Source organism: Pantoea rwandensis, assembly GCF_000759475.1.
Classification (GTDB): domain Bacteria; phylum Pseudomonadota; class Gammaproteobacteria; order Enterobacterales; family Enterobacteriaceae; genus Pantoea; species Pantoea rwandensis_B.
Window position 1 is genome coordinate 1088606 of record NZ_CP009454.1, and the last position, 54495, is coordinate 1143100.

The following is a 54495-nucleotide window of genomic DNA, read 5'->3' on the forward strand; positions in this document are numbered from 1 at the left end:
TCCAGCTCTGCACGGTTGGCGTTTTTTGTCCGAGCGTCTCCGCAATCTGGCGCACAGAAAATCCCTGCCAGTAAAGCAGCGCGGCCTGACGGCGCGGATCGGTGATGATGGTGCCGGGTGTCATGTTCATGGCGATAAGGCTACCGACGGCGAAAAACGCGCGCCTGCACTCGCTGTTTGCTGGTACATGAGCGGGCGGGCATTCGTTGAGGGATTGGGTGGTGGCGGGGAAACTGGCCCCGAACCGAACCAATCCACTGACCGGAGCCTGTTAAATGGCAACTAAGGCAACTAAAGCAAAGCGTTTCCGCATCGCGGTCCAGGGCGCTACTACCGATGGTCGCGAGATTTCCCGCGACTGGATTTCGCAGATGGCGAAAAACTATAACCCGACCGTGTACGGTGCTCGCATCAACATGGAACACCTCAAGGGTTACGCAGCCGACAGCACATTCCGCCGTTTCGGTGACGTGACGAAGGTTGAAGCCGAAGAAATCACCGAAGGTCCGCTGGCGGGCAAGCTTGCACTGTTTGGCTATATCGACCCGACGCCCGAGCTTGTCGAAATGACCAGGGCGCGTCAGAAGGTTTATACCTCCATTGAAGTGAACCCGAATTTCTCAGATACCGGCGAAGCCTATCTGGTTGGCCTGGCTGTCACCGATGACCCGGCAAGCCTCGGCACTGAATACCTCAGTTTCAGCGCTACCGCCAAAGCTAACCCGCTGGCGTCCCGCAAGCTGGATAAAGACAACCTCTTTACCGCCGCCGAAGAAACCCTGATCGAGTTCTATGAAGAAGCCGAGCAGGGGCCGTCACTGCTGAACCGCGTGAAAGAGATGTTCAGCCGTAAATCCAAGACCGACGACGAGCGTTTTAACGACGTAAGCGCGGCGGTCACTGCGGTGGCTGAACAGGTGCAGCAGAACGGCGACAGCTTCACGGGCCAGTTAACCAAGCTGGAAACATCCCTTTCAGATCGTCTTTCGGCGCTGGAAACCGAAGCCGGTAAAGACCGTGAAGCGCTGACCGCGCTGCAGAACTCGCTCGCGAAAACCGACGGCGGCTTTAACCGTCGCCCGCCTGCGACCGGCGGCGATAACAAAGGCAGCGTCCAGACCGACTGCTGATAAAGCCCGGTCTGAGTAACCCCGAACACTGATTAACAGGAGCGCCAATGCGCCAGCAAACCCGTTTTAAATTTAATGCCTACATGTCACGCGTTGCCGAGCTGAACGGCGTCGAAACCGGCGACATGAACAAGAAATTCAGCGTTGAGCCGTCCGTCGCACAGAAACTGATGACCCGCGTGCAGGAGTCGTCCGCGTTTCTGACCCGCATCAATATCGTGCCGGTGCCGGAGATGAAGGGCGAGAAAATCGGCGTCGGCGTGTCCGGTTCGATTGCGAGCACCACCGACACCGCTGGCGGTGACGAGCGCGAAACTGCTGATTTCTCTGCGCTGGACAGCCAGGGATATGAGTGCGCGCAGGTCAACTTCGATTTCCACATCCGCTACAACACGCTCGACCTGTGGGCGCGCTATGACGATTTCCAGACCCGCTTACGCGACGCCATCATTCAGCGTCAGGCGCTGGACCGCATCATGATCGGTTTCAACGGTACGCGCCGCGCTAAAACATCCAGCCGTGCACAGAACCCGATGCTGCAGGACGTGGCGGTGGGCTGGCTGCAGAAGTACCGCAACGAAGCGCCAGACCGCGTAATGAGCAAGGTCACTGATGAAGAGGGCACGGTGATTTCGGCAAAAATCCGCGTGGGTAAAGATGGCGACTACGCCAACCTCGACGCGCTGGTAATGGATGCCACCAATAACCTGATCGAACCGTGGTACCAGGAAGACCCGGAGCTGGTTGTCATCGTGGGCCGTCAGCTACTGGCTGACAAATATTTCCCGATTGTGAACCAGAGCCAGCCAAACACCGAACAGCTTGCGGCGGATGTGATCGTCAGCCAGAAGCGCATCGGCAATCTGCCAGCGGTGCGCGTGCCGTACTTCCCGCCTAACGCCATGATGGTGACCCGTCTCGATAACCTGTCGATTTACTGGCAGGAAGGCACGCAGCGCCGCCATATCGAAGAGGTGCCGAAGCGTGACCGCATCGAAAACTACGAATCAGCTAACGAAGATTACGTGGTGGAAGACTACGCGGCGGGCTGTCTGATCGAAAACATCCAGCTTGGTGTATTTACCCCGCCTGAAGCCACTACCGAGTCTGAACCCCAGAGTGATGCTGACGGTGCTGGTGCTGGCGGTGATGGTGCTGGCGCAGCCGGAACGGGCGGAGAGTAACGCATGTTGAGTCCCGCCCGCCGTCACCGGATGCGCGTCCAGGCCGAAACCGAATCGCAACGGGATGCAAACCCGATGCGCCACGCTACCGGCTATGAGCAGATGCTCGTGAAACTCAACGAGGACAAGCGTCGCCTGAAAAAGGTCTATGGCAAAGAGAAGAAGGCAGACATTAAGCGTCAGATGCTGCCCGAATACGTGCCATGGGTGAAAGGCGTGATGAACAGCGGACGCGGCGCGCAGGATGCCATCGTGATGACCGTCATGATCTGGCGACTGGACACAGGCGACGTAACCGGCGCGCTCGAAATCGCCCGATACGCCCTGAAGCATGGTCTGGTGTCACCTGACGGATTCAGGCGTGACAGCCTGCCGTACCTGCTGGCAGAAGAGGTTGCCAGCGCCGCGATGCGAGCCTGGACGGCAAAAGAGGCGGTGAACATCGATCCGCTTCTCGAAACCCTCCGGCTGACCGACGGCGAGGACATGCCCGATGAAGTGCGCGCCAAGCTGCACAAAATTATCGGATATGTCTATCGCGATTCGGGCGGGACTCATGAGGCGATGAAACATCTACAACGCGCGCTGCAGTTGCATGACCGCTGTGGCGTTGTGAAGGACATTGAGCGGCTGGCAACTGTGATGAAAAAGCAGGCACAGAACAGCCGCTGACCGGACGCGACCCCGCGCAGGGCGGCAGGACGGCAACGCACTTTCAGTGTCTGCGCCGTCCTCCACCGCCCACCTATTTAAGGGCCAATTATGAGCACGGTAGTTATATCCGCACCGCGACCGGCAGACGCTGCCGAGCCGCCAGTTAAGAACACGTTTTTCTGGCCTGATATCGATTTGCAACTGCTGCGTGACTCGCTTCGCTATGAGGGCACTGTTACCGCACAGCGACTGCGGCAGGCGGTGCTGACCGCAATTTCTGAGGTGAACGCCGAGCTGTACGACTGGCGCGCCGAGCAGATGGCGACGGGCTTCAAAACGCTGGAAACCGTACCGGCGGAAACGCTGGACGGCGTAAGCGAAAAAGTCACGCATTACATCGCCGCCGTTGCGTCAATGACTGCCGCCACCATTGCCGAGCGCTATCGTGGCTATGACGCCAGCGGTACCAAAAAAGCAACGGAAATCGAAGTCAGCGCCGACGAGTACTGGCGCGATGCTCGATTCAGTATCAGCCGCGTCGCTGAGCGCCCCGGCTGCATCGTGAGTCTGCTGTGATGCGGGTGTATGCCCTGCAGGGCGATACCGTTGACGATATCTGCTACCGCCATTACGGGCGGACGGAGCAGGTCACGGAGCTGGTTTACGAGGCTAATCACGGTCTTGCCGAAGCCGGGCCGGTTCTGCCGCACGGCTGGCCGGTTGATCTGCCTGAGTTGTCGGCGTCGTCAACGAGTGACACCGTAAACCTTTGGGACTGAACTATGTGGGAAAACATTCGCACTGCAATCGTCTGGTTTATCGCGCTGGGTATGGCGTGGCTGGGTGATATGTCAGTTAAAGATTTTTCTACCCTGGCAGGGGTGGTGATTGGCCTGCTGATGGCGTTTATCAGCTGGTACTACAAGCGAAAAACCTACCTGTTACTGGCACGCGGGCGCATCAGCCAGGAGGAGTATGAATCTGCAAATCGTTAAGCGTTGCTCGGTGGGTGTGGTGCTGGCCATCGCCGCCACGCTGCCGGGATTCCAGACGCTGCACACCTCTGTCGAAGGCATGAAGCTTATCGCCGATTACGAAGGGTGCCGCCTGAGTCCTTACAAGTGCGACGCGGACAAATGGACCGACGGCATTGGCAACACGGTTGGCGTGGTGACGGGTAAAACCATCACCGAGCGGCAGGCGGCGGGCACGTTTATTGCCAACGTACTGCGCACCGAAAAGGCGCTGTCCCGCTGCGTGTTCACGCAGCTACCGCAAAAGGTTTATGACGCCGTGGTGTCGTTTGCCTTCAACGTCGGAACAGGCAACGCCTGCAGCTCGACGCTGGTGAAGTTGCTGAATCAGGAGCGATGGCAGGAGGCATGTATGCAGTTGCCGCGCTGGGTGTACGTGAAGGGTGTATTCAATCAGGGGCTGGATAACCGCCGTGGGCGTGAACTGGTCTGGTGCTTAAAAGGAGTCGTGCCGTGAAAAACAAAATTCTGAGTGTGATCGTTGATGTCGTGTATATCGGGCTGCTGATTGCCGGGCTGCGTGATCCGCAAAGCTGGCTGATGAATCTGCCCGTGGCTTTCATCTGGCTGATGAACACCTTCGTCTGGCTGACGGTATTTGCGGGTATGGCGGCGGTTATGGCGGGCGGCGAGGCGGGCAAGAAAATGCGCGATAAGCTGGCGCGGCTTTTCAACCGTCCTGCAAAAGGAGTGCTCAGCCGTGCCTACGGTTGGGGGCTTAAACTGCTAATCGTCATCAGCCTGGCTTACTCGGGCTGGCTTATCACCCTGATCAGCTACGTGCTGACGGTCATTGTCTTCCAGATTTGCCGATCCATGCTGGCGGAGCCGGATGCAGCATGACGCGCATCATTGGCGCACTGCTGGCAGCGGCACTGGTTGCGCTGGGGTTGACCGGCTGGCGCTGGTCGGTTGCCGCCGGTGAACTCGTTAGCGCACAAAAAATTATCGGCACGCTGTCGGCGGGTATCGAGAGCCGTGACAAGGCGATAGCCAGGCTGAACAGTGAAAACCTGCAGGGCCAGAAGCGCGAAGCTGAGCTGCGGCTGATGCAGGGGAGGGCCAGCGCCGGTGCGCTGACCCGTGAGGCACAAATACAGAGAGAAACCGATGCGAACCCGATACTACGTGACTGGTCTGCTGCTGCTCTGCCTGACGATGTTATCCGGCTGCACACCCGACCGGCCTTCGCCAGCGCCAGAGATTATCTGGATTGGCTGTCCGCGCGTGACAAGCTGCCCGGTGCCGGGAAACAGCCTTAAAACGGCGGGCGATCTGGCGGCGGACAATCGCCAGCTTGAGGCGGCGCTCGCATCCTGCGGGCTGCAGGTTGAAACCATTAAAGACTGTCAGGAGCAACACGATGTTGAAACCACAGCAACTGCGCAAAGCACTGACCGACAGCGTGCCGCTGCTGCAGCGAAACCCTGACAGCCTGAACGTATTTATCGACAGCGGGCGCATTGTTTCCACGCTAGCCACTTCGCTGTCGTTTGAATATCAGTACCGGCTGAATATGGTGATAACCGACTACACCGGCGATATTGATTTGCTGGTCGTCCCGATGCTGGCATGGCTGCGCGTAAATGAGCCTGACATGATGGCGACAAGAGAAAAGCAGCAGGCCGGTTTCACCTTCAAGGCCGATGTGATCAGCGATACCGCCAGTGATATCAGTATCGACCTTCTGCTGAGTGAGCGGGTAATCGTCAAAGAGCTTGACGGCAATCTGCACGTCACGCACCTGAATGAAAACCCGCCCCCGGAAAATGACTATCGCCCGCTGCAGATGTATGCCGATGGCGTGCTTATCAGTGAGATCCAGCCGTGAACGATTTGCAGATCGTCAATGACCGGCTGAATGCGCTGATTGGCAACCTGTCTGCCCCGGCACGCAAAGAGATGGCGCGCAACATTGCGAAGAAGCTGCGCGCCAGCCAGCAAAAGAACATCAAAAACCAGCAGGCACCCGACGGCACACCGTTTAAACCCCGCAAGGCGCAGCCCATTCGCAGTAAAAAAGGGCGGGTTAAACGTGAGATGTTCGCCAAGCTTCGCACCGCAAAATACCTGAAAGCGCAGTCAACATCAGACGAGGCGGTGATCCAGTTTACCGGGCGTGTGCAGCGAATGGCCCGCGTGCATCATTACGGGCTGCGCGACCGGCCATCACGCAAAGGGAAAGATGTACAGTATGAATCACGTCCACTTCTAGGATTAAATAAACTGGACTTACAGGCTATTGAAGACGTTATTATGGACTTTATCCGATAACTGACTTTTTTATGTTTTAAGGAATGTAAATGGCCGCATTCACAAAAATACTAGGGTATGCATTAGTAATTATTAGCGTCTATATGGCCTTGAGGGGAGAGGCGGCTGGAGGTGCTATAGGCGTATCAGCAGGATTTATTTTTATAATCCTTGGGACGATTCAGCCAAAAGATATTGAGGAAATCAACATCTTTAAATCAGGCATAAAGCTTAGGGCGACATTAGACAGAGCGGAAGAGATAATTTTAAACTTAAAAGCTATTGCAGTGCCTCTAAGTGAAATGGCTATTACAACCGCCGCGCTACAATTAAAACAGGGGCAAGGAATCAGTCGGAGGAGTCTAGAGGACTTGGTAATCAGAACTGAAAGTGCGTTAAAAGCAATGGGCGCGAAAGCAGATGAAATTGAATCTAGCAAGAAAATTTTCTATGAAGTAAAAAGTTTCGTGTTAGCTCAGGATATTTTTTTGAATTTTCATGAAGCAAAGTCTCCTGTCATTAGTCAGAAGTGCATTGAAATGAATGAGGAAATGACTAAGGTCAGGCAAGTTCAGGGTGATGAGTCGGAAGTATATAGAAAATATGGTCCTTTTACAGATAGCACTGTCCACTTTCTAATAAAATCATTTTTGGAAGAGAATGCTACCTCTAAAAACATTAAATCTGAATTTAATGAGAAGTTGAGGTCATATGATAATTATCTTGATGAAACCAACAGAGAAATGCTGATTGAGATACTTAAGCCAAGACTTGATGAACTTGAGAGATTCAATGATACACATCAACTAATAAACCCTCATCAATATCTGTCTGTTGAAAAGTCCCCCATCTAAAAGTGTTAGTGTTTGCCTGTACATCACAGGGCGGCCGTCAGTTGCCGCCCTGAGCACTTCAGGGTGAAATTGCCCTATGAACGAACAACTCGCAGAAATCCTGCGCCTGCTGCGCAACCTTATCCGCATTGGCACCGTGTCCGCCGTAAATCTGGACGACGGGTTATGTCGCGTGGATACAGGAAATCTTACGACTGGCTGGCTTCACTGGCTGACCGCCCGCGCGGGTAATACCCGTTCGTGGAATGCGCCGTCGGTGGGTGAGCAGGTCATTGTTTTATGCCTCGGTGGTGAGACGGATACCGGCTTTGTGCTACCGGCCATTTTCTCTGATAAAAACCCCGCCCCCTCCGCCTCGGCTGATGCACTGCACTGGTCATTTCCTGACGACGCTGTGATCGAGTACGAACCGGCAACCGGCGCACTCAAGGCGACCGGCATCAAGTCGGCAACCATAGCAGCGTCAGTCAAAATCCTGCTGGATTCTCCACTGGTTGAGTGTACGAAGAAGTTAAAAACCGCGCAGCTTGAGGTGACGGACGGCGGCACGATGAAGGGTGACATTACGCATACTGGCGGCTCGCTGAGTTCAAACGGGAAAGTCCTGCACTCGCACAAACACCCAGGCGACAGCGGCGGGCAGACGGGAGAGCCAATATGACAACCGCAAAATATATCGGCATGAGCCGGGAGACCGGCGAGGCGCTGACGGACATCGAGCATATTCGCCAGTCAATCCGCGACATTCTAATGACGCCGGTTGGCACCCGCATCATGCGCCGCGAATACGGCTCGCTGCTTTCAGCGCTGATTGACCAGCCGCAAAACGAGTCACTGCGCCTGCAGATTATGTCGGCCTGCTATGTGGCGTTGCTGCGCTGGGAGCCGCGCGTAAAGCTCAACGCCATCAACTTTGAGTCGGATTACAACGGCGCGATGGTGGTTGAACTGACGGGTAACCGGGCAGACACCCTGCAACCCTTTTCCTTAAACATTCCTGTGAGCTGAGAACATGGCAACCATTGACCTGAGCCAGCTTCCTGCACCCGACGTGGTGGAAGTGCTGGATTATGAAGTGCTGTTAGCGGAACGAAAGTCCACGCTGATTTCGCTCTACCCGGAAGACCAGCAGGAGGCCGTCGCCCGCGTGCTGGCGCTGGAGTCCGAACCCATCGTTAAGGTGCTGCAGGAAAATGCCTATCGAGAAGTGATCCTGCGCCAGCGCATCAACGAGGCGGCGCGCGCTGTGATGGTGGCTTATGCCGTGGGCGATGATTTAGACCAGGTTGGCGCTAACAATGGCGTTACCCGGCTGACTGTCACAGCGGCCGAGGATGCCGCTATTCCGCCCGTGGCGGCGGTGATGGAAAGTGATGACGATTATCGCGCGCGCATCGCGGGGGCTTTTGAAGGGCTGAGTGTTGCCGGGCCTTCCGGTGCTTACGAATTTCATGCACGCAGCGCAGACGGGCGAGTGGCGGATGCGTCCGCCACCAGTCCGTCGCCAGCCGTTGTCGTGGTCACGGTACTGGCGCGTGAAGGTGACGGTACGGCACCCGCCGATCTGCTTGCCGTGGTTGATGCGGCACTCAATGACGAGAACGTCCGACCGGTAGCAGACCGTGTGACCGTCCAGCCAGCAGATATCGTTAATTACGAGATTGAGGCCGAGCTTTATCTTTATCCGGGGCCGGAGGCAGAGCCAATCCGCGCCGCATCTGAGGCAAAGCTTGTCGCCTATATCAGCACGCAGAAGCGACTCGGGCGTGACATTAGACTGTCCGCACTCTATGCCGCCATGCACGTAGAAGGTGTGCAGCGCGTCAACCTGATTCAGCCGCTTGCCGACGTCGTGCTGGATAAAACGCAGGCGGCGTACTGCACCGGTTACACGCTTGGCGTAGGAGGTTCGGATGAGTGATCGCCTTTTACCCACGGGCTCGTCGGTGCTGGAGGTTGCCGCTGCCGAGGCGCTGGCAAAACTCGGCGAGCTGAACGTGCCGCTGCGTCAGCTCTGGAATCCCTATACATGCCCGCTAATCCTGCTGCCGTATCTGGCGTGGGCGTGGTCGGTTGACCGCTGGGATACCGGCTGGAGTGAATCCACCAAGCGCTCTGTAGTGGCGGCTGCGCGCGCAGTGCATCAGCGTAAGGGCACCATTGGTGCAATCCGGCGCGTAGTCGAGCCGCTCGGCTATCTGATCCGCGTTATCGAGTGGTGGAAAACCAACGAGACGCCTGGCACGTTCCGGCTTGACGTGGGTGTGCTCGATACCGGCATCACCGAGGAAATGTACAACGAGCTGGAGCGGATGATATCGGACGCGAAGCCGTTAAGTCGTCACCTCATTGGCCTGTCCATCAACCTTGATGCAAACGGCGTAATACCCGTGGCGGTTGCCAGCTACAGCGGCGACGAGCTGACGGTTTACCCCTACACCCCTGAACTTATCAGCGTCGGCGGACCGGTCTATTCCGGTGCGGCGGTGCATCTTATTGACCTGACGGAAGTGAGCGCATGACGACTAAATATTTTGCCGTTCTGACCAATCAGGGCGCGGCCTTGCTGGCTAACGCCGCCGCGCTTGGCACCAAGGTGAACATTACATCAATGGCGGTGGGTGACGGTGGCGGCACGCTGCCGACGCCTGACCCGGCACAGACAAAGCTTGTCGGGGAAAAGCGCCGCGCACAGCTCAATGCACTGACCATTGATACCGCCAACAGCAGCCAGATTATCGCCGAGCAGATTATCCCGGAGGGTGATGGCGGTTTCTGGATACGTGAAATCGGTCTGTTCGACGACGCAGGGGTGATGATTGCGGTTGCCAACTGCGCTGAAACCTACAAGCCGCAACTGGTTGAGGGCAGTGGGCGCACGCAGACCGTTCGCATGATCCTGATCGTGAACAGCACCACCGCAGTTACGCTTAAGGTAGACCCCGCAGTGGTGCTGGCAACCCGACAATACGTGGACAACGCAGTGATTGAGGTGAAAGCCTATGCTGACACCCTGATGAAAAATCACACGGATGCCAGTAATCCGCACAGCCAGTATCTCCAAACGGCTGAGGCGCTTTCTGAACTTAAAGAAGCCGGACTGGTTGCGGAGACGCTGGAGAATCTTGGTCTGATGAGCGCGGCTCAACGTGCTGTTGGGGTAGGCAGCAAGCAAGTTCCGGATATGAGCTTTTTTGGTATGTTGGCAGCCTCGCCGGGATATCAAATTTTACCCGGAGGTATTGTCTTTCAATGGGGGATTGCCGCTGTACCGGTTGCAGGCAGCGTAAACATCAAATACCCCATTACTATTGACGTGGGGCTCTCGCAATTCGCCACGCCAGTAGACGTAAGCTCAACTAATAACTACCGTGTAGGTGTGGCAAATTCTGACAAAACCAGCGTCACGCTGACCTCGACCAATACGGCCAGCGTGACGGGTGTGATGTGGTTGAGCATCGGAAAAATGAACCAGTAAGGCATGCTATGGAAAATAAATATTATTACGCGCCATCAACCGGCGGTTTTTATCAGTCGTCTATTCATGTCTCTATTCCGGTTGATGCGCTGGAGATTACACAGGAGGATTACCTTTACCTGCTGGAAGGCCAGACTTTGGGGAGTGAAATTGTCTCCGGTAATGATGGCTGGCCGGTACTGGCTGCACCAGAAAAGCCAAGCCGGCCTGAGCTTGTCGCGACGGCTGATGCCGAGAAATTGAGGTTGCTGTCTGTTGCTGCCCTGAAAATTGCGCCTCTACAGGATGCGGCAGACTTTGATGAGCAGACGGAAGAAGAAGGTGCAGCGCTGAAGGCGTGGAGGACTTACCGAATCGATGTGAACCGGGTGGATACCTCAACCGCTCCGGATATTGAGTGGCCGATTATCCCAGCATAATGTTAAAGCCCTGTAAGGGGCTTTTCATTTGTCCGCTGATCCATGAGCAAACCGCAACCGCATGCACCGCCAGCACTGACCTGACACCCTGAGCACACCTTTAACCAGGAGTGCAACAGATGGCAGATTATCATCACGGTGTCCGCGTCGTCGAAATCAACGACGGCACGCGCACCATCTCCACCGTATCAACCGCGATTGTCGGCATGGTCTGCACCGCGCAGGATGCAGACGCGGCAACGTTCCCGCTGAACACGCCGGTACTTATCACCAACGTGCAGGGCGCAGTCGGTAAAGCTGGCGTGAAAGGCACGCTCGCATCATCCCTGCAGGCAATCGCTGACCAGTCAAAACCCGTCACCGTCGTGGTGCGCGTGGCGGAAGGCGCAGACGATGCCGAAACCATTTCGAACATCATCGGCGGCACCGACGAGAACGGGCAATACACCGGCATGAAAGCGCTGCTCGCGGCGCAGACTCAGCTCGATGTGAAACCCCGCATTCTCGGCGTGCCCGGCCTCGATTCGCTGGAAGTTGCCACCGCGCTTGCCAGCATTTCGCAGCAGTTGCGCGCCTTCGCCTACGTGTCGGCGTGGGAGTGCAAGACCATTTCCGACGCCCGCCTGTATCGCGACAATTTCAGTCAGCGTGAGCTGATGGTGATCTGGCCTGATTTCCTCGCGTGGAATACCACCACCAACGCGTCGGACACGGCCTATGCCACCGCCCGTGCGCTGGGCCTGCGCGCCAAAATCGACAACGACACCGGCTGGCATAAAACCCTGTCGAACGTTGGCGTAAACGGCGTGACCGGCATTTCTGCGTCGGTCTTCTGGGATTTGCAGCAGGTTGGTACCGATGCGGACCTGCTTAATCAGGCTGACGTCACCACGCTTATCCGCAAAGACGGTTTCCGTTTCTGGGGTAACCGCACCTGCAGTGATGATCCATTGTTCCAGTTTGAAAACTACACCCGCACCGCGCAGGTGCTGGCAGATACCATCGCCGAGGCGCACATGTGGGCGGTTGATAAACCGCTGACGCCGGTACTCGTTAAGGAAATTATTGCGGGTATCAACGCCAAGTTCCGCGAGCTGGTGAACGCAGGTTATCTGCTGGGCGCATCAGCCTGGTATGACGAAAGCGCCAACGATAAAGACACCCTGAAGGCGGGCAAGCTCTTTATCGATTACGACTACACGCCGGTTCCGCCGCTGGAAGATCTGACTTTCCGCCAGCGTATTACCGACAGCTATCTGGCGACGTTCGCCGCATCCGTAAACAGCTAAGGAGCCGGATAAATGGCACTGCCACGCAAACTTAAGGGGATGAACCTCTTTAACGATTCAAACAGCTATCAGGGTGTGGTGACCGCCGTCACCCTGCCGAAGCTGTCGCGCAAGCTTGATCCGTTCCGTGCGGGCGGAATGAGCGGCGCGGCCTTTATCGACAACGGTCTGGAAGATGACGCGCTCGATATTGAATGGAGCATCGGCGGTATTGACGAGCTGGTGCTCACGCAGTGGGGCGCTTCAAGCGTGCCGTTGCGATTTACCGGCTCTTACCAGCGTGATGACACCGGCGAAGAAATTGCGGTGGAAATCGAGGTGCGCGGTAAGCATCAGAGCTTTGACTTTGGCGAGGCCAAGCAGGGTGAAGACAGCGAAACCAAAATCACCAGCAAGAACACGTATTACAAGATGACGTTTAACGGCAAAGAGCTGATCGAAATCGACACCATCAACATGGTGGAGAAGGTGAACGGCGTTGACCGCCTCGAAGCGCGCCGTAAAAACCTCGGCCTTGTTTAACCCTGTAGCCAGCGCCTGAGCGGCGCTGGTTCTTCCCTGACTACAGTGAACAGAGATAATTATCATGGAACAGAACGAAAATGTCGTTGTGCTGGAAACCCCGCTGAAGCGTGGTGAAACCGAAATTAAGCAGGTTGAGCTGATGAAACCTAACGCCGGTTCATTGCGCGGCGTGCGCCTGTCCGACCTGGCTGGTTCTGACGTTGACTCGCTGCTTGTTGTACTGCCGCGCATCACCTCGCCAAACCTGACTAAAGCCGACTGCCTGAACCTCGACCCGGCAGACCTGATTGCAATGGCGGGCAAGGTGATTGGTTTTTTAACCTCGAAGTCGGACGAATAGAGTGGCCTGAAGGCCTGACGGTCAATGACCTGATGGCAGATATAGCCGCGATATTTCACTGGCCCCCTTCTGAAATGTACGACATGCCGCTGGTTGAGTTGATGATCTGGCGGCATAAAGCTTTAGTCCGCAGCGGAGTAGACCCGGATGAGCAATAACCTCAAAGTGCAGGTTCTGCTGAACGCGGTAGACAAAGCGACGCGCCCGTTTAAAACCATAGAAAAAGCCACTAAAGGGCTGACCTCTGAAATCCGCCAGACGCAGACCAGCATCAAAGAGCTGGATGCGCAGGCGGCTAAAATTGATGGTTTCCGCAAGACGAGTGCGCAGCTCGCCGTCACCAGTCAGAAACTGAAAGAGGCCAAAACCGAAGCCGAATCGCTGGCGTTGGCCTTCAAAAATACCGAGCGACCCACCACCCAACAGGCCCGCGCACTGGAGAAGGCGCGGCAGGCCGCATCTGAACTACAGACCAAATCCAACGCACTGCGCCTGTCAGTGCAGCAGCAGCGCGAGGCGCTGACCCAGGCGGGTATTTCCACGCGTAGCCTGAGCACTGAGCAGCAGCGGCTTAAATCTGCCTCGGCAATGGCAACCGTCAACCTGAGTCGCCAAAAGCAGGAGCTGCAGCGCCTGAACATGCAGCAGGAACGGCTTAACCAGACCAGTGAGCGTTACCGTCGCGGGCAGGAGTTGTCGTCAAAGGTGCGTAACGTAGGTGCGGCAAGCCTTGGAGCTGCGACGGTTGGAGGGATGGCAGCGTCAACAGTACTGCGTCCGGGTTACGACTTTGCGCTGGCGAATTCAACCCTGCAGGCAACGCTCGGTCTCGATAAAAACTCGCCAGAGTTTCAGTCACTGAAAACACAGGCGCGCAGTATCGGTGATAACACGGCTGCATCGGCAAACGACGCAGCACAGGCGCAGATTGTTATCGCCAAAGCTGGCGGCAGCGTGGACGATATCAAAGCGGCAACCCCCGTCACGCTGAATATGTCGCTCGCCAACAACCGCACTATGGAAGAAAGTGCGGAATTGCTCATGAGTACAAAGAACGCCTTTGGCCTGGCTAATAGCGAGGTTGCCCATTTAGGCGATGTGATCTCAGCCACGCTAAATCAAACGGCCGCAAAATTCGACGGGTTAAACGATGCGCTTACATACATAGCGCCTGTTGCCAAAAACGCGGGTGTGAGTGTCGAGCAAACAACGGCGATGATAGGTGCACTTGCAAAAGAAGGAACAACAGGAAGCATGGCAGGGACTGGAGTTCGCGCCATGTTATTACGCGTGCAGGCTCCAACCGGAGCGGCGTTTAAAGCAATCAAAGAGCTGGGAGTGAATACCTCAGACAGTAAAGGCAACATGCGCCCGTTCTTTACCATCTTAAAAGAGATGCAGAAATCTTTTGAGAAAAACAAACTTGGCACAGCTCAACAAGCAGAATACTTGAAAACGATCTTTGGCGAAGAGGCTGCATCAACAGCCGTAACTTTGATGAAGAGCGCTGCAAGTGGTCAGTTAGATGAACTGACAAAAAAGTTTCAGAATTCCGATGGAAGCACTGAGAAGCTGGTTAAAGTGCAACAGGATAACCTCGGCGGAGACTTCAAAGAATTACAGTCGGCTTATGAGGCACTTGGCACCGATATATTTGACCAGATGGATAATAGTCTTCGCACTTTGACGCAGGACACCACTAAATTTCTTTTGCAGATTGATAAGTGGGTGCAGGCAAACCCTGTGCTTTCGACTGGAATCGCCAAAGCAGCTACTGCTGGATTGCTTTTTGTAGGTGCTATCGGCGCTATCGGCCTGATTGCATGGCCGGTGATTGCAGGTGTGAATGCACTAATCGCCGGGGCTGCTTTCCTCGGCACCGCGTTCAGCATCGCGGGTGGTGCAATAGCTACGGCGCTGGGTGCTATCACTCTGCCTGTCGTCGCGGTGGCGGCAGCAATTGTCGCCGGTGCACTACTGGTGCGGAAATACTGGGAGCCGATTAGTGCCTTTATCAGCGGTTTCGCTGAGGGGTTTACTGCTGCGATGGGGCCAATAGGCAACGCGTTTGGTTCGCTGACGCCAATCTTTTCCGCAGTGGGTGACAAAATCAAAGAGTTGTGGGACTGGTTCGGCAAACTTCTGGAGCCGGTCAAATCAACGCAGACCGAGCTGGCTGCTGCCGGTGACATGGGCAAGAAGTTTGGCAACATGCTGGCAGAGGCGCTGAAAATACCGGGGCAGGCACTTGACCAGTTGCGCAGCGGCATAGATTGGGTATTGGAAAAGCTCGGCATCATCGATACCAAGTCAGATGGGCTCAAAGACAAGGTTCCGTCCCCTGATCCTGTGGCTACGGGGGGCGCAGGCGTGGATACGGGCGGGCTGCAATACAGCCTTGCAACAGGTGGCGCGCCTTATCGACCTGTTACAGCGCCATCAACGGGCGGCGGTATGGTTGACCGCAGTCAGAACACCTATCAGTACGAAATCAACATGCATGAGGGGATGACCAAAGACGATGCGCTGGCACTGATGGCACAACATCAGGCGAAAGAGCAGCGTAACCGCCAGGCGCAAAACCGCAGCAAAATGGGCTGGGAGGATTAACCGATGATGATGATTTACGGCATGATGCCGTTTATGCGACAGACGCTGCCTTATGGCGAACTGCAGCAAAATATCGATTACCGCTGGCCCACGAATAACCGGTTTGGCCTGCGACCGGCGGCTCAGTTTATTGGGCCGGGTGATGAAAAAATCACGCTGTCAGGGGAGTTGCGCCCGGAGATAACGGGCGGTGCAATTTCCTTAATGACCGTTCGTCTTTTGGCTGATCAGGGGATGGCGTGGCCCCTGATTGGTGGCAACGGGATGATTTACGGCATGTACGTTATCGAGAATATTTCGAATACGCACAGTGAGTTTTTCCCAAACGGTGCAGCCAGCAAAATCATGTTTACCCTGAGCCTTAAGCGAGTGGATGAATCATTGACGTCAATGTTTGGTGATCTCAATAAGCAGGCCAGCGGGTTAATCAGCGGCGTGAGCAATCTGCCAGGTCAAATCACCTCGGCAATCGACAGCGTGAAGTCTGCAGCGGGTAGCATTATTTCTTCAGCGGGAGGGTTATTAGGATGACCGGCATCAGCGGGTTACCCGTACAGATGGGCGCCAGACTGACGCCTGATTTTTTGTTGAAGGTGAATTCTCAGGACGTGACAACCAACATCAAGGACAGGCTTATCTCGCTCATGCTGACAGACAATCGTGGCTTTGAGGCCGATCAGCTTGATATTGAGCTGGATGATTCAGACGGTAAGCTAGCAATGCCGGTTCGCGGCGCGGAGGTTTCATTATTCCTTGGGTGGGTAGGGCAGGCACTGATCGGCAAGGGGAGCTTTACTGTTGATGAGGTAGAGCACCATGGCGCGCCGGATACGATGACCATACGTGCCCGTAGTGCTGATTTTCGCGGCACGCTGAATTCCCGCCGAGAGGTGTCATATCACGATACTACCCTGGGCGATATTGTCACGCAGGTGGCAACGCGTAACAAGCTACAGCCCATGCTGGCAGAGGGATTTGCCGGGATTGCCGTGTCTCATATCGACCAGACGCAAGAGACTGATGCGAAGTTCCTTACGCGGCTCGCTACCCTTTATGGTGCAGTGGCGGCTGTAAAAGCGGGCAGGCTGTTATTCATCAATCCGGGGAACGGCGTAACCATCAGCGGCAAGCCTATCCCGCAAATGACTATCACGCGCAAAGACGGCGACCGGCACAGCTTTAGCATTGCAGACCGTGGGGCATACACCGGCGTTTCGGCAGGCTGGTTGCACACCAAAGATCCAAAACCCAAAAAGGTAAAGTTACAGCGCAAGCCAAAAGAGCGTCATCTGCGTGCGCTTGAGCATCCGGCGGCGAAGAAGACCAAAGCAAAAGTCGTAAAAACGCCAGAGGCAAAAGAGGGTGATTATCTGGCTGGCAGTGAAGACAACGTGTTTACGCTGACGACGGTGTACTCCAGCAAGGCAACCGCGATGCGCGCTGCGAAAGCTAAGTGGGAAAAGTTACAGCGAGGAGTGGCTGAGTTTTCGCTAACGCTGGCTATGGGGCGGGCTGATCTGTATCCCGAAACCCCTGTAAAAGTGAGCGGATTCAAATCAGTGATCGATGCACAGCCGTGGCTTATAAGCAAAGTAACGCACAGCCTGTCGAGTGGGGGCTTCACAACTCAACTTGATTTTGAGGTGCTGCTTTCTGATGTTGAGTATCAGGCAGAGGTAGAAGGAGAAGATTCAAAAAATGATGATTCACAATAAGTGAATTTTGTTGCTCTTTATGTGAAATTGGCGTATTAAACCTACGAGCCAACAGGGAGACGCCACCTATGATGCATTGTCCGCTTTGCCAGACCGCCGCACACGCAAAAAGCAGCAGATACATTTCAAAAGAAACTAAAGAGCGCTATCACCAGTGTCAGAACATTAATTGCAGTTGTTCGTTCAAAACGCATGAGACACTGGCAATGATTATTGTTACTCCGGGGCAGGTAAACCGTGTACCAATTTTTGCTAGCAATGGTGGTCATGAAAGCCAGCCGTCGCTGCTTCATTAATCAGATATATTCAAATGAACCCCGCAGAGCGGGGTTTTTTTATTGCTGCTATTTGCCATTGTAACTATGGGTATTACCTAGCATAAGAGCTGTAGCGGGCTTGTCCATGAGGTTGCCCATCTCTTTACATACCTCAAGCGGGTTTTCAAACGAGTAGCCAATCGATTTAAACTTATTGATAACATTTATTTGCTTGATGCTTTTGAGATAGTTCGCTGGTACGTCCTTAGTCCAAATAGGCGTGCACACTCCGCTATGGATGATGGATGAATAAATATCAGAGTTGATAGTTCCGCCGGGTGTGACGATTGTAATCTGGTCGCCGACCAATGCTACTTCAATGGGTTGCCAAGGTTTTAGTTTGTCATTAAGGGTGGCGGTATCAGATTGCTTAGCCATAACAGAGGATGCAAATAACAAGGTTGAGCAGAGCAAAGCAGCGGGTAAGTGTTTCATCTAGAATCCTTCTAAGGTGTGGAGTCGGGAAATTATCGTCAGACCTGAAGAGGGTAGCGTTTAAATCCATCGCCATTTCATCGCCACCGCAAAACGCGAAAACAAAAAAACCACCGTGAAAGGTGGCTTAACTGCATGATTTAAATCACTAAATTTGGTGGCCCCTGCTGGGTTTGAACCAGCGACCAAGCGATTATGAGTCGCCTGCTCTAACCACTGAGCTAAGGGGCCAGCGGAGCGGGGATTATAAAGTATCTCGGAGGGGTGATCCAGCGTTCGCCAATCGGTTGGTGAAAATTAGAACAATATCTGAGTCATTGATCTCCAAGCAAAAATCCCTTTTCACAGCATATCAACGCTCAGCCCACACCCAGCCATGGCTGTTTTTATGAGGCAAGGCACACCACGCACCTTGCCTCAGCAACGTCTAAAGCTTACAGATAACGTGATGCGGGTTTATTTAATGAGATATACGGAATCATCGCGCCACGCGCTTCATCAAGCTTCTGCCACAGGCTCATCTCTTCCACGGAAGGGATAGTAATCAGTTCGCCCGCATCCAGACCGCTCAAGGCAGCCGCGACCAGATCCTCGACTTCCATCATCTTCTCAGCCGGGATGTCATTAATCGATTTCCCGGCACGATCAAAGATCTCCGTCCGCGTGAAGCCGGGCAATACGGCTTGCAGCACCACGCCGCTGCCTGCTAACTCGCGATCCATATTGCGCGTCAGCGATAGCACATAGGCTTTGCTGGCGTTGTAGGCGCCATTCATTACCTCATGCACCAGTGCGACCACTGAAGCGATGTTCACGATGGTGCCTTGCCCGCGTGCTCGGAAGGCTTGTGCAGCGCTGTGGGCCAGTTCGGTTAGCGCGATGATATTGAGTGACAGCATGGTTTGAATCGGCTGAATATCGGCGTCGGTAAATTCCCCTTCCACCACCATTCCCGCATTGTTAACCAGCATCGTAATGTCGTGGTTGTCACGCAGTTCACGCGCCACGTTTGCCAGGTCATCCGTTTGAGTGAGATCCGCCGCCAGCACGCGGACGTCAACGCCATGTGCCTCTCGCAGTGATTGCGCCAGCTGGTTAAGCCGTGAGGCATCACGCGCCACCAGAATCAAATTGCTGCCGCGTGCGGCCAGCTGTTTCGCGTAAGTTGCACCAATGCCGCTAGATGCGCCGGTAATCAAAGCCAGTTGTTGTATCATGGTCGGTTCCTGTAAATGATGGTTGTCATATCTGATGAAACTTAATATGACGATCATCATATTTTTCGTCAAGCTGGAATATGATGATCGTAATAATTACACTGATTGCCATTAACGATGAGCAGGATGGTGAGAGATGGAAAAGCTAAGCCACAAGGCGCGCACGCGGCAGCGCATACTGGATGAGGCAGCGGTGGTAATGCGCGAGTGCGGCACCGAAGGCATTGGCGTGGCGGCGCTGATGAAGCGCGCAGGCTTAACTCACGGCGGCTTCTACGCCCACTTTGATTCGCGAGAAGCGCTGGTTGAGGCGGTGATTGCCGAGATGTTTGCTGATTCGGCGCAGCGCTTTGCGGCCATCACGAGCCTGGCCGATCCTGCCGAGCGGCTGACACAACTGATCGATAACTATCTCTCTGAGCATCATCGCAACACGCCGGGAGAAGGCTGTCCGATGCCTGCGCTGGTGAGTGAAATTGCCCATCTGCCGATTGAAACACGCACGCTGTTCTCGCAACGTCGCGATGCGGTGCGGCAACGGCTGGCGCAGGCTCTCAACGAAATGCATCATCCTCAGGCTGATGACGTCGCCGCTAGCATGCTGGCCGAAATGGTCGGTGCGGTGGCGCTGGCGCGTGCCTGTCCGGATGATGAGGAAGTGCGCAATATGCTGGCGGTGAGTCGTCGGTTAGTGAAGCAAAGGGCGGGGCTGGAGAGCGCATGAGCGAGCACGATATTCAGGACATTATTGCGCCGGATTTGCAGGTGCTGTTTTGTGGCATCAATCCAGGCAAATCATCGGCGCACACCGGCTTCCACTTTGCTCATCCGGGTAATCGCTTCTGGAAGGTTATCCATCAGGCCGGTTTTACCCGCGAGTTGCTGAAACCAGAACAGGAGCAGCGGCTGCTGGAAACCGGTTGTGGCATCACTATGCTGGTTGAGCGTCCCACCATTCAGGCCAATGAGTTGGCGGGTGATGAGCTGCGCGATGGCGGGGCGCGTTTGCAGGAGAAGATCTTACGCTATCAGCCGCGCGCGCTGGCGGTGCTGGGTAAAGATGCGTTCCAGAAAGCGTTCCGACAGCGCAAAGTGGAGTGGGGCGAGCAGCCGCAAACCTTGGGCGAAACGCGTTTGTGGGTGCTGCCCAATCCCAGCGGTTTAAACCGCGCGACGATAGAGGAGATGGCGGCAGCTTATCGCCAACTTCATGATTGGTTACAGAATAACGCGTGAGCGTGCTCCGCTTAACGCGGCCCTGAAGTTGTTCAATTTGTGGTTTCTGACTAAACCCAAATCTTTATGGCAAATAAAGAGAGGGAAGATGAAACGCACAATCGCGTTAGCGGCGCTGCTGGTGATGGCGCAACAGGCGGCACAAGCGGAAACGCTGAAAGTATTTAGCTCCGGTGGCATGTATCCGGTGATTGAGAGCCTGAAGCAGGATTATCAGCAGCAAACCGGCAATACCCTACAGCTGGAAGCGGCACCCTCGATGGGCGATACGCCACAGGCTATCCCTAATCGTCTGAAGCGTCAGGATAATGCCGATGTGCTGGTGATGGTCGATTACGCCATCAAGCCGCTGGAGCAGGCCAAATTTGTGGATAGCAACAGCCATCAGGTGCTGGCGCACTCTTATATCGCGATGGCGGTGAAGCAGGGCATGACGCCGCCGGATATCAGCACGGTGGCGAAATTCAAACAGGTCCTCACGGAAGCCTCCAGCATCGCGATATCAGACAGTGCCAGCGGCAAATATATTCAAGGCAAGATGCTGAGCAAGCTGGCGTTGGGGCCGAAGACCGCCAGCAAAGTGTCAGTGATCCCCGCCACGCCGGTGGGTGAAGCGGTGGCGCAGGGGAAAGCGGAGCTGGGCTTCCAGCAGAACAGCGAATTGCAGGCGGTGAAGGGGATTACCATTGTTGGGTTAATCCCGCCGGCGGTGCAGCAGGATACTTTGTACGGTGCGGTGATTACGCGTAGCACCCAGCAGAAGCAGGCGGCAGCGCAGTTTGTGAAGTATTTGCAGAGCGATAACGCGCGCAAAATGATGCAGGAAAAAGGGCTAACGCCGTTTTGAAGGCAATAAAAAACCCCGGCAAGCCGTAATGCTTGTCAGTTAAGATCTTAATGGAGGCCGCAACGGATAACGTTGCGGCTTCTTTTTTACCGCCCTTGGGTAATGCCGCACTCTTCTTTCTGGCAGCACCAGCCCTGGCGCCATCGCCATTATCTCTTCCATTATCCGCGGTATTTTTCCCGGTGAGATGCCCGGTAGCAGGCTCAGATGACTTCTCAGATACAGTGCGGACTGCTTAAAACTCATCTGATAAGGTTCCACGCCTTTCAGGCTGTACGCCATCTGCGCCATCATGAACCTCAGAAGGTTATAGGCCAGGACCACGCCCCACAGCTCCTGACGCACAAGTTCTGGCTTTTTGCTTCTCAGCGTCAGCTCATTATTCAGCAGGTGTTGTTTCATCTCGCGGAACCCATGCTCTATTTCCCAGCGATGGCCGTATAAATCCACGACATCTGCTTTGGGATACCTCAGGGGATCGCACATGGATGTCAGGATTTGAACCGTTTTTCCGTTGAGTTCTTTACTGATAAGCCTTGCCGTCAGCGTGTCCGCAGCACCCTGCCATTTTTTCTTCGCCTGCGGCGACAGCTGTAATTCCACCAACTCCTGCCCGGCCCCTAAGCTACGGATTACACGGTACTGTGCTCCTTTGCGCAGCGGCAGCATCCAGTGTCTTTCCGTTCCCGCTGACTGCCAGGCGTGCAGCAGACCCAGCGCATAAAAACCTTTATCAAAGAGGGTCAGAGAGTGGTCGGGGGGCTGTGGGATAAGCTGAGCGGCAAGATCGGCTTCGCCGACAGCTGAGACGCTGTCGAACGCTGCTGCTGACAGCAGGTGACTGGTGATTTCCATCTGACAGACCATTCGCACCTGCGGCCACTCAGAGCACTTATTAATATTGGCCGTTCGCCCGAAGGCGGCATCATTCTCTGGTGTGTCAGGGGTACGCCATACGGTGCCATCCACCGCCATCAGAGTCAGTCCGTTCCAGTGCGACAGCGGTGTCTTTTCAAACCACAGGCGCTGCGTTTTCTCAAACATTAACCGGATAACATCTTCGCCAAATCGCTGCCGGGCCTGCACAACCGCGCTGGGCGCAACAAAGGGCCTTTTTCCCGGCAGAAGAATATCCAGGTGTGAGACGAGCTGAGTCATCGAATGGGAGCGAAAAAGTGCCATGCCGGTCACTGCCCAGACCATCATTTCCATCGATAACCGGCGCTTTCGTAACGTTACTGTCCCGGTATCCGCGAGACACTCGTCAATAAGTTCAGGAGAAAGGAGATCAGAAAGCGTCGAGAACTCCTGAGGAGTAAAGTTATGAACAATATCGAGAGCCTGACTGAGAAGCATAAAAAAATCCGTAATCCCTGAGAGATTACGGATTCTTGCAGAACTGTTGGATCGTTCAACCGATCATTTTTGTCTTAACTGATCGGCATTACGGCAAGCCGGGGTTTTTCGTCTTAACGAGGATTAATCGTCAAGGAAGCTACGCAGCACTTCGGAGCGGCTTGGGTGACGCAGCTTACGCAGCGCCTTGGCTTCGATCTGACGAATACGCTCACGGGTAACGTCAAACTGTTTGCCAACCTCTTCCAGCGTGTGGTCGGTGTTCATATCGATACCGAAACGCATACGCAGGACTTTCGCTTCACGCGCAGTCAGACCCGCAAGCACGTCGTGGGTGGCTGAACGCAGGCTTTCTGAGGTAGCAGAATCCAGCGGCAGCTCCAGCGTGGTGTCTTCGATAAAATCGCCCAGATGTGAATCTTCATCATCACCAATCGGCGTCTCCATTGAGATCGGCTCTTTAGCAATTTTCAGCACTTTGCGAATCTTATCTTCTGGCATCAGCATACGCTCAGCCAGCTCTTCCGGCGTTGGCTCACGGCCCATCTCTTGCAGCATCTGGCGCGAAATACGGTTGAGCTTGTTGATGGTCTCAATCATATGCACCGGAATACGGATGGTACGTGCCTGGTCGGCGATAGAACGGGTGATAGCCTGACGAATCCACCAGGTTGCATAAGTTGAGAACTTATAACCACGACGGTATTCAAACTTATCAACCGCTTTCATCAGGCCGATGTTACCTTCCTGAATCAGATCGAGGAACTGCAGACCACGGTTGGTGTATTTCTTGGCGATAGAAATAACCAGACGCAAGTTTGCTTCAACCATCTCTTTCTTCGCACGACGCGCTTTGGCTTCGCCGATCGACATGCGACGGTTGATGTCTTTAACCTGCTCGATGGTCAGGCCGGTCTCTTCTTCAATCTGCTGCAATTTCTGCAGTGAACGCGTCACATCATCTTCAACTTCAAGCAGTTTCTCTGACCAGGGCTTATTCATGGCCAGCGCCGCTTTGAACCAGCTTGGGCTGGTTTCGTTGCCGGTGAACAGCGTGATGAAGTTCTTCTTCGGCATTTTGCAGATTTCAATACACAGCTTCATGATCAGGCGCTCTTGCGTACGCACGCGCTCCATCATGACGCGCATACTGTTCACCAGGTAGTCGAATTGCTTCGGCACCAGGCGGAACTGTTTGAACACTTCAGACAGGTTATTGATTTCTGCAACGGCATCAGCGTGGCTGCGGCCTTTGGCTTTGATCACGGTACGGGTGGTTTCGTACTGGGTGCGCAGATCGTTGAACTTTTCGCGCGCCAGTTCTGGATCGATGGAGTTATCATCGTCAGAGCTGTCGTCGTCGCCATCTTCGTCTTCTTCATCGTCGTCGTTACGGTCTTCTTCAGACAGTTCAGAACCCACGTGAGTGGCGGTTGGCGCGATATCTTCTTCCGCGTTCGGGTCAACAAAGCCGGTGATCAGGTCAGACAGGCGAGATTCGCCCGCTTCCACACGATCGTACTGATCGAGCAGATAGGTGATGGCTTCCGGATATTCGGCAACCGAGCACTGAACCTGGTTGATACCGTCTTCGATACGCTTAGCGATGTCGATTTCGCCTTCGCGCGTCAGCAGCTCAACGGTACCCATTTCGCGCATATACATACGCACAGGGTCAGTAGTACGGCCAATTTCAGATTCAACGCTAGAGAGTACCTGCGCGGCAGCTTCTGCGGCATCTTCGTCAGTATCAGTACTGTTCTCATTCAGCATCAGATCATCGGCATCAGGTGCTTCTTCAACAACCTGAATACCCATGTCGTTAATCATCTGGATGATGTCTTCGATCTGATCGGAGTCGACGATATCTTCCGGCAGATGGTCATTGACCTCAGCATAGGTCAGATAGCCCTGCTCCTTACCACGGGTGACAAGCAGCTTAAGCTGTGACTGCGGGTTTTGCTCCATAAGACGGTATCCACACTTCTGTTAATTAGATTGGTGTCGGTCGGCAGCGAGCCAACTATAACAGTGAAGGCGTTGTTCTTTTGCCGCTGCCTTCAACGCGGCCAGGGTATCGACCCTTCATATATCGGCACTTAAGCCGCTTGAATTCTTGCTTTGCGGGCTTGGCTTACTCGCCACTTTCGTCCCCGGCAGTGCTCGTAATCCGCACGTCCTTGAGTACGCTCCGGTTACTGCGCGCTGGCGGTAAAGAAACTGGCTTCGACGCCGACGGCCCTCGTACGGTGCGCTTAAAACCGAACCGAACGATCAAACCAAAACGGCGGCTTTAACAGCCTTCAACGTTCTGGTCTGGTAAAAATCTTATTTTTTCGCTAATGCCTGACTTAAGGCCCAGAACTCGCGGCGTTCGGCGGCGCTCAGGCCTTCGGTACGATCGCGTGCGATAAGCGCTTCAAGGCGCTGTTCAAGGGCTGAGTCGTAAAGACTCGCCAGTGAATCCTGGAACACGGCTTCTGCTTCATCATCCACTATCATGTGGTTCCAGGTGGCCAGCGTTTCAAGGGGCTGGCTAAATTCTGTCCCGCGATATAACTCTAGTAGCTGTCCGGTCGTCAGGCCAGGATTCTCAGTACAACGACTGACTAACTCCACAAACAGCGGTAAACCCGCCATTTTTGACTGCTCAAGCCCATCCAGCGTAGGAACGATGGCGGCAAATTGCGGATTCTGCACCAGTAACGCAATCAACACGCGCATGGTGGTGCGCTTCAACGGGGGAGCCGTTGGCGCAGTGCCGCTTTCTGCCTGCTTTGGCATCAGCTTGTCTAACTGGTTATCGTCCAGAATGCCGAGTTTATTACCCAGATTCTGACGCATATAAATGCGTAAAGTTTCACCGGGGATCTGGCTAATCAACGGCAGCGCCAGCGTTGCCAGCTTGGTTTTACCGTCACGCGTGCTCAGATCGACCTGTGGCATCAGGTTGTCGAATAAAAACGTGGAGAGCGGTAAAGCCTGCTCCATCCGCGCTTCAAACGCCTCTTTGCCTTCTTTACGCACCAGCGTGTCCGGATCCTCGCCATCAGGCAAAAACATAAAGCGTAGCTGACGACCGTCATTCATGTAAGGCAATGCGGTTTCCAGTGCACGCCATGCGGCTTCGCGCCCCGCGCGGTCGCCGTCGTAACAGCAAATCACCGTGTCGGTAGAACGGAACAGCAGCTGAATGTGCTCAGCGGTGGTCGAGGTGCCCAGCGAGGCAACGGCATAATCGATGCCAAATTGCGCCAGCGCCACCACGTCCATATAGCCTTCTACAACCAGCAAACGCGCGGGCTGCGGATGATTCTTTTGCGCTTCATACAGGCCATATAACTGACGGCCTTTATGGAAAATCGGTGTTTCCGGCGAGTTCAGGTACTTCGGCGTATCGTTGCCCAGTACACGTCCACCAAAACCAATGACGCGCCCACGCTTATCGCGAATCGGGAACATCACGCGATCGCGAAAACGATCATAAGTGCGGCCGGAATCGTTACTGACCAGCATGCCCGCTTCCATTAAGGATTCGCGGTCCTCTTTCTGCTGACCAAAACGTTTCAGCACGTTATCCCAGCCTGCTGGCGCATAACCAATCGCGAAGTGATCGATCACTTGCTGGCTGAGACCGCGTGTGGCGAGATAATTTTGTGCAGATGTCGCTTGCGGGTTACGCAGGCTTTGCTGATAGAAACCGTCGAGGCCTTCCAGCAGCTGATACAGACTTTGACGCTGATGACGTTCCATCGGGCTGGGGCCGTTGCCCGCTTCATACGGCACTTCTAAGCCGTGTTGCGTGGCCAGCTCCTCAACGCTTTCGACGAAATCCAGACGATCGTGATTCATCAGGAAATCGATGGCGTTACCTTTGGCGCCACAGCCGAAGCAGTAATAGAACTGCTTCTCACCGCTTACGGTGAAAGAGGGGGTTTTCTCGTTATGAAAAGGACAGCACGCGTGATAGTTCTTACCCTGCTTTTTCAGCTTAACGCGGGCATCGATAAGATCCACGATATCCGTGCGGGCAAGTAAGTCATTGATAAATACGCGTGGAATTCGTCCAGCCATAAGCCCCGGTTTTTCAGCTCATAAACGGCAACAAGCCGCGCTTCCTTTCGGAAAGCACGGCCTCTTACTTGACTCTGTCTGCGCTTAACACGCGGCGGAAGCGAACTTCCGAAAGAAATTAGTACAGACGAGTGCGGCGTGCGTTTTCGCGAGCCAGTTTCTTGGCGTGACGCTTAACAGCAGACGCTTTAGCGCGCTTACGCTCAGTCGTTGGTTTTTCATAAAACTCACGACGACGAACTTCCGCCAGAACACCTGCTTTCTCGCAAGAACGCTTGAAGCGACGCAGTGCTACGTCGAAAGGCTCGTTTTCACGTACTTTAATTACCGGCATGTAACTCTTACCTCGATAAATTCGGTTTTGCTGCTGACTGCGGCGCCAGCACTTTTAAAATGGTGCAGCATTTTACTCCAGCCGTAGCCGAGTTGTAAAGCACCATGAACAATTTAGAACCAACAGAGACATATGCCATCGCGGCTGCCGGTTTTTTCAGGCCGTGGAGTATAGCGCACTCTTTGTGCGACAGAAAAACACTTTTTCCTGGCAAAGTCGTCCAGCGTGTGATTCGCCTGTGCTACACTGCGCGCCGCAAGAAGAGGGTGATAAAAGCTATGCGAGTTCTGGGTATTGAAACGTCCTGCGATGAAACCGGCATCGCGATTTATGACGATGCGTCCGGTCTGTTGGCGAATCAATTATATAGCCAGGTCAAACTGCACGCCGATTACGGTGGCGTAGTGCCCGAACTGGCCTCACGTGACCACGTGCGCAAAACCGTTCCGCTGATTCAGGCTGCGCTGAAAGAAGCCGGATTAGCCGCAAAAGACATTGATGCCGTGGCCTATACCGCCGGTCCAGGTTTGGTCGGGGCGCTATTAGTCGGGGCGACTGTCGGCCGTGCATTGGCGTTCGCGTGGAATGTGCCTGCCGTGCCAGTTCATCATATGGAAGGCCATTTGCTGGCACCGATGCTGGAAGAGAATCCACCGGAGTTTCCGTTTGTGGCACTGCTGGTCTCCGGCGGTCACACGCAGTTAATCAGCGTCACTGGCATTGGTGAATACACTTTGCTGGGCGAATCGATTGACGATGCGGCGGGTGAAGCTTTCGATAAAACCGCCAAACTGCTCGGTCTGGATTATCCAGGCGGGCCGATGCTGTCACGCATGGCGCAGCAGGGCACGCCGGGTCGCTTCAAATTCCCGCGCCCGATGACCGATCGCCCAGGGCTGGATTTCAGCTTCTCGGGTTTGAAAACCTTCGCCGCTAACACCATTCGTGAACATAACGGCGATGAGCAGGCGCGTGCCGATATCGCTCGTGCGTTTGAGGATGCAGTGGTGGATACGCTGATGATCAAGTGCAAACGCGCGCTGGAGCAGACCGGCTTTAAACGCCTGGTGATTGCCGGTGGTGTCAGCGCCAACCGCACGCTGCGTGAGCGCATGGCCGAGATGATGCAAAAGCGCGGTGGCGAGGTGTTTTACGCGCGTCCGGAGTTCTGCACCGATAACGGTGCGATGATTGCCTATGCGGGCATGGTGCGGCTGAAAGGCGGTACGCGCGGTGAGTTGGGCGTCAGCGTCCGGCCACGTTGGCCACTGGCAGAATTGCCCGCCATCTAAAACGAAAAAACCGGCATCGCGCCGGTTTTTTTATTTCTTCTTCTTCCGCTTCCAGATCTTATTTTCCTGGCCGCGCCACAGGCGCTGGATGTTGTCGTGATGGCGCAACAGAATCAAACAGGAGAGCATCGAAACCGGGAAGGTAAACTGGGGTTTGAACCACCACACGTAAAACGGCGCGATCAGCGCACTGACTATCGCACCCAGCGAGGAGTAGCCGCTCAGCAGTACCGTCAGCAGCCAGGTGCCGGTCATCAATCCCGTCAAATCCCAGCCAATCGGCGCAATCGCACCAAACGCCGTCGCCACGCCTTTACCGCCACGAAAACGGAAGAACACCGGATAGATATGGCCGAGGCAGGCAGCAATCGCGGTCAAGCCGAGATACATCGGCGTGACGTGCAGCAGATAGGCGATCCATACCGGAATCATCCCTTTTGCCACGTCGAAAATCAGTACCGCAGCCGCAGCGGCTTTGCCACCAATGCGCAACACGTTGGTCGCGCCTGGGTTGCCGGAGCCAGCGGTACGCGGATCGGGTAAGCGCGCGAGTTTACAAACCAGGATCGCACTGGAAATCGAGCCGCAAAGATACGCGAAAATAATCATACCAAGCGCGATAGCACTCATAGCGTCGTACCGTTCCTTTTGGGTCGTTTTGTTCTCGATAAGCGTGGATAATACGCATAATCCGCCGGAAGTGGTATCCGGCTTAGCCAAAAACAGAGACTGACATCATGGATATCGTATTTATAGAACAACTCACCGTGTTCACCACCATTGGCGTTTACGACTGGGAACAGGGCATGCAGCAGAAGCTGGTGCTCGATGTCGAAATGGCGTGGGACAACCGTCGTGCCGCGGTGAGTGACGATGTGAACGACTGTCTGAGCTATGCCGATGTCACCGAGGTTATCCTCAATCATCTGCAGGGCCAGCGCTTTGCCTTAGTCGAACGCGTGGCGGAGGAAATTGCCGATCTGTTGATGAATCGTTTCAAAACTCCCGGTGTACGTATCAAGGTCGGGAAACCTGGCGCGGTGGCCCAGGCAGCGACCGTTGGCGTGCGTATTGAGCGCGGGACTATTCCTAAATAAATCATCCGTGATTGCCATCACAATGAAACCAAACCAAATTATGGTGTGTCTCACTTGAGGCCGTTGCGCTAACGGACGCGAAGTTGCCGATTTTCTTAAGGTTTCCTTCAGCGTGGCGCAGGCATAATTTTAGGCGGTAGCACCTTGCGACCGCCTTTTTACTGTTTAAAACGGATAGAGGAAAAATTTTGATGGCAGATATTCACCAGCTTTGGGTTGCTGCAATCCTGGGGGTTGTGGAAGGCCTCACGGAATTCCTGCCGGTCTCTTCTACGGGCCATATGATCATTGTTGGCCATCTGTTGGGTTTTGAGGGTGATAAAGCTGAAACCTTTGAAGTTGTCATTCAGCTGGGTTCAATTTTAGCAGTAGTGGTGATGTTCTGGCGCCGCCTGTTCGGACTGATTGGTATTCACTTCGGTAAGGAGCCGCATGAAGGCACCGGAACCGGAAAACTGACGCTGATTCACATCCTGTTAGGTATGGTTCCCGCGGTGGTGATTGGTCTGGTGCTCCACGATCAAATCAAAAGCCTGTTTAATCCGATTAACGTGATGTACGCGCTGGTCGTTGGTGGTGTGTTGCTGTTGGTCGCGGAGTACTTCAAGCCGAAACAGCCAAAAGCGGTAGGTATCGATGATATCACTTACCGCCAGGCGTTTATGATTGGCTGCTTCCAGTGTCTGGCGCTGTGGCCGGGCTTCTCGCGTTCGGGTGCCACCATTTCTGGCGGTATGCTGATGGGCGTGAGTCGTTATGCCGCATCGGAGTTCTCGTTCATCCTTGCGGTGCCGATGATGATTGGTGCGACCGGCTTGGATCTTTACAAGAGCATGGGCTTCCTGACGATGCAGGATTTCCCGATGTTCGCCGTCGGCTTCGTGACCGCTTTTATCGTAGCGCTGCTGGCCATCAAAGTGTTCCTGGAACTGATTAAGCGTATTTCGTTTGTCTCGTTCGCTATCTATCGCTTTATCGTGGCGGCGGCAGTTTACGCAATCTTCATGTAAGCGCGGCGTGCGGCCAGTTATGCTGGCCGCACGTTGATCAACCCTTCCTGTACCGCCATCACCCGACGACGCGTCAACTCTTCCCGCACGGCTGGGCCTTTAAAACCTGCTGCAACTACATCCTTCGTCGGCACCGCCTGAGACAGTGCAAACGCCTGACGTAGATAATCGCCTTGTGGATAGGCCAGGCTTTCCATTCCGGTGCGACCGCGCGCATCAGCTTCGCTGGTTAGCGCCATCTTCTCAACGCGATCGGGCTTACGCCAAGCATCAATGCGATCAAACAGAGCCACCAGTGACTCCGCAGACTGACGCTCAATGGTGTGGACGATATCGTGGAATTCGGTGACGATTAACGCCAGGTCGCGTACCTGATTGGATACGCGCAGCCGCTGGCACAGTGCTTCGACAATCGGGACGCCAGCTAAACCGTGACCATGATGGCTCGGCCATTTTTCCGGCGGCGTCAGCGCCTTACCGACATCGTGGAACAGCGTGGCAAAGCGCACGTCCAACTCATCTGAAAGGGCGGCAGATATCGTCAGCGTCATTAACGCGTGCACGCCGGTATCAATTTCGGGATGCCATTTGATCGGCGCCGGAATGCCGTACAGGTTATCCAGCTCCGGGAACAGCACCTGCAACGCACCGCAGTCACGCAATACCTGAAAATAGACCTGCGGGTTGCGGGTCAGCAGGGCTTTTTCGGTCTCTTTCCACACGCGTTCGGCCGTGAGGTCAGCTAACTCGCCGCTCTCCGCCATCTCACGCATTAAGGCCTGAGTTTCATCCGCGACACGGAAATTGAGGTGGGCAAAACGGGCAGCGAAACGAGCCACGCGCAGGACGCGCAGCGGATCTTCGTTAAAGGCGGCGGAGACATGGCGCAGGGTGCGATTCGCCAAATCCTGCTGCCCGCGATAAGGGTCGATTAAGCTGCCGTCGTCGGCCTGCGCAATGGCATTGATGGTGAGATCGCGGCGCTGCAAATCCTGCTCCAGCGTCACGTCCGGGGCAAATTGTGTGACAAAACCGATGTAGCCTTTGCCATTTTTGCGCTCGGTACGCGCCAGTGCATACTCTTCACGACTGCGTGGGTGCAAAAAAACCGGAAAATCCCGGCCCACCTGCTGATAACCTTGTGCCAGCATCGCTTCAGGTGTGGCACCGACCACCACCCAATCTCTATCTTTTACCGGCAAACGCAGTAAGGCATCACGCACCGCGCCACCGACCAGAAACGTCTTCACTCAACCACTCCAGAGGCAATGTATTCTGCGCGCCGTGCACGCATGTTGCGTTATTGTTGCATACTTTGGCTAAATATCGGGCACGCCAAAAGGGGCATCTTACGATCCCCTTGAAGAAAAGAACAAATCGGCGTGGCGGTTTAGTTCATCCAGCGATCATTTTTCTTACGGCGTGGCACCATGTGCGGCAATACCAAACCAAGCAGTAAGCCGACACCCAACACGCCGCCACCATACATAAACCACTGCATGATGATGGTGCGCTGTTTGTCATCCAGCTGGACGTTCGCGGCGCTGACTTTCTTCTGTGCGACAATCAGCTCATTTTTCAGCTTCTGATTTTCCGCTTTCAGGCCGTCAATGGTGCCGTCGCTGTTCGCCACTTTGCTCTGCATTTCAGAGGTGCGCTGATTCCAGCTGTTGTCGATATTCGCCAGCTTAGCGGTGAGATCTTTGACCTGTTGCTCCAGCTGCGGCACGCGGGTGCGCAGGCTAGGTTCGGCACTCAACTGGGACAGTGGGATCCAGTTGGTTTTCCCTTCGGCATCACGAATCTGACCATATTGGGAATCGTTGTTGACCTGCAACAAGGTGACTTCCTCTCCGGCATTCAGCTTGCCAATCAAGCGATATTGATCGCCCGGACCGCTGCGTACCCAAGTGGATAATTCATCGGAGATATAACGCTTTTCGTCAGCAGCATGAACGGGGGCGATGGCGCTAAATGCCAGCAAAGAAAGGGCAGCAAGTGTGATTTTTTTCATTCGATGTCGTTTTTTCTTAATGGCGTAAAATTACCGGCACAGTCTGGAGACGCTTCTCAAAAATCTGAATGAGAACTATCCTGGTCTCAATCTGGTGCGAAAAGGGTCGTAAAAGCACAAGAAAGCGGAGACAGCGGGCTTCCGGTGCATTACTCTTCGCCAGATTAAACTCGTAAGTGCCAGCAGCGTATTGAATAAAAAATTATGACCATCGAAATCGAATTAAAGTTCATTGCCACACCACAAGCCGCCGAAAAACTCGGTGAAACCCTTGCCGCGTGGCCACATCAGCACTTCGCCGCACGCGAGCTGACTAACATCTATTTTGAGACCGATGACAATCAGCTACGTCGTTGGGATATGGGCCTGCGCATCCGCGGTGTCGATCAGCGTTATGAGATGACGCTGAAGGCCGCCGGAAAAACCGTGGGCGGTCTGCATCAGCGCCCGGAATATAACGTCGACCTCACTGAGCCTACGCTGGATATCGCCCAGCTGCCGGCCGAAATCTGGCCAGAAGGCACCGATGTCGCGGCATTACAGCAGCGCCTGCAACCGCTGTTCAGCACCCATTTCCAGCGTGAAGCCTGGCTGGTGCAGTTTGGTGAGAGCGAAATTGAAGTGGCGTTTGATCGCGGAGACGTCGCCGCAGGCGAATTGAGCGAGCCGTTGTATGAAGTCGAGCTGGAGCTGAAAAGCGGCCAGCGTGCCGACATGCTGCAGTTCGCAGAAGCCTTGAGCACCGCTGGCGGCCTGCGCCTGGGCAGTTTGAGCAAAGCGGCGCGCGGTTATCAGCTGGCTCAGGGCAATCCTGCCCGCCCACTGCGTGCGTTAGCGCTGCAAAAAATCGGTGCCAAAGCCACGGTAGAGCAGGGCATGGTCAATGCAATGACCGCCGGTCTTAACCAGTGGCAGTATCACGAAGAAGTCTGGCTGCGCGGAAATGCCGATGCCAAAGAAGCGGTGATGGATGCGCTGGAAACCCTGCGTCAGGCGTTTTCGCTGTTTGGTGCGCTGGTACCGCGCAAGGCGAGCAGCGATCTGCGTCAGAAACTGACTCGTCTGGATGAGCTGTTAGCGGATGCGGAAATTGATGCGGAAACCGCCTGTTTCTCGCCTGTCTCTGTTGGTGCTCAGTTAGCACTTACTCACTGGCTAGTGGAGTCACAATGGCAGAACTGGCTGGATGATAAGAGCAAAAGCAAGCTGCAGGGTTCGTTCAAACGCTTCAGCGACATCATGCTCAGCCGTATTGCTGCCGATCTGCGTGAGACCTTCGTCGATGTGCAGCTGTTCAACGAATTCCAGGACAAATCCACGCGCCTGAATCGCCAGCTGCTAGCGGTGCATCTGCTGGCAGGGGCTTACCCAGCGGAAGAGGTGAATGTCTGGCTGGCAGGCTGGCAGGAACTGCAGCATGCGATCCGCATCCAGCAGGACCGCGGGTTGATTCAACTGGTTAATCTGGCCATTCGGCCATCGCCGTTCTGGCTGAATAGCGGAGTGAAACGCTAAGCCGGACGCACAATCGAATCAGGGAGGGAAGATGTTGTTACCGTTACCGGCGCTGATGCAGGCGCAGTTAGCTAACGTGGCCGAGCGCCTGAATATGCCGCCTTCCGCCTTTACGGCAGAGCAGGCGGGCGCGCTGACCTTTAGTGACTTTATCGTTGATAACCTGCAGCAGCATCCGGAGTGGTGGCAACAACTCCAGCAGCAACCGCCTGCACCAGATGAGTGGCAGCACTACAGCACCTGGCTGAAACAGGCGCTGGCGGGCGTGGAAAATGAAACTTCCCTGATGCGCGAACTGCGTCTGTTCCGCCGCCATATGCTGGTGCGTATGGCGTGGATGCAGGCGCTACAACATGCCAGCACCGAACAGAGCCTGACACAACTCAGCACGCTGGCGGAGATTCTCATCGCTGCCGCTCGTGATTGGGTGTGGCAGGATTGCAGCCGCGATTTCGGCACGCCGTGCAATGAAGCCGGTGAAGCGCAGCCCATGCTTATCCTCGGCATGGGCAAGCTGGGCGGCGGCGAACTCAACTTCTCTTCCGATATCGACCTGATCTTTGCCTGGCCGGAAAACGGCGTGACGCAAGGTGGCCGTCGCGAACTCGATAACGCCCAATTCTTTACCCGCATGGGCCAGCGCCTGATCAAAGTGCTGGATCAGCCTACCGTGGATGGTTTCGTCTATCGCGTGGACATGCGCCTGCGACCGTTTGGTGACAGTGGCCCGCTGGTGCTGAGTTTTGCAGCGCTGGAAGACTACTACCAGGAGCAGGGGCGTGACTGGGAGCGCTATGCGATGGTTAAAGCGCGCCTGATGGGCGACGATCAAGGCCACTGGAGTCAGGAGTTGCAGCAGATGCTGCGGCCGTTCGTCTATCGCCGCTACATCGATTTCAGTGTGATTCAGTCGCTGCGCAACATGAAAGGCATGATTGCCCGTGAAGTGCGGCGTCGTGGCCTGAAAGACAACATCAAACTCGGCGCGGGCGGCATTCGCGAAACCGAATTTATCGTACAGGTGTTCCAGCTCATTCGTGGTGGACGTGAGCGCTCACTTCAGCTCCGTTCCCTGCTGCCAACGCTGCAGGCGATTGGTGAACTGGCCTTGCTGAGTCCGGCGCAGGTGGAACATTTGCGTGCGGCCTATCTGTTCCTGCGTCGTCTGGAAAATCTGCTGCAAAGCATCAATGATGAGCAGACGCAAACCCTGCCGGAAAACCCGCTTGATCGTCAGCGTTTAGCCTGGGCGATGGGCGCGGCGGATTGGGATGCGCTGATGGTGCAACTTGAACAGCAGATGGCGGGAGTGCGCAGCATCTTTCATGAACTCATTGGTGATGATGCACCAGACGTGGACGATCAACCGCAGCTGGCAGAATTTGCTGGTTTGTGGCAGGACACGCTGGAGGAGAGCGATCTCATTCCTGTTGTGCCACAGCTGAACGAAGCGCAACGTCATGCGCTCTTCGAATCGCTGAACAGTTTCCGCCAGGATGTCAGCCGCCGTACCATCGGCCCGCGTGGGCGTCTGGCGCTTGATCAACTGATGCCGCGCCTGCTGAGCGAAGTCTGTCCACGCGAAGATGCTGATGTGGTGCTGGGCCGTTTGACACCGTTGCTGCTCGGTGTATTGACGCGTAGCACCTATCTGGAGCTGCTGACGGAATATCACGGGGCACTGCGCCATCTGATCCGCCTATGTGCCGCCTCGCCGATGGTCGCCAGCCAGCTGGCACGTTATCCGCTGTTGCTGGATGAACTGCTCGATCCCGCCACGTTGTATCAACCCACGGCTACCGATGCCTATCGCGATGAACTGCGCCAGTATCTGCTGCGTATTCCCACCGATGATGAAGAACAGCAGCTGGAAGCGCTGCGCCAGTTCAAGCAGGCGCAGCATCTGCGCATTGCCGCGGCCGATATCGCTGAAACGCTGCCGGTGATGAAAGTGAGTGATCACTTAACCTGGCTGGCAGAAGCCATTATCGAATCGGTGGTGCAGCAAGCGTGGCAAATGATGGTGCAGCGCTATGGACGCCCTTCGCACCTCACCAGCGACAGCGAGCGTGGTTTTGCTGTGGTCGGCTACGGCAAACTGGGCGGCTGGGAGTTGGGTTACAGCTCGGATCTGGATTTAGTGTTCCTGCATGACTGCCCGGACGATGCGGAAACCGATGGCGAACGCGTGATTGATGGCCGCCAGTTCTACCTGCGGCTGGCGCAGCGCGTGATGCATCTGTTTAGCACGCGCACCTCCTCTGGCATCTTGTATGAAGTCGATGCGCGCCTGCGTCCGTCTGGCGCGGCGGGCATGCTGGTGAGTACCTTTGCCGCCTTCGATGATTATCAGCGTAATGAAGCCTGGACCTGGGAACATCAGGCGCTGGTGCGCGCGCGTATTGTGTTTGGTGAAACGGCGCTCTGCGATCGTTTCAATAACATCCGTCGCGGCATTCTTTGCCTGCCGCGTGAGCGTCCTGCACTGCAAAAAGAAGTGCGAGAGATGCGCGAGAAAATGCGTGCCCATCTGAGCAACAAACACAAAGGACGCTGGGAGATCAAAACCGATGAAGGCGGCATCACCGATATTGAATTCATCGCGCAATATCTTGTCTTAGGCTACGCGGCAGAGCAGCCTGCGTTGACGCGTTGGTCGGACAATGTGCGAATTTTTGAATTGATGGCGCGTCAGGAGATCATGGATGCAGAGGAAGCGCAGGCGCTGACTCACGCATATGTCACGCTGCGTGATGCATTGCATCATCTCGCATTGCAGGAGCTGCCGGGGCACGTCGCGCCGGAATCTTTTGCTACTGAGCGGGCTGCCGTGCATCGCAGCTGGCAACGCTGGCTGGCTGCCACCGAATCTGATAGCGCGGAAGCGTAAAATAACGCTTCGCCCCTTAGTGACCCGGCATACAGGAAGGCGCGCAGCTCACGCACCTGTGGCTCGAAGTATCATCGGGGTATGTTATTATCCGCGCATAATTTTGACCGTAGTCTGGAGTCTTTGGAATGAAAGTAACGCTGCCCGCTTTTGGCAAAGCCGCTGTGCTGGTTGTTGGCGATGTCATGTTAGATCGCTACTGGTATGGCCCAACCAGCCGTATCTCGCCTGAAGCCCCGGTACCGGTGGTGAAAGTCGATACCATCGAAGAGCGTCCTGGCGGCGCGGCCAACGTGGCGATGAACATTGCTGCACTGGGTGCGGGCTCGCGTTTGATTGGCCTGACGGGTGAAGACGATGCGGCACGTGTGCTGAGCGAGACGCTGGAAAAGGTCAAAGTCGATTGTGATTTTGTCGCGGTGAAAAGCCATCCCACCATCACCAAACTGCGTGTGCTTTCGCGCAACCAGCAGCTGATCCGCCTCGATTTCGAAGAGGGTTTCGAGCAGGTTGATCCACAGCCTATCCACGATCGTATGCGTCAATCGCTGGCGCAGGCCGGTGCACTGGTGCTGTCAGATTACGCCAAAGGCGCGTTGAGCAGCGTGCAAACCATGATTCAGCTGGCGCGTGAAGCCAACGTGCCGGTGTTGATCGACCCGAAAGGCACGGATTTTGAGCGCTACCGCGGTGCGACTTTGCTGACGCCTAACCTGTCTGAGTTCGAAGCCGTGGTGGGTAAATGCAAAACCGTGGAAGAGATTGTGAATCGCGGCATGCAGCTCATCGCCGATTATGAGCTCTCCGCGCTGCTGGTCACCCGTTCTGAAAACGGCATGACGTTACTGCAGCCGGGCAAAGCGCCGCTGCATCTGCCAACGCAGGCGCAGGAAGTGTTTGACGTCACCGGTGCAGGTGACACCGTTATTGGCGTGCTGGCCGCCGTGCTGGCGGCCGGAGACAGCCTGGAAGAAGCCTGTTTCCTCGCCAATGCGGCAGCGGGCGTGGTCGTGGGCAAACTCGGGACATCAACCGTAAGCATCGTTGAACTGGAAAACGCCATTCATGCTCGTCCCGACAGCGGGTTTGGTGTGATGACCGAAGCCGAGCTTAAAGCAGCGGTGGCGCTGGCGCGTCAGCGCGGTGAGAAAGTGGTGATGACCAACGGCGTGTTCGACATCTTGCATGCAGGCCACGTTTCCTATCTTGCCAACGCACGTAAGCTGGGCGACCGTCTGATTGTTGCGGTAAACAGTGATGCTTCCACCAAACGTCTGAAAGGCGAAACCCGTCCGGTTAACCCGCAGGAAAACCGTATGATCGTGCTTGGTGCGCTGGAAGCGGTGGATTGGGTGGTGCTGTTTGAAGAAGACACGCCACAGCGTTTGATTGCGGGTGTGTTACCGGATCTGCTGGTGAAGGGCGGCGATTATAAGCCGGAAGATATTGCGGGCAGTAAAGAGGTTTGGGCCAACGGCGGTGACGTGCGGGTGCTGAATTTCGAAGACGGTATCTCCACCACTAACATCATCAAGACGATTCGCAGCCACTAACGGCGAGCACTGAGATCCCAGATGATTCGCCGTCACTACAGGCGAGCACTGGGATTTCCAATGATTCGCAGCCACTAACGGCAAACTCTGAGAGTTCAGACGATTGCCGTCACTCACGGCTAATACGAAGATTCCAGACGATTCGCCGTCACTCACGGCGAGCGTAGGGCAAGTGGATACAAACTCAACAGGCGGCCAAAAGGCCGCCTGTTATTGTCTGCGAGCAATGTATGCTCAACGGGTGCTGGCAAGCGATATACGCCCGGCGAGTCAGTGGTTTACTGCGGAGTGTCGATTTTACCCGCCGGATCCGGTGTCACTACCGCAGGTGCCGGTGCGGCTGGGCTCTCACTTTCCAGTTTTGCCAGGCGCTGTTCCAGTGCGGCCAGCTTCTCACGCGTGCGCAGCAGTACCTGCGTCTGCACATCAAACTCTTCACGATTAACTAAATCCATGCGGGTTAACTGCGCCTGCAATACCTGACGAATTTTCTTTTCGACATCGTCGCCAAAGTCGCGAATCCCTTTTGGCATAGCTTCATGGACCTGGCGAGCCAGTTGTTCAATTTTTTTCGTGTCGATCATGATGATTTCCTGGTTGCGGTGGCTGATAACAGCACGTGTTCCGACTCAACAAAGGTTAAGTGTAATGCCTGAAACGAAAAGGTTAAACCTGAATTCCGCATCGCAGTAAATGCAAAAGCATTTGCGCTTTTGTCGATTGCCCGTCCAGATGATTGGCGTTATAGTGAGCTCGCTTATTCTCAGGGCGGGGCGAAATTCCCCACCGGCGGTAAATCAGCTTCGGCTGAAAGCCCGCGAGCGCTTTCGCTGCAAAGTGAAAGGTCAGCAGATCCGGTGTAATTCCGGGGCCGACGGTTAGAGTCCGGATGGGAGAGGGTAACGACATCAGCCGGGCTTACGCCCGCGTCACGTTTTTGCCATGTGTATTATTTGCGCACTCCTAAGCACGCCCTGGTTCTGGTAACTCATATATTTTTTATAAGGTTTTTTACCATGAATCAGACGCTTCTTTCTGAATTTGGCACGCCGGAACAGCGTGTAGAACGCGCCATCGATGCGCTGCGTAACGGTCGCGGTGTGATGGTGCTCGACGATGAAAATCGTGAAAACGAAGGTGACATGATCTTTGCCGCCGAAACCATGACCGTAGAGCAAATGGCACTGACTATTCGCCACGGCAGCGGCATTGTCTGCCTGTGCATCACTGAAGAGCGCCGCCAGCAGTTGGATCTGCCGATGATGGTAGAAACCAACACCAGCTCTTATGGCACTGGCTTTACTGTCACCATTGAAGCCGCAGAAGGTGTTACCACCGGTGTTTCTGCCGCTGACCGCGTCACCACGATTCGTGCCGCTGTGGCAGATGGCGCTAAGCCGAGCGATCTCAACCGTCCAGGCCATGTCTTCCCGCTGCGCGCGCGCGAAGGTGGTGTGCTGACGCGTGGTGGTCACACTGAAGCCACCATCGATTTGGTGACGTTAGCAGGTTTCAAACCCGCCGGTGTGCTGTGTGAATTGACCAATGACGACGGCAGCATGGCGCATGCGCCAGAAGCGATTGTGTTTGCCAAACAACACGATATGCCGGTCGTGACGATTGAAGATCTGGTGGCTTATCGCCGCGAGCGTGAAACGCGGCAGGCAAGCTAAGCCTCAGTTATCGTCACCAAAAAATCCGCAGCTTCTCCAGGCTGCGGATTTTTTATAGCGCTTAAGTACGTTTTTAAACCCCATTTTCACCGCCCATCCACTGCACAAATTCTTATTCAAATTCCCTGATAGAGATCATCACAGTTATCAGCGTTAATCCCGGCACGAAAGCGCGTATCGTAGCGGCTAATAAAGCGACACTTTCGTCAGAGGAACCATCATGAGCCACAACCGTATGCCCGCCCTGTTTTTGGGTCACGGCAGTCAGATGAACGTACTGGAAGACAATACCTATACCCGCGCATGGCAGCATCTGGGGGCAACATTGCCACGTCCGCGCGCCATTCTCGCTGTGTCGGCACACTGGTACACACGCGGTACGGCGGTGACGGCCATGAATAATCCGCGCACCATCCATGACTTTGGTGGCTTCCCGCAGGCGCTGTTTGATGTGCGTTATCCAGCACCGGGTTCGCCTGAGCTGGCACAGCAAGTCATCGATCTGCTGGCACCGATTGACGTCCATGCCGACCAGGAGTGGGGATTTGATCACGGCTCATGGGGCGTGCTGGCAAAAATGTATCCGCAAGCCGATATCCCGGTGGTGCAGTTAAGTATCGATGGGACGCAATCGGCGCAATGGCACTTTGAATTAGGTCGCAAACTGGCGTCACTGCGTGACGAAGGCGTGATGATCGTCGCCAGCGGTAACGTGGTGCATAACTTGCGTATGCTGCGCTGGCAGGGTGCCGCCACAAGCTATCCATGGGCAGAAAGCTTCAATGAATTTGTGCGTGAGAATTTGAGCTTTGCCGGTGAAGCAGCAGATCATCCGTTGGTGAATTATCTGCAGCACGAAGGTGCAGAGATGTCCAACCCAACGCCAGAACACTATCTGCCGTTGCTGTATATCCTCGGTGCGCGTGCAGCTGAGGAGTCGATCAGCATTCCTGTGGAAGGGATGGAGATGGGCGCAATCAGTATGCTTTCGGTGCAGGTAAGTTAATGAACTGGCCGCCCGCGTCTGACGGGCGGCACAGCATTTATTCGATAAAGGTATGCGGGTAGAAGCGTGACAGATCCTGAGTGATCAGCGCGCGATCTTCACGAATGCCGATACCAGCGGGTTGATCGTCAATCAGCCAGCTACCGATCAAGGTGTAGCTGTCGCCGAACTTCGGCAACGGATGGAACTGCTGGATGATCATTCCCTCTTCGCCGTACGGACCTTCAGCACGGGCGATCTCCTGACCATTTTCGATGATGCGAATATTGGCACCTTCACGTGAAAACAGCGGTTTCACCACGTACTTGTCCATCTGCGGGGCATTTTTGTCGTCGGCAAAGTAGGCGGGCAGCAGATTGGGATGGTCAGGGAACATTTCCCACAGCAGCGGCAGCAGCGCTTTATTCGAGATAATGCTTTTCCACGCCGGTTCCAACCAACGCACACCGGCATCTGCCAGCTTGGTGGAGAACACTTCACGCAGCATAAATTCCCACGGATAAAGCTTAAACAGGTTGCTGATCACCCGGTCATGCTGATCGGTAAACTGGCCTCTTTCACCCAACCCAATATCATCGATATACAGGAATTCATTCGGCAGGCCGGCTTCGGTGGCGCAATCCTGCATGTATTGCACTGTGGCACGATCTTCTTCGGTGTCACGGCAGCAGGCAAAGTGTAGCCAGTTAAAACCGTGCTCCTGATGCAACGCGGCAAAGCGCTCAATCAGCTTTTCCTGCAGGCTATTAAACTGGTCACTGCCTTGTGGCAGGTTGCCCGCATTGACTTGATCTTCCAGCCAGATCCACTGGAAAAAGGCCGCTTCATACAGAGAGGTCGGCGTGTCGGCGTTATTCTCCAGCAGCTTGGCATCGCCTTTACCGTCCCAGGCTAAATCCAGACGGGAATAGAGCGACGGCTGACGCAGCTTCCACGAGTCTCGTACGAAGTCCCAGGTGTGTTTGGGAATGCAGAAGCGGGTGAGCAGTTCATCACTGTTCACCACTTTTTCCACCGCCTGCAGACACATCTGATGCAGTTCAGCGGTGGTATCTTCTAATTGCTCAACCTGTGCGAGGGTGAACTGGTAATAAGCGTCTTCACACCAGTAAGGTTCACCGTACATGGTGTGAAACTGGAAGCCATATTCGTTGGCTTTTTCGCGCCAGTCCGGACGTTCGCTGATAGCAATACGTTGCATACTGCGGCTTAGCCTCCCATCGAGCGGCTGCTGCCAGTGCTGCTGCGATTGGTGCTGGTGGCATTGCTGCGCTGCATGGTGTTTTGTTTCGCAACGCTCTCACCGAAGCCACCACGCGTGATGGTGGAGGTGGTCGCTGGCTTAGGTGCCATGGCGGTTTTCGGCACGTTCATGCTACGGCCTGAGGTCGCGGCACCATAGTTTTTGCCTGAAGCATCGACAAACTGACCGTTAGCCGGGCTGTTCGGGGTTTTCGGTGAGAACAACGGTTGCTGCGCAAAGCCCGCGCCGCCGCCCATCATGCGACCCATCATGTAACCGGCCATCAGCGGCATCCAGAAGCTACCGCTCTGCTGCGCTTCGGCATTGTTAGTGGTGCCGACACCGGCCTGAGCAGGTGTTTGCTGGCACTGATTCTCACCGAACTCTGCGACGCAATCTTCGCGCGTGGCGTATTTCGGTGCGGTGCGTTCGGCTTCTTTCTTCGCATTGTTATATGCAGTGGTACATTGCGCGCTCTGGCTAGGGTTAGCTTTCGCACAATCATCCGCGTTTTGGTACAGCGATACTGTCTCATCGCTCTGTTCGCAGCCAGCCAGCATAAACACTGCGGTAACCGCGAGTGCAACTGGCGTTAAATGGCGTGCCTGCCAGCTTTTACGAAAAGCGGCATGACGAATATGTTTAGTCCGTTTCATTATTTTCATCCTGTGCCCAAAGGTGGGGCTTAGGATAGGTGATGAGTGGTGGAAAATGAAGCGAGAAGCCGGATGGCTGGGGGATCTTTACGTTGTTATACGTTTGAATGCGAAAGGGGCCGCAAGCGGCCCCTTAAGGGATTAATTACCGAAAGGATTTCCGCTGCTGTGAGCGGCAGCCGGGCGTGCTTTCGCGGCGGCTGAAGGTGCCGAGGTTTTCGGACCATTATCAACACGTGAAGCCTGCTGGCTGTTTTCTGGTGCCACCACTTCTGGTGCGGTGGTGATTTCCTTGCCCAGTGTGCTGTTCAGTTGCTGCAAGTCCTGCTCATTCAACGTACCCAGCGCATATTTGATGTTCAGCTGGTTAATCAGGTAGCTGTAACGCGCATCAGAAAGCTGCTGCTTAGAGTTGAACAGGGTCGTGGTCGCATCCAGCACATCAACGATGGTACGGGTACCCACCTGATAACCGGCTTCCATCGCATCCAATGAACTCTGAGCAGACACAACGGCCTGTTTGTAAGCATCGATGCTACTGATAGAGGCGTTAACGTTGTTGAACGAAGAACGCACGGTCTGGATCGCACTACGATGTGCGCCTTCCAGCTGCTCGCTGGCGGCAACAAAGTTGTACTGCGCCTGTTTCACCTGCGAGGTCACTGAACCACCGCTGTACAGCGGCAGGGAGAAGCTCAGGCCAACCTGGTTGGAACCCGTGATGGAGTCGGTAGTGCCAGCACTCTGGTTAGCACGGCTGCCGCCATATTTGCTGTTAGACACACCGGTAGAGGCAGTCAGATCCAGCGTTGGCATATGACCCGACTCAGCAGAGCGAATTTGCTCGCGCGCCAGGTCCTGGCTCAAACGTGCAGATAACAGGCTGAGATTGCGGCTTTCAGCCTGCTTCAGCAAGGAAGCAACGGCATCCGGGCGTGCGGTTTTGAAACGATCGATATTCAGTGAAGCCAGTGCCAGATAATCCATACCGGTGATCTGACGCAGCGATTCCACCGCATTATCGAGGTTGTTACGCGCGGTCACTTCGTTGGCCAGCACGCTGTCATACTGCGCACGGGCGTTCTGCACATCAGTGATCGCCACCAGACCCACGTTGAAGCGTTGGGTGGTTTGATCCAATTCGCGGTAGATCGACTGTTTCTGCGCTTCTGTGTAAGAAAGGGTATCAATCGCCTTCAACACGTTGAAATAAGCGGTTGCGGTGTTCAGAATCAGATCCTGTTGTGCGACCTGATAGGTGACATCCTGAATTCCGGCGGTTTTTTCCTGCAGCGACAGCGCACGCCATTTCGACATATCGAAAATGGTTTGTGTTAATTGCAGAGAAGCGCTGGTCGTGTTGGAATGAAGACCGCTGCTGTCACGGTAACCATTATTATAGGTATAATCTGCGCCCAGACCGAGCTGTGGCAATAAAGGGCTACGCGCTTCGTTAATTTTCTCAAAGGCTGCATCACGGTCAGCGGCAGAAGCACGCAGATCCGGGTTGCTAAGGCGCGCCTGCTGGTAAACCTGCAACAGGTTCTCTGCCTGGCTGGCAAGGCTAAATCCGCCCAGGCTCAACCCAATAAAAAGTGGGAGCAGTTTTTTCATTTGCATTCCTTTTGTTGCAGCAAATTGCACTGGTAGTGCTGCAGGTAAGCCAAAAAATAATCGCCGATTCTACAGAGGCGGCGTCAGAGATAAGTTGGCTGAACGTGCCTTCTTCCCCTAATTTACGTAAATAATTCAGAAAGAACCACTCGGACGGAGCACAAGGGTTGGCTTTTCTTCGCTCCATCCCAATCTGCATAAGGAACCAGATGATGGCGGGTGAAAAAAAATCCCCTGTGACTTTCACAAAAAACGATGTAGAAATTATTGCACGCGATACACGCTACGATGGTTTTTTTTCCATTGTCCGCTACCGTTTCCGCCATCGCCGCTTTAATGGCGAGATGAGCGGTGAGGTGGTACGCGAAGTTTTTGAGCGCGGACACGCCGCCGTGCTGCTACCCTATGATCCCTTACGCGACGAAGTGGTGCTAATCGAACAGATTCGCATCCCGGCTTATGATTCCAGCCCAACGCCCTGGCTGCTGGAAATGGTGGCCGGTATCATTGAACCCGGTGAAACGCCGGAAGATGTGGCGCGACGTGAAGCAGTAGAAGAAGCAGGCCTCAAGGTCGGGCGTGTGAAACCGATAGTGAATTACTTAGCCAGCCCAGGCGGAACGTCTGAACGTTTGTCGGTGCTGGTGGGCGAAGTGGATGCCAGCCTGGCAGAGGGAAATCACGGGCTGGAGGAAGAGAATGAGGATATTCTTGTCCATGTGGTGAGCCGCGAACAGGCTTATCGCTGGGTGGAAGAGGGGATTATTGATAACGCGGCATCTGTCATCGCCCTGCAATGGCTGGCGTTGCACCATGAAAAACTACGACAAGAGTGGAAGCTAAAATGAAACAGCGCTATACCCCTGACTTTCCCGAAATGATGCGATTGTGCGAAACCAATTTCGCCCAACTGCGTCGCCTGCTGCCGCGTGATGACGAGGCAGGCGCGTCGGTGATCTATCAGGTGAGCGGCGCCCGTTATCAGCTGACTATTCAAGAGTCGACGCGATATACCACGCTGGTGGAGATTCGCCAGGTGGCCCCGGCAGTGAGTTACTGGAGCCTGCCATCCATGTCCGTTCGGCTGTACCATGATGCGATGGTCGCTGAAGTGTGTTCCACTCAGCAGATCTATCGTTTCAAAGCGCGCTATGATTACCCTAATAAAAAACTGCATCAGCGCGATGAAAAACATCAGATTAACCAGTTTCTTGCAGATTGGTTGCGCTATTGTCTGGCGCACGGTGCTGTAGCAGTGCCGGTCTGCTGATAGCATACAACTATGGCGTGGAGAGAAAGGAAACGCTTTGGATAGCCTGCTTACTCTTCCTGCGGCAAATGGGGCCGATATCAGGATTTTACAAATTACGGACACCCATCTTTTTGCAGGAAAACATCAATCGCTGCTTGGGGTAAATACCTGGTCGAGTTTTGATGCGGTGCTGGACGCCATCATGGCACAACAGCGCGATTATGATTTGATTATCGCTACCGGCGATCTCGCCCAGGATCACACCGTCGAAGCTTATCAACACTTTGTAGCGGGCATTTCACGCCTGCCAAAGCCGTGTGTCTGGCTGCCGGGTAATCACGATTTTCAGCCCGCGATGGTGAATACACTTGCCGATGCCGGAATCGCTTCCGATAAACATGTGCTGCTGGGTGAACACTGGCAGCTGGTGCTGCTGGATAGCCAGGTCTTTGGTGTGCCGCATGGCATGTTGAGCGAATACCAGCTCGAGTGGCTCGACAAGGCGCTGCGCCAGCATCCTGAGCGCCATACGCTAGTGCTGCTGCACCACCATCCGCTCGCTTCCGGCTGTACCTGGCTGGATCAGCATAGCCTGCGCAATCCCCATCAATTAGAAGCGGTGCTGCAACACTTCCCGCGTGCGCGTAATCTGGTGTGTGGCCACATTCATCAGGAATTAGATCTCGACTGGCATGGTCGTCGCGTGCTGGCTTCTCCTTCGACCTGCGTGCAGTTCAAACCGCATTGCACCAACTTCGCCATCGATGACGTGGCACCGGGTTGGCGCTGGTTAACCCTGAAGGCCGATGGCGTACTGGAAACCGAAGTGAATCGTTTGCAAAGCGATCTGTTCCGCCCCGATTTAGATTCCGAGGGCTACTAAGCGATGGCGGCGCTGATCTATCTGCACGGATTCAACAGCTCTCCGCAATCGGCCAAAGCCACACAACTGCAGCAGTGGGTAGCGCAACAGCATCCGCACATCAACGTGCTGGTGCCACAGCTGCCCACGTTTCCCGCCGAAGCCGCCAGCATGCTGGAAGAGCTGGTGATGCAGTACGCCGGTGAGCCACTTGGCCTGGTGGGATCGTCGCTCGGGGGCTACTTCGCTACCTGGCTGTCGCAATGCTTTATGCTGCCTGCGGTGGTGGTCAATCCTGCTGTGAGGCCGTTTGAGCTGCTGGTCGATTATCTCGGCGAGAACCGTAATCCCTACACCGGCCAGCAATATGTGTTAGAGTCACGCCACATTTACGATCTGAAAGTCATGCAGATTGACCCTCTCGAAGCGCCCGATTTAATCTGGCTGCTGCAACAGACCGGCGATGAAGTGCTCGATTACCGCCAGGCGCTGGAATACTACAGCGCATGCCGCCAAACGGTCGAAGAGGGTGGCAATCATGCTTATATCGGATTCGAACGCCATTTTGCGCAGATCATTGATTTTCTGGGATTAAATGTTCCCTGATTGCTGCGAGATGGACCCCTATTCCTATTGCTAATCAGACAGTTACGATGAGCCAATCAAGTTATAATGCCGATGCCATTGAGGTCTTAACCGGCCTTGAACCGGTGCGTCGTCGTCCGGGGATGTACACCGATACCACGCGCCCAAACCATCTGGGCCAGGAAGTGATCGATAACAGTGTCGATGAGGCGCTGGCGGGTCACGCCAAACGCGTGGAAGTGATCCTGCATGCCGATCAGTCACTGGAAGTTATCGATGACGGTCGCGGCATGCCGGTGGATATTCACCCGGAAGAGGGTGTGCCAGCGGTTGAGCTGATTCTTTGCCGTCTGCATGCGGGCGGTAAATTCTCCAACAAAAACTACCAGTTCTCCGGCGGCCTGCATGGCGTGGGGATTTCGGTGGTCAACGCCCTGTCAAAACGTGTTGAAGTCACCGTGCGCCGTAATGGTGAGATCTACGATATTGCCTTTGAAAATGGCGATAAAGTGCAGGATCTGACGGTGACCGGCACGGTCGGCAAACGTAACACTGGCACGCGCGTGCATTTCTGGCCGGATGAGAGTTTCTTCGACAGCCCACGCTTCTCGGTGTCGCGCCTGACGCATGTGTTGAAAGCCAAAGCGGTGCTGTGTCCGGGCGTGGAAATTGTCTTCAAAGACAAGGTGAACGATACCGAGCAGACCTGGTTGTATCACGGTGGTCTTTCAGATTACCTGAGTGAAGCCGTAAACGGCCTCCCCACCTTGCCGGAAAAACCCTTTGTCGGCAGCTTTGCGGGTGATGTTGAAGCGGTGGATTGGGCGCTGCTGTGGCTGCCAGAAGGCGGCGAACTGTTGACTGAAAGCTACGTGAACCTGATTCCCACCATGCAAGGCGGGACACACGTCAACGGTCTGCGCCAGGGCTTGCTGGATGCGATGCGTGAGTTCTGCGAGTTCCGCAATATCCTGCCACGCGGTGTAAAACTGTCTGCGGAAGATATCTGGGATCGCTGCGCCTACGTGCTGTCGGTCAAAATGCAGGATCCGCAGTTCGCCGGTCAAACCAAAGAGCGTCTCTCTTCGCGTCAGTGCGCGGCATTTGTCTCGGCTATCGTTAAAGATGCCTTCAGCTTGTGGCTGAACCAGAACGTGCAAGCCGCCGAAATGCTGGCCGAACTGGCAATCTCCAGTGCTCAGCGCCGTATGCGCGCGGCCAAGAAAGTGGTGCGTAAAAAGCTCACCAGCGGACCGGCACTGCCGGGCAAACTGGCAGACTGTAGTGCACAGGATCTGAATCGCACCGAACTGTTCCTGGTGGAAGGGGACTCCGCAGGTGGATCGGCCAAGCAGGCGCGCGATCGTGAATATCAGGCGATCATGCCGCTGAAAGGGAAGATCCTCAATACCTGGGAAGTGTCGTCAGACGAAGTGCTGGCATCGCAGGAAGTGCACGACATCTCGGTGGCGATCGGTATCGATCCCGACAGTGAAGATCTGAGCCAGCTGCGTTACGGCAAGATCTGTATCCTTGCGGATGCGGACTCCGATGGCTTACACATCGCCACCTTGTTGTGTGCGCTGTTTGTGAAGCACTTCCGCTCGCTGGTGCAACATGGCCATGTTTATGTCGCCATGCCACCGCTGTATCGCATCGATCTCGGCAAAGAAGTCTTTTACGCGTTAGATGAAGACGAGAAAGAGGGCGTGCTGGAGCAGCTGAAGCGTAAGAAAGGCAAACCGAACGTGCAGCGCTTCAAAGGTCTGGGTGAGATGAACCCGCTGCAGCTGCGTGAAACGACGCTCGACCCTAACACCCGTCGTCTGGTGCAGCTGACGGTCAGCGATGATGATGTTGAGCAGACGCTGCGCGTGATGGACATGCTGCTCGCGAAAAAACGTTCTGAAGACCGCCGTAACTGGCTACAGGAAAAAGGCGACCTCGCCGACCTGGAAGCTTGATGACCTGGGACGCTACGGCGTCCCAGATTATTTAGGCCAAGCCAAAATTTTTTACGGGGAAAGGAACGTGAAAATCACACTGGAAGAACTGCGCGCCTGGGTGGCGGTGGTGGATACTGGCTCAATCACGGCGGCGGCCGAGCAACTCGATCAAACCAGTTCTGGTATCAGCCGGGCGCTGAGTCGGCTGGAAAGCAAATTACAAACCACCCTGATGCACCGCACCACGCGGCGTCTCGCACTCACTGAGGAAGGGTTAATCTTCCTCGATCATGCGCGCCAGATCCTCTCGTCGGTCGAACTGGCGGAAGAGCAGATTGCCCAGCGCCGCGATATTCCCTCCGGCAGATTGCGCATCAATGCCAACGCACCCTTTATGCTGCATGTGATTGTGCCGCTGGTGGCGGAATTTCGACAGCGCTACCCGCTGATTCAGCTGGAGTTGAACACCGACGACATCATGATCGATTTGCTGGAGCAGCAGACCGATATCGCGATTCGCGTCGGGGAGTTGCGTGATTCTACGCTGCGTGCCCGCGTGCTGGGCAGCAGTGCTACGCGCTTAGTGGCGAGTCCGGCTTATCTGCAACAGCATGGCGAGCCTGAAACGGTTGAGGCGTTGTCAGCCCATCAGCTTTTGGGATTCAGCCAGCTGGATGCGCATAACGTCTGGCCAGTGTGGCAGCGTGAAGGTGAGTTCTTACAAATTAAGCCGACCCTGTCGGCTTCCAGTGGAGAAACCTTACGTCAACTGGCGCTGGCAGGGCAGGGTATTGCACGCTTGTCTGATTTTGTCAGCCGTAAAGATCGCGAGCGGGGCGATTTAGTGCAGGTGCTGGAGCAGGAAACGCGCGAATGGCGTCTGCCGATTCACGCCGTGTATTACCGCAACCAGTCTCTTACCTCGCGCATTACCTGTTTTCTCGATTTTCTGCGCGAAAAGATAGAGCAAGATCGCCTGCTATAAAAAAGCCCCTGCACAGGCAGAGGCTTTGGCGATTAACGCGCTGGCTCTAACACCAGGATTTTCACGTCCACCACATCATCTTTGATCGTGGCGCGATGCGCGTCCATGTGCGGCATCTGCTGATGCTGCTCAAGATGGCGCAGTGATTCCCACTGCTCCAGCATAAAGATCGAATCCGGTGAATTCTGCTTCCACGGCACCTGCGCCTGATGGTCAACCAGCGCGTCGTACTGATGGCAACCCTCCTCTTCCAGCACGGTAGGGATCAGTGTCTTGATGGCTTCCAGCACCACATGACGGCGGCCTGGCTTGACGCAAATTTCTGCAACGACGGTTAACATAGCGCTTCCTCTTTTCCCGGTGTGCTTACAGTTAAGCAAAGATTTGGCTGAGATGAGTCCGATAACGTTCGATATCGCGCGGCACGTCCGGCATCTTGATCACATCGTTACAGATAAAGGTAGGTAAACCTTCCATACCGAGGAACTGGTTGGCTTTGTGGAAGTGCAGATAGAGACCGTCCACGCCAACACCTTCAAAGAACTGCTCAGGATCGGTAAACGCCTCCAGCGGCGCATTCCACGTCAGCGACAGCATGTATTTTTTGCCCTGAATCAAACCGCCAGAACCGTACTTTTTGCCCGCGTCGCTGCGCGTACGGCCATCGCTGGCATACAGTGAGCCATGACCTTCAGTGAACACGTCATCAATGTATTTTTTCACCGTCCACGGCTCGCCCATCCACCAGCCAGGCATTTGATAGATCACCACGTCGCTGTCGAGATATTTCTGCACTTCTTCTGCCACGTTGTAGTCGCTGTCGGCAAGGGTGACCACCACGTTATGGCCCAGATCGCGCAGTTGGCTGGCCGCCACCTCAGTGAGGGTATGGTTCAGTTCGCCTTTCGAGTGGGCAAAGGTTTTTCCGCCGTCGATGATTAAAATATTGCTCATGGATGATTCGCTCTGTTTCCCGTTGATGGCGCACACTCTACGCGCGCAGGCGGGACAAAAAAATGCGTGATTGATCACAAGACTTTTGCTAATAAAGCAACAATGCGCAGGGCTATGCAACAATCCGCGCGCAAACCGACATCAACATAAAAAAGAAGAAATCATGAAAACCGCGATACTGAGTGCATTACTTCTGGTGAGTGGCGCTGCCTCGGCGCAATCCCACCTCGACGAAATTCGTAGCAGTAAAACCCTGAAAGTCTGTACCACGGGCGACTACAAGCCTTACAGCTATCTGCGCAGCGATGGGCAGTATGAAGGGCTGGATATCAGCATGGCGCAGTCACTGGCGGCCAGCCTGGGCGCCAAAGTGCAGTGGGTGCCAACCACCTGGAAAACCATGAGTGACGATTTCGTGGCGAAGCAGTGTGATATCGCGCTGGGTGGCGTGTCCGTTACCTTAAAACGTCAGCAAATTGCCTGGTTTGCCGAGCCGCTGGGTGTGGATGGCAAGATCCCGCTGGTGCGCTGTGATGATAAAGACAAATACCAAACCGTCGCGCAGATCAACAAGCCGAGCGTGCGGGTGATTGAACCGGCTGGCGGTACCAATGAGGCCTTTGTGCACAGCCACTTGCCGCAGTCGACGCTGCAACTGGCCGATAACGTCGGTATTTTCCAGCAGCTGGTTGATAAAAAAGCGGATGTGATGATCACTGATGCTTCCGAAGCGCTGTTCCAGATGAAGCACTACCCGACGCTGTGCGCTATCAACCCGGATAAACCGATGCAATATGGTGAGAAGGCCTACATGATCCCGCGTGACGATATGAGCTGGAAACTGTACGTCGATCAGTGGCTGCATCTCAGCACCGCCACCGGCGAATATGCGCAGATTGCTTCGCAGTGGTTGGGTATTGCTAAATAATTACCACCCTAAAAATTAGGTGTGAGCCTTAAAATCCCAAGGTTATGTAGTAGCGGGCTATAGTTCTAAAATTTCATAAAATATTTTATTATAAGGCTCCGAGGTCCGCGGGGTCTTATATTTAATGGTTTTAATTGGTTTGATCTAATCATTAGCAGTTGGTGTTTTTTCTGATTTGGAGGGGTACATGGAAGACATAATTAGAAATTTAAAGGTCAGTATTAAGGAAGGCCTATATCTAGCATTGAAATCATCTATTGGCATCAGTACTGTTGCCATTTTCATTGTCTGGTTTTATCTCTTCAGTTTGGGGCGTCAAGACGTATTTCTTGATGTCATCAATAACATACCATCAATGATAGTTATCGTTATTTTCTCATTTTTAATTATGGTTATGTTCTTTTCTTTATTTGTATCCTCTTCGTTTGTAACGATTTTCTCCTTTAAGTTATACCAAAAGGAAATTGGAGTTTACAAAGGGTTTGGGTCTCATCTTACAATTATCTGTGTATATAATAGCATTTTATTTTGGTGTGGGTTTTTCTTTCTATTTTTATGTTTTGAAAAAAAATGGCCTGATAATGGTTACCTTCATTTTTTATCATTCGTTGTAGCGACGATGTTAACAGCGGCGAATTCCTATCGCATGCTATCGAAAAAATTGTTGAAATCTTCTAATTTTGAAGATTTGAATATCACTAAGACCTATATTCCATTCCATAGAAAACTTGTCGAAAAGTTTCTTTTATCTGCTATCTTACTTGCTCCAGCTTGGGTGCAAATGTTTCCGTTATTATTTATTTTCCCACGATTAGACTTCGGCGATATTCATAATGATTACGCACAGCTAGGCATGGTTATGCTGCTGGTAATCATAATATCCGTATTTACTATGCTACCTGCAGTTGCATGGTTTTCTGCGTCACAAGAACGAGGTTATTTCTACAAGTTTAGAGATATATTTCTTGCGATGATTTTTGTTGTTTTTATTATTTTCACCGTATTCAGATCTTTTTCAGATGTTGTGGTTAATTCATCTCTGCGTTTGGTTGGTATCACTGATTGGCATGCACATCACTATTATATTTCAAACGATAAGTTTTCACCTGCACTTTTCCCTGGGAATGAATGGAATACGCGAACATATTTTAAAATTCCTCAGCGATTTTTCATTACTGGTGTGCCGGTTTTTTCATTAGGTAATGTGCAGTTAATTTGCCCTGTTGAGATTCTGGCTTTTCGGGAGCGTAGTATGAGAGAGAATATTAGCGATCTTTCTAGCAGCCAACTTAGGGTCACAGAGCTTAAGCATTACTCCAGCCGCTGTCATGCTTTCCAAAAAGGCGATGCTATGCAATGGGACACTGAACTTAATGATCCCATTTATCTTGAAAAAATAAAAACCAGCTATAACAATAATCTTATTAGATTACTTCACTTGATTAAATAAATAACTGAATGTGATTTATGTAAATAATATCTTCCTGCTAAAATGGAAATTTATTTAGGCGGCCTTCGGCCGCCCATCATTGTCTTAATTCCCAAACGTACTCAGCAATACAAACTCGCTTTACCCAATCCACCAAACAGATTCATCTTGTAGCGAATCACTGCTTTGGCGGCAGTAATGGCTTCCGGATAAATCACGTTGGGATCCCACCAGGTTTCACGCGCCAGAATTTCGCGCAGTTTGGCGAAGTAGGCGTACTTCATATCGCTGGAAATATTGATTTTGCCCACGCCGAGGGTCACCGCTTCAGCAATCTCCGCATCCGGGTTAGCAGAACCCCCGTGCAGCACCAGCGGAATATCGGTGCGCTGAGCAATATCTCTCAGAATATGCATCTGCAGTTCCGGCTTCATATCTTTTGGATAGATACCGTGCGCGGTGCCAATCGCTACCGCCAGAGTATCGACGCCGGTGCGCTGGATAAAATCTTCTGCCTGCGCCGGTTCGGTATAGATCACTTTGCTGACGCCGCCTTCCACGGTGGTGCCGGTATCGCCAATGGTGCCGAGTTCACCTTCCACTGACACGCCTACCGAATGCGCCAGCTTCACCACCTCTTTGGTCAGCGCCACGTTCTCTTCGTACGGCAGCAGCGATCCATCGATCATC

Annotated in this window: 63 protein-coding genes, 1 tRNA gene and 1 riboswitch (2 of these 65 only partly in view); of the genes, 46 read left to right on the top strand and 18 right to left on the bottom strand. The window is 54.3% G+C overall.

What is annotated here, in order from left to right; all coding sequences use genetic code 11:
* A protein-coding gene (locus tag LH22_RS05055; RefSeq protein WP_038644598.1) for a terminase ATPase subunit family protein crosses the window boundary here: on the bottom strand, positions 1 to 130 show its 5' portion. Its footprint begins 1634 nt before the window's first position; only the first 130 of its 1764 coding nucleotides appear in the window; the start codon lies at positions 128 to 130; the stop codon falls past the left edge of the window.
* Positions 131 to 275: 145 nt separating this feature from the next.
* Between LH22_RS05055 and LH22_RS05060 the strand changes: the two genes are divergently transcribed.
* The 27 genes from LH22_RS05060 to LH22_RS20060 all read left to right on the top strand — a co-directional run bounded on the left by LH22_RS05060 (position 276) and on the right by LH22_RS20060 (position 17781).
* Positions 276 to 1130 (top strand): GPO family capsid scaffolding protein, encoded by an 855-nt coding sequence (locus LH22_RS05060; protein WP_038644600.1) that lies wholly within the window; start codon positions 276 to 278, stop codon positions 1128 to 1130.
* A gap of 47 nt (positions 1131 to 1177) precedes the next feature.
* Positions 1178 to 2314 carry a phage major capsid protein, P2 family gene (locus tag LH22_RS05065; RefSeq protein WP_038644602.1) on the top strand — a complete coding sequence of 379 codons (1137 nt, stop codon included), beginning with the start codon at positions 1178 to 1180 and terminating at the stop codon, positions 2312 to 2314.
* Between the two features lie 3 nt (positions 2315 to 2317).
* On the top strand, positions 2318 to 2986 hold the full coding sequence (locus tag LH22_RS05070) for a terminase endonuclease subunit (RefSeq protein ID WP_038644604.1): 669 nt from the start codon (positions 2318 to 2320) through the stop codon (positions 2984 to 2986).
* A 90-nt stretch (positions 2987 to 3076) separates the two neighbouring features.
* The gene (locus LH22_RS05075) at positions 3077 to 3544 is read left to right on the top strand and encodes a head completion/stabilization protein (protein ID WP_038644606.1); all 468 of its coding nucleotides are present in this window, start codon (positions 3077 to 3079) and stop codon (positions 3542 to 3544) included.
* Entirely contained in the window at positions 3544 to 3747 is a 204-nt protein-coding gene (locus LH22_RS05080; protein WP_038644608.1) for a tail protein X, read from the top strand. Before LH22_RS05075 ends, LH22_RS05080 begins: the two co-directional genes overlap by 1 nt.
* A 3-nt stretch (positions 3748 to 3750) precedes the next feature.
* Positions 3751 to 3963 carry a hypothetical protein gene (locus tag LH22_RS05085; RefSeq protein ID WP_038644610.1) on the top strand — a complete coding sequence of 71 codons (213 nt, stop codon included), beginning with the start codon at positions 3751 to 3753 and terminating at the stop codon, positions 3961 to 3963.
* Positions 3944 to 4459: a lysozyme gene (locus LH22_RS05090; protein WP_038644612.1), complete on the top strand. Its 516-nt coding sequence runs from the start codon at positions 3944 to 3946 to the stop codon at positions 4457 to 4459. Before LH22_RS05085 ends, LH22_RS05090 begins: the two co-directional genes overlap by 20 nt.
* A complete protein-coding gene (locus tag LH22_RS05095; RefSeq protein ID WP_038644614.1) occupies positions 4456 to 4845 on the top strand; it encodes a DNZ54_00345 family protein in 390 nt (129 codons plus the stop codon). Before LH22_RS05090 ends, LH22_RS05095 begins: the two co-directional genes overlap by 4 nt.
* Positions 4842 to 5264, top strand: coding sequence for an Rz-like lysis system protein LysB (lysB, locus tag LH22_RS05100; RefSeq protein ID WP_038644616.1), 423 nt, complete (start codon positions 4842 to 4844; stop codon positions 5262 to 5264). Before LH22_RS05095 ends, lysB begins: the two co-directional genes overlap by 4 nt.
* Positions 5161 to 5433 (top strand): Rz1-like lysis system protein LysC, encoded by a 273-nt coding sequence (gene lysC, locus LH22_RS20830; RefSeq protein ID WP_240474691.1) that lies wholly within the window; start codon positions 5161 to 5163, stop codon positions 5431 to 5433. The genes lysB and lysC overlap by 104 nt, the downstream gene beginning before the upstream one ends.
* Positions 5366 to 5833: a phage tail protein gene (locus tag LH22_RS05105; protein ID WP_038644618.1), complete on the top strand. Its 468-nt coding sequence runs from the start codon at positions 5366 to 5368 to the stop codon at positions 5831 to 5833. The genes lysC and LH22_RS05105 overlap by 68 nt, the downstream gene beginning before the upstream one ends.
* Positions 5830 to 6276, top strand: a complete 447-nt coding sequence (locus LH22_RS05110; protein WP_038644620.1) for a phage virion morphogenesis protein — start codon at positions 5830 to 5832, stop codon at positions 6274 to 6276. Before LH22_RS05105 ends, LH22_RS05110 begins: the two co-directional genes overlap by 4 nt.
* Before the next feature lie 29 nt (positions 6277 to 6305).
* Positions 6306 to 7109 (top strand): hypothetical protein, encoded by an 804-nt coding sequence (locus LH22_RS05115; RefSeq protein ID WP_038644622.1) that lies wholly within the window; start codon positions 6306 to 6308, stop codon positions 7107 to 7109.
* A gap of 76 nt (positions 7110 to 7185) precedes the next feature.
* Entirely contained in the window at positions 7186 to 7770 is a 585-nt protein-coding gene (locus LH22_RS05120) for a phage baseplate assembly protein V (RefSeq protein ID WP_038644624.1), read from the top strand.
* Positions 7767 to 8117 carry a GPW/gp25 family protein gene (locus tag LH22_RS05125; protein ID WP_038644626.1) on the top strand — a complete coding sequence of 117 codons (351 nt, stop codon included), beginning with the start codon at positions 7767 to 7769 and terminating at the stop codon, positions 8115 to 8117. The genes LH22_RS05120 and LH22_RS05125 overlap by 4 nt, the downstream gene beginning before the upstream one ends.
* 4 nt (positions 8118 to 8121) lie before the next feature.
* Entirely contained in the window at positions 8122 to 9030 is a 909-nt protein-coding gene (locus LH22_RS05130; protein ID WP_038644627.1) for a baseplate assembly protein, read from the top strand.
* The gene (locus LH22_RS05135; RefSeq protein WP_038644628.1) at positions 9023 to 9631 is read left to right on the top strand and encodes a phage tail protein I; all 609 of its coding nucleotides are present in this window, start codon (positions 9023 to 9025) and stop codon (positions 9629 to 9631) included. The genes LH22_RS05130 and LH22_RS05135 overlap by 8 nt, the downstream gene beginning before the upstream one ends.
* Positions 9628 to 10587 (top strand): phage tail protein, encoded by a 960-nt coding sequence (locus tag LH22_RS20835; RefSeq protein ID WP_081946711.1) that lies wholly within the window; start codon positions 9628 to 9630, stop codon positions 10585 to 10587. The genes LH22_RS05135 and LH22_RS20835 overlap by 4 nt, the downstream gene beginning before the upstream one ends.
* A gap of 8 nt (positions 10588 to 10595) precedes the next feature.
* Complete coding sequence (locus tag LH22_RS05145; RefSeq protein WP_038644629.1) at positions 10596 to 11006, top strand: tail fiber assembly protein; 411 nt, start codon at positions 10596 to 10598, stop codon at positions 11004 to 11006.
* Between the two features lie 119 nt (positions 11007 to 11125).
* Positions 11126 to 12295: a phage tail sheath protein gene (locus LH22_RS05150; protein ID WP_038644633.1), complete on the top strand. Its 1170-nt coding sequence runs from the start codon at positions 11126 to 11128 to the stop codon at positions 12293 to 12295.
* A gap of 12 nt (positions 12296 to 12307) precedes the next feature.
* Positions 12308 to 12817, top strand: coding sequence for a phage major tail tube protein (locus LH22_RS05155; protein WP_038644634.1), 510 nt, complete (start codon positions 12308 to 12310; stop codon positions 12815 to 12817).
* 64 nt (positions 12818 to 12881) lie between these two features.
* Complete coding sequence (locus LH22_RS05160) at positions 12882 to 13160, top strand: phage tail assembly protein (protein ID WP_038644636.1); 279 nt, start codon at positions 12882 to 12884, stop codon at positions 13158 to 13160.
* A 32-nt stretch (positions 13161 to 13192) separates the two neighbouring features.
* Positions 13193 to 13318: a GpE family phage tail protein gene (locus tag LH22_RS20055; protein ID WP_071845588.1), complete on the top strand. Its 126-nt coding sequence runs from the start codon at positions 13193 to 13195 to the stop codon at positions 13316 to 13318.
* Positions 13308 to 15770, top strand: coding sequence for a phage tail tape measure protein (locus LH22_RS05165; RefSeq protein ID WP_038644638.1), 2463 nt, complete (start codon positions 13308 to 13310; stop codon positions 15768 to 15770). Before LH22_RS20055 ends, LH22_RS05165 begins: the two co-directional genes overlap by 11 nt.
* 3 nt (positions 15771 to 15773) lie before the next feature.
* A complete protein-coding gene (locus tag LH22_RS05170) occupies positions 15774 to 16301 on the top strand; it encodes a phage tail protein (RefSeq protein WP_038644639.1) in 528 nt (175 codons plus the stop codon).
* Positions 16298 to 17485, top strand: coding sequence for a phage late control D family protein (locus LH22_RS05175; protein ID WP_038644641.1), 1188 nt, complete (start codon positions 16298 to 16300; stop codon positions 17483 to 17485). Before LH22_RS05170 ends, LH22_RS05175 begins: the two co-directional genes overlap by 4 nt.
* Positions 17486 to 17553: 68 nt before the next feature.
* On the top strand, positions 17554 to 17781 hold the full coding sequence (locus LH22_RS20060; protein WP_071845589.1) for an ogr/Delta-like zinc finger family protein: 228 nt from the start codon (positions 17554 to 17556) through the stop codon (positions 17779 to 17781).
* A gap of 48 nt (positions 17782 to 17829) precedes the next feature.
* On the opposite strand, the gene LH22_RS05180 is transcribed toward LH22_RS20060, so the two are convergent.
* The 3 genes from LH22_RS05180 to LH22_RS05190 form a co-directional block, all read right to left on the bottom strand.
* Complete coding sequence (locus LH22_RS05180) at positions 17830 to 18237, bottom strand: hypothetical protein (RefSeq protein WP_038644643.1); 408 nt, start codon at positions 18235 to 18237, stop codon at positions 17830 to 17832.
* A gap of 155 nt (positions 18238 to 18392) precedes the next feature.
* Positions 18393 to 18468: transfer RNA gene (locus LH22_RS05185), tRNA-Ile, on the bottom strand.
* Between the two features lie 203 nt (positions 18469 to 18671).
* The gene (locus LH22_RS05190) at positions 18672 to 19454 is read right to left on the bottom strand and encodes an SDR family NAD(P)-dependent oxidoreductase (RefSeq protein ID WP_038644645.1); all 783 of its coding nucleotides are present in this window, start codon (positions 19452 to 19454) and stop codon (positions 18672 to 18674) included.
* Between the two features lie 136 nt (positions 19455 to 19590).
* Here LH22_RS05190 and LH22_RS05195 point away from each other — a divergent pair, with 136 nt between their 5' ends.
* The 3 genes from LH22_RS05195 to LH22_RS05205 all read left to right on the top strand — a co-directional run bounded on the left by LH22_RS05195 (position 19591) and on the right by LH22_RS05205 (position 21537).
* Complete coding sequence (locus LH22_RS05195) at positions 19591 to 20178, top strand: TetR/AcrR family transcriptional regulator (protein WP_038644647.1); 588 nt, start codon at positions 19591 to 19593, stop codon at positions 20176 to 20178.
* Positions 20175 to 20690, top strand: a complete 516-nt coding sequence (gene mug / locus LH22_RS05200) for a G/U mismatch-specific DNA glycosylase (RefSeq protein ID WP_038644649.1) — start codon at positions 20175 to 20177, stop codon at positions 20688 to 20690. Before LH22_RS05195 ends, mug begins: the two co-directional genes overlap by 4 nt.
* Before the next feature lie 88 nt (positions 20691 to 20778).
* Positions 20779 to 21537 carry a substrate-binding domain-containing protein gene (locus tag LH22_RS05205; RefSeq protein WP_038644651.1) on the top strand — a complete coding sequence of 253 codons (759 nt, stop codon included), beginning with the start codon at positions 20779 to 20781 and terminating at the stop codon, positions 21535 to 21537.
* 39 nt (positions 21538 to 21576) lie between these two features.
* Here LH22_RS05205 and LH22_RS05210 read toward each other — a convergent pair whose 3' ends face one another.
* From LH22_RS05210 to rpsU, 4 genes are all read right to left on the bottom strand, one after another.
* On the bottom strand, positions 21577 to 22893 hold the full coding sequence (locus LH22_RS05210; protein WP_038644653.1) for an IS4 family transposase: 1317 nt from the start codon (positions 22891 to 22893) through the stop codon (positions 21577 to 21579).
* 123 nt (positions 22894 to 23016) lie between these two features.
* Positions 23017 to 24861, bottom strand: coding sequence for an RNA polymerase sigma factor RpoD (rpoD, locus tag LH22_RS05215; protein WP_034828348.1), 1845 nt, complete (start codon positions 24859 to 24861; stop codon positions 23017 to 23019).
* 360 nt (positions 24862 to 25221) lie between these two features.
* Positions 25222 to 26967: a DNA primase gene (gene dnaG / locus LH22_RS05220; RefSeq protein ID WP_038644656.1), complete on the bottom strand. Its 1746-nt coding sequence runs from the start codon at positions 26965 to 26967 to the stop codon at positions 25222 to 25224.
* 118 nt (positions 26968 to 27085) lie between these two features.
* Positions 27086 to 27301: a 30S ribosomal protein S21 gene (rpsU, locus tag LH22_RS05225; RefSeq protein ID WP_001144069.1), complete on the bottom strand. Its 216-nt coding sequence runs from the start codon at positions 27299 to 27301 to the stop codon at positions 27086 to 27088.
* A gap of 278 nt (positions 27302 to 27579) precedes the next feature.
* Here rpsU and tsaD point away from each other — a divergent pair, with 278 nt between their 5' ends.
* Positions 27580 to 28593 carry a tRNA (adenosine(37)-N6)-threonylcarbamoyltransferase complex transferase subunit TsaD gene (gene tsaD, locus LH22_RS05230; RefSeq protein WP_038644658.1) on the top strand — a complete coding sequence of 338 codons (1014 nt, stop codon included), beginning with the start codon at positions 27580 to 27582 and terminating at the stop codon, positions 28591 to 28593.
* 30 nt (positions 28594 to 28623) lie between these two features.
* On the opposite strand, the gene plsY is transcribed toward tsaD, so the two are convergent.
* Complete coding sequence (gene plsY / locus LH22_RS05235; protein ID WP_034828352.1) at positions 28624 to 29223, bottom strand: glycerol-3-phosphate 1-O-acyltransferase PlsY; 600 nt, start codon at positions 29221 to 29223, stop codon at positions 28624 to 28626.
* 107 nt (positions 29224 to 29330) lie between these two features.
* On the opposite strand from plsY, the gene folB reads away from it, so the two are divergent.
* Together folB and bacA are read left to right on the top strand one after the other, a co-directional pair.
* Positions 29331 to 29690, top strand: a complete 360-nt coding sequence (gene folB / locus LH22_RS05240; RefSeq protein ID WP_034828354.1) for a bifunctional dihydroneopterin aldolase/7,8-dihydroneopterin epimerase — start codon at positions 29331 to 29333, stop codon at positions 29688 to 29690.
* A gap of 191 nt (positions 29691 to 29881) precedes the next feature.
* Positions 29882 to 30700 (top strand): undecaprenyl-diphosphate phosphatase, encoded by an 819-nt coding sequence (gene bacA, locus LH22_RS05245; RefSeq protein WP_038644661.1) that lies wholly within the window; start codon positions 29882 to 29884, stop codon positions 30698 to 30700.
* Positions 30701 to 30717: 17 nt separating this feature from the next.
* Here bacA and LH22_RS05250 read toward each other — a convergent pair whose 3' ends face one another.
* Both LH22_RS05250 and LH22_RS05255 read right to left on the bottom strand, forming a co-directional pair.
* A complete protein-coding gene (locus LH22_RS05250) occupies positions 30718 to 31950 on the bottom strand; it encodes a multifunctional CCA addition/repair protein (RefSeq protein ID WP_038644663.1) in 1233 nt (410 codons plus the stop codon).
* A gap of 140 nt (positions 31951 to 32090) precedes the next feature.
* Positions 32091 to 32714 (bottom strand): TIGR04211 family SH3 domain-containing protein, encoded by a 624-nt coding sequence (locus tag LH22_RS05255; RefSeq protein WP_034828360.1) that lies wholly within the window; start codon positions 32712 to 32714, stop codon positions 32091 to 32093.
* 204 nt (positions 32715 to 32918) lie between these two features.
* On the opposite strand from LH22_RS05255, the gene LH22_RS05260 reads away from it, so the two are divergent.
* The 3 genes from LH22_RS05260 to hldE all read left to right on the top strand — a co-directional run bounded on the left by LH22_RS05260 (position 32919) and on the right by hldE (position 38672).
* Positions 32919 to 34229, top strand: a complete 1311-nt coding sequence (locus LH22_RS05260; protein WP_038644664.1) for an inorganic triphosphatase — start codon at positions 32919 to 32921, stop codon at positions 34227 to 34229.
* A gap of 31 nt (positions 34230 to 34260) precedes the next feature.
* A complete protein-coding gene (glnE, locus tag LH22_RS05265; RefSeq protein ID WP_038644665.1) occupies positions 34261 to 37119 on the top strand; it encodes a bifunctional [glutamate--ammonia ligase]-adenylyl-L-tyrosine phosphorylase/[glutamate--ammonia-ligase] adenylyltransferase in 2859 nt (952 codons plus the stop codon).
* Between the two features lie 128 nt (positions 37120 to 37247).
* Entirely contained in the window at positions 37248 to 38672 is a 1425-nt protein-coding gene (gene hldE, locus LH22_RS05270) for a bifunctional D-glycero-beta-D-manno-heptose-7-phosphate kinase/D-glycero-beta-D-manno-heptose 1-phosphate adenylyltransferase HldE (protein ID WP_038644667.1), read from the top strand.
* 278 nt (positions 38673 to 38950) lie between these two features.
* On the opposite strand, the gene ubiK is transcribed toward hldE, so the two are convergent.
* Positions 38951 to 39256: a ubiquinone biosynthesis accessory factor UbiK gene (ubiK, locus tag LH22_RS05275; protein ID WP_034828368.1), complete on the bottom strand. Its 306-nt coding sequence runs from the start codon at positions 39254 to 39256 to the stop codon at positions 38951 to 38953.
* A gap of 171 nt (positions 39257 to 39427) precedes the next feature.
* Positions 39428 to 39577, top strand: a riboswitch (FMN riboswitch).
* Positions 39578 to 39688: 111 nt separating this feature from the next.
* On the opposite strand from ubiK, the gene ribB reads away from it, so the two are divergent.
* A complete protein-coding gene (gene ribB / locus LH22_RS05280) occupies positions 39689 to 40345 on the top strand; it encodes a 3,4-dihydroxy-2-butanone-4-phosphate synthase (RefSeq protein WP_034828370.1) in 657 nt (218 codons plus the stop codon).
* A 220-nt stretch (positions 40346 to 40565) separates the two neighbouring features.
* The gene (ygiD, locus tag LH22_RS05285; protein ID WP_038644670.1) at positions 40566 to 41351 is read left to right on the top strand and encodes a 4,5-DOPA dioxygenase extradiol; all 786 of its coding nucleotides are present in this window, start codon (positions 40566 to 40568) and stop codon (positions 41349 to 41351) included.
* Positions 41352 to 41388: 37 nt separating this feature from the next.
* On the opposite strand, the gene LH22_RS05290 is transcribed toward ygiD, so the two are convergent.
* From LH22_RS05290 to tolC, 3 genes are all read right to left on the bottom strand, one after another.
* The gene (locus tag LH22_RS05290) at positions 41389 to 42552 is read right to left on the bottom strand and encodes a glutathionylspermidine synthase family protein (RefSeq protein WP_038644671.1); all 1164 of its coding nucleotides are present in this window, start codon (positions 42550 to 42552) and stop codon (positions 41389 to 41391) included.
* 8 nt (positions 42553 to 42560) lie between these two features.
* On the bottom strand, positions 42561 to 43250 hold the full coding sequence (locus LH22_RS05295) for a DUF1190 family protein (protein WP_038644673.1): 690 nt from the start codon (positions 43248 to 43250) through the stop codon (positions 42561 to 42563).
* Positions 43251 to 43391: 141 nt separating this feature from the next.
* Positions 43392 to 44864: an outer membrane channel protein TolC gene (gene tolC, locus LH22_RS05300; RefSeq protein ID WP_038644675.1), complete on the bottom strand. Its 1473-nt coding sequence runs from the start codon at positions 44862 to 44864 to the stop codon at positions 43392 to 43394.
* Positions 44865 to 45076: 212 nt separating this feature from the next.
* Here tolC and nudF point away from each other — a divergent pair, with 212 nt between their 5' ends.
* The 6 genes from nudF to LH22_RS05330 all read left to right on the top strand — a co-directional run bounded on the left by nudF (position 45077) and on the right by LH22_RS05330 (position 50494).
* Complete coding sequence (nudF, locus tag LH22_RS05305; protein ID WP_034828380.1) at positions 45077 to 45712, top strand: ADP-ribose diphosphatase; 636 nt, start codon at positions 45077 to 45079, stop codon at positions 45710 to 45712.
* Positions 45709 to 46134: a DUF1249 family protein gene (locus LH22_RS05310; protein ID WP_034828381.1), complete on the top strand. Its 426-nt coding sequence runs from the start codon at positions 45709 to 45711 to the stop codon at positions 46132 to 46134. Before nudF ends, LH22_RS05310 begins: the two co-directional genes overlap by 4 nt.
* Before the next feature lie 37 nt (positions 46135 to 46171).
* Positions 46172 to 46999, top strand: coding sequence for a 3',5'-cyclic-AMP phosphodiesterase (gene cpdA, locus LH22_RS05315; protein ID WP_038644678.1), 828 nt, complete (start codon positions 46172 to 46174; stop codon positions 46997 to 46999).
* Between the two features lie 3 nt (positions 47000 to 47002).
* A complete protein-coding gene (yqiA, locus tag LH22_RS05320; protein WP_038644680.1) occupies positions 47003 to 47584 on the top strand; it encodes an esterase YqiA in 582 nt (193 codons plus the stop codon).
* Positions 47585 to 47631: 47 nt separating this feature from the next.
* Positions 47632 to 49527, top strand: a complete 1896-nt coding sequence (parE, locus tag LH22_RS05325) for a DNA topoisomerase IV subunit B (RefSeq protein ID WP_038644682.1) — start codon at positions 47632 to 47634, stop codon at positions 49525 to 49527.
* Positions 49528 to 49594: 67 nt separating this feature from the next.
* On the top strand, positions 49595 to 50494 hold the full coding sequence (locus LH22_RS05330; protein ID WP_038644684.1) for a LysR substrate-binding domain-containing protein: 900 nt from the start codon (positions 49595 to 49597) through the stop codon (positions 50492 to 50494).
* Positions 50495 to 50526: 32 nt separating this feature from the next.
* Here the strand turns inward: LH22_RS05330 and LH22_RS05335 are convergent, their stop codons facing one another.
* The gene (locus LH22_RS05335; RefSeq protein ID WP_038644686.1) at positions 50527 to 50835 is read right to left on the bottom strand and encodes a putative quinol monooxygenase; all 309 of its coding nucleotides are present in this window, start codon (positions 50833 to 50835) and stop codon (positions 50527 to 50529) included.
* 31 nt (positions 50836 to 50866) lie between these two features.
* Positions 50867 to 51448, bottom strand: a complete 582-nt coding sequence (locus LH22_RS05340; RefSeq protein WP_038644688.1) for an NAD(P)H-dependent oxidoreductase — start codon at positions 51446 to 51448, stop codon at positions 50867 to 50869.
* Between the two features lie 163 nt (positions 51449 to 51611).
* Here LH22_RS05340 and LH22_RS05345 point away from each other — a divergent pair, with 163 nt between their 5' ends.
* Together LH22_RS05345 and LH22_RS05350 are read left to right on the top strand one after the other, a co-directional pair.
* Positions 51612 to 52376 carry a transporter substrate-binding domain-containing protein gene (locus tag LH22_RS05345; RefSeq protein WP_038644689.1) on the top strand — a complete coding sequence of 255 codons (765 nt, stop codon included), beginning with the start codon at positions 51612 to 51614 and terminating at the stop codon, positions 52374 to 52376.
* A gap of 187 nt (positions 52377 to 52563) precedes the next feature.
* A complete protein-coding gene (locus LH22_RS05350) occupies positions 52564 to 53826 on the top strand; it encodes a hypothetical protein (RefSeq protein ID WP_038644691.1) in 1263 nt (420 codons plus the stop codon).
* Positions 53827 to 53927: 101 nt separating this feature from the next.
* On the opposite strand, the gene LH22_RS05355 is transcribed toward LH22_RS05350, so the two are convergent.
* Positions 53928 to 54495 carry the 3' portion of a ketose-bisphosphate aldolase gene (locus LH22_RS05355; protein ID WP_038644693.1) on the bottom strand. It continues 296 nt past the right edge of the window, so only the last 568 of its 864 coding nucleotides appear in the window; its start codon lies off the right edge, out of view; the stop codon is at positions 53928 to 53930.

What these genes read in the sequence shown, in the direction of transcription:
- LH22_RS05060 (WP_038644600.1), top strand. Translation starts at nt 276, where the DNA reads ATGGCAACTAAGGCAACTAAAGCAAAGCGTTTCCGCATCGCGGTCCAG.
- LH22_RS05065 (WP_038644602.1), top strand. Translation starts at nt 1,178, where the DNA reads ATGCGCCAGCAAACCCGTTTTAAATTTAATGCCTACATGTCACGCGTT.
- LH22_RS05070 (WP_038644604.1), top strand. Translation starts at nt 2,318, where the DNA reads ATGTTGAGTCCCGCCCGCCGTCACCGGATGCGCGTCCAGGCCGAAACC.
- LH22_RS05075 (WP_038644606.1), top strand. Translation starts at nt 3,077, where the DNA reads ATGAGCACGGTAGTTATATCCGCACCGCGACCGGCAGACGCTGCCGAG.
- LH22_RS05080 (WP_038644608.1), top strand. Translation starts at nt 3,544, where the DNA reads ATGCGGGTGTATGCCCTGCAGGGCGATACCGTTGACGATATCTGCTAC.
- LH22_RS05085 (WP_038644610.1), top strand. Translation starts at nt 3,751, where the DNA reads ATGTGGGAAAACATTCGCACTGCAATCGTCTGGTTTATCGCGCTGGGT.
- LH22_RS05090 (WP_038644612.1), top strand. Translation starts at nt 3,944, where the DNA reads ATGAATCTGCAAATCGTTAAGCGTTGCTCGGTGGGTGTGGTGCTGGCC.
- lysB (WP_038644616.1), top strand. Translation starts at nt 4,842, where the DNA reads ATGACGCGCATCATTGGCGCACTGCTGGCAGCGGCACTGGTTGCGCTG.
- lysC (WP_240474691.1), top strand. Translation starts at nt 5,161, where the DNA reads ATGTTATCCGGCTGCACACCCGACCGGCCTTCGCCAGCGCCAGAGATT.
- LH22_RS05105 (WP_038644618.1), top strand. Translation starts at nt 5,366, where the DNA reads ATGTTGAAACCACAGCAACTGCGCAAAGCACTGACCGACAGCGTGCCG.
- LH22_RS05115 (WP_038644622.1), top strand. Translation starts at nt 6,306, where the DNA reads ATGGCCGCATTCACAAAAATACTAGGGTATGCATTAGTAATTATTAGC.
- LH22_RS05120 (WP_038644624.1), top strand. Translation starts at nt 7,186, where the DNA reads ATGAACGAACAACTCGCAGAAATCCTGCGCCTGCTGCGCAACCTTATC.
- LH22_RS05125 (WP_038644626.1), top strand. Translation starts at nt 7,767, where the DNA reads ATGACAACCGCAAAATATATCGGCATGAGCCGGGAGACCGGCGAGGCG.
- LH22_RS05130 (WP_038644627.1), top strand. Translation starts at nt 8,122, where the DNA reads ATGGCAACCATTGACCTGAGCCAGCTTCCTGCACCCGACGTGGTGGAA.
- LH22_RS05135 (WP_038644628.1), top strand. Translation starts at nt 9,023, where the DNA reads ATGAGTGATCGCCTTTTACCCACGGGCTCGTCGGTGCTGGAGGTTGCC.
- LH22_RS20835 (WP_081946711.1), top strand. Translation starts at nt 9,628, where the DNA reads ATGACGACTAAATATTTTGCCGTTCTGACCAATCAGGGCGCGGCCTTG.
- LH22_RS05145 (WP_038644629.1), top strand. Translation starts at nt 10,596, where the DNA reads ATGGAAAATAAATATTATTACGCGCCATCAACCGGCGGTTTTTATCAG.
- LH22_RS05150 (WP_038644633.1), top strand. Translation starts at nt 11,126, where the DNA reads ATGGCAGATTATCATCACGGTGTCCGCGTCGTCGAAATCAACGACGGC.
- LH22_RS05155 (WP_038644634.1), top strand. Translation starts at nt 12,308, where the DNA reads ATGGCACTGCCACGCAAACTTAAGGGGATGAACCTCTTTAACGATTCA.
- LH22_RS05160 (WP_038644636.1), top strand. Translation starts at nt 12,882, where the DNA reads ATGGAACAGAACGAAAATGTCGTTGTGCTGGAAACCCCGCTGAAGCGT.
- LH22_RS20055 (WP_071845588.1), top strand. Translation starts at nt 13,193, where the DNA reads ATGGCAGATATAGCCGCGATATTTCACTGGCCCCCTTCTGAAATGTAC.
- LH22_RS05165 (WP_038644638.1), top strand. Translation starts at nt 13,308, where the DNA reads ATGAGCAATAACCTCAAAGTGCAGGTTCTGCTGAACGCGGTAGACAAA.
- LH22_RS05170 (WP_038644639.1), top strand. Translation starts at nt 15,774, where the DNA reads ATGATGATGATTTACGGCATGATGCCGTTTATGCGACAGACGCTGCCT.
- LH22_RS05175 (WP_038644641.1), top strand. Translation starts at nt 16,298, where the DNA reads ATGACCGGCATCAGCGGGTTACCCGTACAGATGGGCGCCAGACTGACG.
- LH22_RS20060 (WP_071845589.1), top strand. Translation starts at nt 17,554, where the DNA reads ATGATGCATTGTCCGCTTTGCCAGACCGCCGCACACGCAAAAAGCAGC.
- LH22_RS05180 (WP_038644643.1), bottom strand. Translation starts at nt 18,237, where the DNA reads ATGAAACACTTACCCGCTGCTTTGCTCTGCTCAACCTTGTTATTTGCA.
- LH22_RS05190 (WP_038644645.1), bottom strand. Translation starts at nt 19,454, where the DNA reads ATGATACAACAACTGGCTTTGATTACCGGCGCATCTAGCGGCATTGGT.
- LH22_RS05195 (WP_038644647.1), top strand. Translation starts at nt 19,591, where the DNA reads ATGGAAAAGCTAAGCCACAAGGCGCGCACGCGGCAGCGCATACTGGAT.
- mug (WP_038644649.1), top strand. Translation starts at nt 20,175, where the DNA reads ATGAGCGAGCACGATATTCAGGACATTATTGCGCCGGATTTGCAGGTG.
- LH22_RS05205 (WP_038644651.1), top strand. Translation starts at nt 20,779, where the DNA reads ATGAAACGCACAATCGCGTTAGCGGCGCTGCTGGTGATGGCGCAACAG.
- LH22_RS05210 (WP_038644653.1), bottom strand. Translation starts at nt 22,893, where the DNA reads ATGCTTCTCAGTCAGGCTCTCGATATTGTTCATAACTTTACTCCTCAG.
- rpoD (WP_034828348.1), bottom strand. Translation starts at nt 24,861, where the DNA reads ATGGAGCAAAACCCGCAGTCACAGCTTAAGCTGCTTGTCACCCGTGGT.
- dnaG (WP_038644656.1), bottom strand. Translation starts at nt 26,967, where the DNA reads ATGGCTGGACGAATTCCACGCGTATTTATCAATGACTTACTTGCCCGC.
- rpsU (WP_001144069.1), bottom strand. Translation starts at nt 27,301, where the DNA reads ATGCCGGTAATTAAAGTACGTGAAAACGAGCCTTTCGACGTAGCACTG.
- tsaD (WP_038644658.1), top strand. Translation starts at nt 27,580, where the DNA reads ATGCGAGTTCTGGGTATTGAAACGTCCTGCGATGAAACCGGCATCGCG.
- plsY (WP_034828352.1), bottom strand. Translation starts at nt 29,223, where the DNA reads ATGAGTGCTATCGCGCTTGGTATGATTATTTTCGCGTATCTTTGCGGC.
- folB (WP_034828354.1), top strand. Translation starts at nt 29,331, where the DNA reads ATGGATATCGTATTTATAGAACAACTCACCGTGTTCACCACCATTGGC.
- bacA (WP_038644661.1), top strand. Translation starts at nt 29,882, where the DNA reads ATGGCAGATATTCACCAGCTTTGGGTTGCTGCAATCCTGGGGGTTGTG.
- LH22_RS05255 (WP_034828360.1), bottom strand. Translation starts at nt 32,714, where the DNA reads ATGAAAAAAATCACACTTGCTGCCCTTTCTTTGCTGGCATTTAGCGCC.
- LH22_RS05260 (WP_038644664.1), top strand. Translation starts at nt 32,919, where the DNA reads ATGACCATCGAAATCGAATTAAAGTTCATTGCCACACCACAAGCCGCC.
- glnE (WP_038644665.1), top strand. Translation starts at nt 34,261, where the DNA reads ATGTTGTTACCGTTACCGGCGCTGATGCAGGCGCAGTTAGCTAACGTG.
- hldE (WP_038644667.1), top strand. Translation starts at nt 37,248, where the DNA reads ATGAAAGTAACGCTGCCCGCTTTTGGCAAAGCCGCTGTGCTGGTTGTT.
- ubiK (WP_034828368.1), bottom strand. Translation starts at nt 39,256, where the DNA reads ATGATCGACACGAAAAAAATTGAACAACTGGCTCGCCAGGTCCATGAA.
- ribB (WP_034828370.1), top strand. Translation starts at nt 39,689, where the DNA reads ATGAATCAGACGCTTCTTTCTGAATTTGGCACGCCGGAACAGCGTGTA.
- ygiD (WP_038644670.1), top strand. Translation starts at nt 40,566, where the DNA reads ATGAGCCACAACCGTATGCCCGCCCTGTTTTTGGGTCACGGCAGTCAG.
- LH22_RS05290 (WP_038644671.1), bottom strand. Translation starts at nt 42,552, where the DNA reads ATGCAACGTATTGCTATCAGCGAACGTCCGGACTGGCGCGAAAAAGCC.
- LH22_RS05295 (WP_038644673.1), bottom strand. Translation starts at nt 43,250, where the DNA reads ATGAAACGGACTAAACATATTCGTCATGCCGCTTTTCGTAAAAGCTGG.
- tolC (WP_038644675.1), bottom strand. Translation starts at nt 44,864, where the DNA reads ATGAAAAAACTGCTCCCACTTTTTATTGGGTTGAGCCTGGGCGGATTT.
- nudF (WP_034828380.1), top strand. Translation starts at nt 45,077, where the DNA reads ATGGCGGGTGAAAAAAAATCCCCTGTGACTTTCACAAAAAACGATGTA.
- LH22_RS05310 (WP_034828381.1), top strand. Translation starts at nt 45,709, where the DNA reads ATGAAACAGCGCTATACCCCTGACTTTCCCGAAATGATGCGATTGTGC.
- yqiA (WP_038644680.1), top strand. Translation starts at nt 47,003, where the DNA reads ATGGCGGCGCTGATCTATCTGCACGGATTCAACAGCTCTCCGCAATCG.
- parE (WP_038644682.1), top strand. Translation starts at nt 47,632, where the DNA reads ATGAGCCAATCAAGTTATAATGCCGATGCCATTGAGGTCTTAACCGGC.
- LH22_RS05335 (WP_038644686.1), bottom strand. Translation starts at nt 50,835, where the DNA reads ATGTTAACCGTCGTTGCAGAAATTTGCGTCAAGCCAGGCCGCCGTCAT.
- LH22_RS05340 (WP_038644688.1), bottom strand. Translation starts at nt 51,448, where the DNA reads ATGAGCAATATTTTAATCATCGACGGCGGAAAAACCTTTGCCCACTCG.
- LH22_RS05345 (WP_038644689.1), top strand. Translation starts at nt 51,612, where the DNA reads ATGAAAACCGCGATACTGAGTGCATTACTTCTGGTGAGTGGCGCTGCC.
- LH22_RS05350 (WP_038644691.1), top strand. Translation starts at nt 52,564, where the DNA reads ATGGAAGACATAATTAGAAATTTAAAGGTCAGTATTAAGGAAGGCCTA.